Below are 41,254 nucleotides of genomic sequence, written 5' to 3'. Positions count from 1 at the left end.
CCGCGCCCCAGCGCGTCGCGGGTGGTGGGGGGGGGCCCCCCGCGGGGCGCCCCCCCCCCGGCGGGGGGCCCCACTTCCGGGCCTGTCACCCGGAGCTCTCGACCACGGCCGGGAAAGCCCGTCCGCCCGCATTCCGGACCTGTCCCCGGAGGGCCGGACGCCCGGCCGGACACACAGCGGTGGGGGGGGCGGCCGCCGCGGGGCCGGGGCCGCGGGCGGTTCGGGGTTGGGGGGGCGGGGGTGGCCCGCGGGGGGGCCGGGGGCGGGGCCCCCGCGGGCCCCGGTCCGGCGGTCCCGTCAGGAGACCGCCTCGGGCCAGCCGTATCCGGGACCGGTGTGCTGGGGTACGGTCCCCGCGCCCACCGCTTCCATCTCACGGTTGGCCTCTCGCATCAGCTGGCCTGCCAGGTCCTTCATGGCCCGGCTCGCGGCGAGCTCGTCGCCGATGGCCGGTACGTCCACGTCCGACGGGTTGCACCGTGCGCTGCCGTGGCCGGTGAGGGTCGACGTGCCAGTGTTCAGATGCGCCTCGGCCTTGGTCCTGCCGTCCTCTTCGACCAGTTCCAGGCCGACCGTCCACTCAAGGGTCCGTGTCATGGTCTGCCTCCTCGCACCGTCGGGACGCGTGAGACCGCCGTGCGTCCCTTCCTACTCCCAGGATCCATCGCCGCGCGCGGGGGCGCGCGGCGACGGGCGGCCGATCGCGTCAGCTCTTGACGCGGACGCGGTTCCGGGGGGCCGGGGAGATCGTCTTGTGGGCCCTGAGGTAGTCCACGAAGCTCTCGTGGTCGGCGCCGTTGCGGACGGGGGTGGTGTAGCCGGCGAAGGCGCTGTAACCGTCGGCTCCGATGACGGTGTACGCGAGCGCGGCCACCCGGTAGGTGCGTGCGGGGTCCAGCGGCTTGCCGTTGATCAGCACGTCGCGGGGCGACACGCGGTCGCCGGCCGGCCGCGCCGGGTTGTACGCGTACGAGACGTTGCGGGACACCGCGAGCGGGGCGGCCTTCACCGTCCCGTCGGCCTGCTTCTGCCACTGCTGCTCGAGGATCGCCTCCAGCTGACGTCCCTTCACTCCGACGGTGAGGACCGGATTGCCGTAGCCGTAGACGCTCCACGACTCGCCGAACAGGACGCGGCCGTCCGCGTCGCCGGGGAGGCTTCCCTTGGCGTACGGCAGGTCGCCGCGTACGGCGTTGCTGCCCTTGGCGGGGCGCGCAGCGATCAGGGCGAGATCGGCCTGCCCCTGCCGGGTGCGGTTGGCGTTCCAGTACTGCACGTCGGCGTACAGGTCGGCCGCCGTGCTCTCGCCCGCGGCGTTCGGCGTGCGGGTGAAGGAGCCGGTCTGCTTGGCGAGCGGTTCGGCGGAGCGCTGGGCGCCGCGCGCGGACCAGTAGTCGGCGATCTTCTGGACGTCGCGGTCCGGCGCCACGTTGCGCGTCACCGCATGGTTGACGGACCGGGTGCGGTTCCTCAGCACCTCGCCCGTCCTCGGATCGAGGGACAGGTTGATCTCGCTGATCAGTGCGCCGTGATTGCCGGCTTCCACGACCGGGCGCGGCACGCCGGCCGGGTCGGGCACCATGCAGTTGAAGCGGGAGTGCCAGTCTCCGGTGACCACCGCGTCGATCTCGGGCGTGACCTTCTTCGCCAGTTCGATCACCGGCCCGTAGGCGGAGTCGCACTCGTTGTAGCCGGAGGTCGTGGCGGACTTCGGCGAACCGCCTTCGTGCACGTTGAGGACGATGGCCTCGACCCCGCGTCGCTTGAGCTCACTGGTGTAGCGCTCGATGGTCTGCGCCTGGTCGAGGGCGCGCAGTTGCGGCTGGTAGGACGTCGAGCCGGTGACGGAGGCTTCCAGCGTGGTGCTGATGAAGCCGACCGGGACGCGCTTCCCGCCGGGGGCGCTGAACCACTCGATACGGTACGGATCCACGATCGGGCGACCCGTCTGCGAGGAGACGATGTTGCCGGACTGGAAGTCGAAGTCGGCCCCGTGGAAGCGGCGTCCGGTGGAGTCCGTGAAGCAGCTGTCCACGTCGACCTTGCCGAAGCACTGGCCATCTTCGATGTGCTTGACGAGGAAGTCCGGGGACACGTCCAGTTCGTGGTTGCCCACCGCCGAGAAGCGCAGGCCCAGCTTGTTGAGGACCTCGATCGTCGGCTCGTCCTGGAAGGCGTCCACTTCGAAGGGCCAGCCGGCGAAGCTGTCACCGGTGGCGAAGAAGACGGAGTTGGGGTGGCCCGACCGCAACTGCTTGAGGTGGGTCGCGAGATAGGCGGCGCCGCCGACGGTGACCGAGGTACCGCGGCCCGCGGGGATGGTTCCGCCCTGTGCGGCGGTGGGCGGCTGGAGGTAGCCGTGGAAGTCGGTGATGCTGAGGAGTTGGACATCGACAGTGTCGTCTGCGGCGGCCGGTGAGACGGACAGCGCGCCGCCGAAGAGGGCGGTGCCCGCGGCGATGACGCCGATCCGGCGAAGGACGTTTCTCAAGGCGATGACTCCTTCGGAGTGGGACGAGCAAACTCATCTCAGCTCCGTCCGATGTCATGGCCATGAACGTCGCACTGCGCTCCAAGGCATGGGGAATGACCGCTTCAGCGAAGCGCGGCCAGGTGTGCGGACAACCGGAACGCAGGTTGTCCGGAGGCCCAACTGCCGTGGTCTCAGGCCCGAAATCGGGTCTCGTCGACGATGGGCCGTTCGTCCACGCGCGGGTGAGCGCGCGGTGGCGGCAGGGACGAGAGAGCCGACTCCAGGTCGTCGATCGCGCGCCGCGCCACGGTGATCCGGTCCCGCAGGCGCGCCGTTCCAGGCGCGCGCGGGCGGAGTCCCGAGGATTCCGTCAGGGGGCGGTGAAGAGGCGGGGGAAGCGGGGGCCGAGCCAGGGCTTGCGTCCCCAGCTGAGCGCCCGCCCGGTGGCGATGACGCCCCATGGGTCGGTCCGCCCGAGGCCGAGCAGCAGGAAGGCGACCGGCTCGGTGAGGATCGTGCAGTCCGGCCGCGCCGGCGGCTCGGCGGTGGCCCGCACCGCGCTGTCGGCGACGGTCACGCCGAAGCGGGCACCGCCCCACAGGCGCACGGCGAAGCGTGCGGTGAGGCCGTCCACGGCGGTGGGATCGACGACCCTCGGCATGGCGGTGATCATGAACGGGAGCGTCAGCTCGACCCGGGCCCGGTCGAGCATGTGGGGCCTGCCGAGGGCCAGCGCCAGGTCGTAGCCGTGTCCCAGCATGTGCGTGAGCAGGTACGAGCCGAGCACGGCGGGCCCCATCGGGCCCAGGGGCGTGTCGAGGACCTCCTCGGGGGCGCGTTCCTCGATCGCCGCGAGGAAGGCGTCCGCCCGCTCGGTGATCATCTCGGCGAGGGGCCCGGCCCCCCGCTCGTCGAAGGCCGCGAGGACCACTTCGTTGGCCGCCGCCAGGCTCTGCGGGGTTCCGTCGCCGTGGGTGCGCGCGTGCCCCGCGGCGATCGCCGCCATCAGCTCGTTGGCCTGCGCCAGGTGGGCGGCGGCCTCCCCGACGGTCCAGGTGGACCGGGGTACGGGCAGCCCGGTGTCGGTGGCCTCGCGCAGCACGTCGGCGATGTCCGCGGCTGTTCCGCGTATCGCCTCGGCGAGCCCTTCGGGCAGCACGCCCCACGACCGACCGTCCGGCACTGTCTCCACGCTCGTCTTCCCCTCGGCTCAGGACTCCTTCGGCCGCTTGGCGCGCCGTTCGGCGACAAGGTACGCGATGCCCGGCAGCATGAGCAGGGCGGTGCCCCACAACGGCAGAGCGAGCAGCGTCCTGTCCCCGGCCAGGTCGTCCATGAGGAAGAGGACCGGAAGTCCGACGACGAGCGCCACGACCCAGCCCTTGCGGAAGCCGAGGGAACCTCGGCGCAGTTCGAGCACGACGGTGACGACGCCGATGCTCAGCCAGAAGGCCAGCCGCCCCGCGCTGATGTCCACGACCGTCGTCCAGCCGATGAGGTGCGAGCACAGCAGCAGCGTGCCGACGACGAACGGAATCAGCGCCGCCATCCTCAGCACCCGCCGGTGCAGCGGCATCCGCGCCCTGGCCCAGGACGCGGCGAAGGCCTTGACGTCCCGGCCGACGACGTCCTGCGGGGTGCGGCCGGACGCCGCGGCGTCCTCCAGGTGGGCGGTGAGTTCGGCGAGCATCTCGCGGACGGAGGCGTCGTCGATGCCCCGGTACTCCCAGTTGGTGCGGCAGACCGCGAGCACGCGCTCGTTCGTCATGGTGTCGTTCCCCCGGTGGGTCGTTCGGTCTCGGTCTTCACGGTCGGCTGCTTCGTCCCGGTTCACGGCTGCGTCCCGACGGCCTCGGCCGTCCCCGTCGCGCCGGCCGTGCCGGCGACAATCCGGTCGGCTTGTGTGGCGAACTCCCGCCACACCGCCCTCCCATGGTGCAGCTCGGCCCGGCCTGCCTCGGACAGCCGGTAGTACTTGCGCGGAGCCCCGCCGCTGGACGACGGGGCGCGGTACGACTCGACGAGCCCCGCGCGCTCCATCCTCGCCAGCAGCGGGTAGATGCTGCCCTCGCTCACGAGCTCGAGCCCGCTCTCGGTCAGCGCCTCCACGAACTCGTAGCCGTAACGGGGCCGTTCGGCGATGAGTGAGAGCAGGCAGAGATCGAGGACACCCCGCAGAAGCTGGCTGCGCCGTTGGTCACCGGCCGTCGACAGCTCCTTTGTCATGCGGTGCATGATAGTCACGGACTACCTTGCACCACAAGAAACTCCGGGTCCGGACTCAGTGAGCGCCGAGCATCACGATGCCCCACAGAACCACGGCGATCGGCACCACGACGGCCACCACACCCAGGGCGGTTCCTGCCCATGCGCGGCGTCGGGCGCCGACGGCGACCCCTCCCTTGACGCGCAGCACGTTGACCCCGGCGACGATCGCGCAGATGCCGAGGGGGATGATCAGGTACAGCGGGAAGTACCGGACCATCGGCGGGACGGCCTCGGGCAGCCAGGGGAAGCCGCCCATGGCCACGGCACCGAGGCCGAGGAGCAGCGACGCGACACCGGTCACGCGCGCCGGGCGCCTCGCACCGGACTCCGCCGCGTCTTCGGCCAGGCGGTCGCGCACGCCGGCGGCGACGTGTTGATCAGAACTCATGACACGGAGCCTATGCACCCTGAATTCACGTCGCCTCGGGTCGGCTACTCAGATCGAACCGAGTAGATCGCTCGATCCTGATACGCTCGTAGCCGGTACGAACGTTTCCGATCAGATCGCTCGGGTTGGAGCGATCGCCCCCGCCCCGCCGACAAGTGGAGGCTCGATGCGAAGCCGGGAATCGTACGAGATACGCCAGGAAGTGCCCCACGGGGCGGAACGGCAGGTCGTCGAGATCTACTGGGAGGCGTTCGGGCGCAAGCTCGGCCCCGCGCTCGATCCCCCCGCCAAGGCGAAGTCCTTCCTCTCCGCCCATCTCCACCGCGACCGCGGCATCACCGCGCTGGTCGACGGGCGGGTGGTCGGCGTGGCCGGGTACAAACTGGGCGGCCGTGGACTGACGGGCGGCGGGGCGCGGGACGTCCTGTCCGCGTACGGGCATCTCGCCGGTCTGCCACGGCTGGCGCTGCTCGCCCTCCTCGACCGCACACCCGCCAAGGGTGAACTCCTCATGGACGGCATCGCGGTCGACCCGGGACAGCGCGGCACCGGGATCGGCAGCCTGCTGCTGCGCGAGATCGCCGCCGTGGCCGCCGCGAACGGCTGCCGCCGGATCCGGCTGGACGTGATCGACGTCAACCCGCGGGCCCGCGCCCTGTACGAACGCCACGGCTTCAAGGCCGTTCACACCGAGCGGACGCCCTACCTGCGCCGACTGCTGGGCTTCGGCGCCGTCACCACGATGCACCGACCCGTCACGGCCGCCGATCGCGCGTACGCCGGCGCCACCGGTGCCGGTCCCGGTAGCGATGACGCCGCCGCTACGGGCCGTACCGCCGACGAGCCCGCCGGAACGGGGGACGAAGAGGCCCGATGAGCAACGACCGCTCCACGCCCGCCGCACTCGTCCCGAAGCCGGAGGTCTCCACACGGCTGCTGGTGCACGCCCTCGTCCGCGCGGACGCCACCGTCGACGCCGAGGAGCTGTACACCGTGGCCGGCCTCCTCGGCATGACCGACCAGCAGGTCCGTCTCTGCGTCAAACGCCTCGTCGCCGAGGGCCGGTTCACCCACGAAGGCCGTGGGCGCAAGGCCGCGATCCGGGCCGTCGCCGACGTCACCGGCTCCCTCGCGCCCGACGCGGCCCATGTCCGTCACGCGTACCGTCAGGACCGGGGGCTGGCACCGTGGGACGGCACCTGGCATCTGTTCGCCTTCGCCATCCCCGAATCCAGCAGAGCGGCCCGCGACACGCTGCGCGACACCCTGCTCCACCTGGGCGCAGCCCCCGTCCAGAACGGCCTGTACGTCAGCGCCAACCCCATCGACAAGCTGGTCGAGACCCACGCCCGCCACCTCGGCGTACACGGCTCCGTCACTTTCCTCACCAGTACGGACCTCCGCGTCGGCGACATGGGCGACGGGCCGGCTCTGGCGGCCGCGCTGTGGCCGCTCGGCGAGATCGCCGCCCGCCACGAACGGCTCGCCGCCTTCGCCGCCTCCTGCCTCGACCGCCTGGACGGCGCAGTCGAGTCGTCGGACGCCGAACGACTGACCATGGCCGTGGAACTGGCCGCCGAGTTCGCGGGCGCCATGCACCCCGATCCGCTCCTGCCACCCGAGCTCCTCCCCCGACCATGGCCCGGCAGCCGTGCCCGCGAGCTGACCGCCTCGTGCTGGACCGCCCTGCTCGACGCCCGCTCCACGCCCACCACCCGCGGGGCCCGCGGCGCCCCCCGTCCCTTGCCGCGTCTCTTCGAGCTCTACAGCGACGCGTTCCGCGTATGACGGGGCCGGCAGGCATCCGCCGGGTACGACCCTCCGACTCAACGGCTGTTCGAACACCGCTAGGGTTTCCGCCAGTCATACGGCGGACAGTTGAGCACCACGGGAGTCGGGAACGTGCAGACGGGTACGGGGACGAGTTCGGGCACGTTCCAGCCGCTCGGGGACGACGATCCGCGCACGGTCGGGGCCTACCGGCTCGTCGCGCGGCTCGGGGCCGGCGGCATGGGGCGCGTCTACCTCTCGTACACGCCCGGCGGGCGACCCGTCGCCGTGAAGGTCATCCGTCCGGAGCTGGCCGACGACCCCGACTTCCGCGAGCGGTTCCGCCAGGAGGTCACCAACGCCCGTCGTGTCCAGGGTGTGTGCACCGCGCCCGTCCTCGACAGCGACACGGAGGGCCCCACGCCCTGGCTCGCCACCGCCTACGTGCCCGGGCCCTCCCTCGCCGAAGCCGTCAGGCGGCACGGTCCGCTGCCCATGTCCACGGTGCTGCTGCTGACGGCGGGGGTCGCGGAGGCGCTCCAGGACATCCATCGGGCCGGGATCGTGCACCGCGACCTCAAGCCGTCGAACGTCCTGCTCGCCCTCGACGGGCCCCGGGTCATCGACTTCGGCGTGGCGCGTGCGGCGGACGCCACCGCCCTGACCCACAGCGGGTCCGCCATCGGGACGCCCGCCTTCATGGCACCCGAACAGGCGCTCGGCGGTGAGATCACCGGGGCGGCCGACGTGTTCGCGCTCGGCCAGATAGCGGCGTTCGCCGCGACCGGCGTGGGCGCCTTCGGTGACGGACCCTCGCACGGGATCCTGTACCGCATCGTGCACGAGCAGCCGCAGCTCGGTGAACTCCCGGATAAGATAAGCGAGTTGGTCGCAGGTTGCCTGCACAAGGTGGCCTCCGAGCGGCTCACCCCGGCCGACGTCATCCGGCTGTGCGCCGCCGCCGACCCGGACGGCGGTCTGCGTCGCTCCGAGAGCTGGCTGCCGGCGTCGGTGGCCGGGCAGCTCGCCCGACACGCCGTCCACGAGCCTCGGCCGGAGCCCGAGCGGGCGGAGCGGTCGCCGTCGGCGCCGTCGCGGTCGGAGCAATCGCAGTCGGAGCAGGCCCCGTCGGCGCCCGCGCCGGACGACACGATGGCCCTGCGCCTCCCCCACCAGGGCGCGGCCCCGCAACCCGGCGCGGCCCCTGTCCCGGGCGGCCGGACCGCCGGCACCTTCGGTCCGCCCTCCCCCGGTGTGCCGATGCCCGGCCCCGCCGCGGGCCTCCCCGCCGGTGCGTTCGGCGGACCGGCCTCCCCCGGCGTCTCGCCGTACTCCGCGCCGACCGGTCCCGGTCGTCTGGGCCCCGAGCCCCGGCGCCGTACCAAGCGGCGGGGGCTGGTCACGGCCGGGGCGGTCGTCCTGACCGCCGCCACGGTCACCGGGGCGCTGTTCCTGTCGGGCGTCCTGCGCCCAGGCGAGCAGGCCGACGAGGCGAAGGGTCAGGTGGGGCAGGCGTCGAGCCCGACGGCCGAGCAGCACCCGACCGGTACCGGTGGGCCGTCGGCGCCGCCGTCGAAGAGCCCGGAGGCGTCCACGTCGGCGTCCTCGTCCCCGTCCGCCCCCCACACCACTCCTCCCGCCTCGGCCGAGCCGACGGCGTCCCGTCCGCCGGCCGCCTCCAGCAAGCCGTCGGCCACCACGGCCCCGCAGCCGCCCGCCACCACGTACGGCGGCATTCGCATGAGGACCAAGCAGGACCTGTACCTGGCCGACCGTCCCGTACGGGCCAAGGCGGACGCGGGCACCATCGACGAGGACCTCACCTACGCGGTGTACTCCTCCGGCGCCGTCGTGGCCCCCGGCTCCACCAGCCGCAGCCAGCTGACCCGGCTCGCGCCCCGCGCCGCGGGGACGCTGCAGTCGTGTCTCGCCCAGACCGGCAGCGAGAAGTGCGTATGGGTCAGGGACCTCGCCGTCGGCGACCGGCTGTGCCTGATCAGCGGCACCGGCCACGTCGGCCTCATCACCTTCCGGGGCACCGCGCCGTCGCCCGGCACGACCGACTACATCACGGTGGACGTCAAGGTCTGGCGCGACGCGGTGAATCCGGTGGGTGGCTGACCGACGGCACCGGTCGGCGCCCTGCGCCGAGAAGATCCACTGGCCTCGGCGACGGCTTCGGCGGGCGGGCCCGCTCCCTCACGCGATGCCCAGTCGGCCCACCAGGCCGCCGTGGACGAGCGCCGTCCCGTCCGCGGGCCGGACCGCGGTCCAGGAGGCCCCGACGGCAAGCACCGTGGCCGCGCTCGCGACGCCGAGGACCGCGCCCGCGGCCACATCGCCGGGGTAGTGCACGCCGGTGTGCACGCGGGAGTAGCCGACGGCGCTCGCCAGCACTCCGAGCGGTACCGCGGCCACGGGCAGGACGACTCCGACGGCGGTGGCGAACGCGACGGCCGACGCGGTGTGTCCGGAAGGGAACGAGGCGGAGGCCGGCATGGGGACGTGCCGGCCGACGGCCACCCGGGCCGCCTCCCGGTCGGGACGCCTCCGGCGGACCACACGCTTGCCGACCAGATTGGCCACGGCCGAGGCCACGGCGATCGCCCCGACCCCCGCGAGCGCCGCCCGTCGGGGGCGACCGGGGACGACGGCGAGCGCGGCGGCGACCGTGAGGGAGATCTTGGAGTGGTCGGCCGCCGTGGACAGCCGCCGCAGCCCCGTGTCGAGCGTGGGCGTGGGGGTCGCGGCCACCGCCGCGTACACGGCGCCGTCGACGACGCGCAGGTCGTGGAGCGCGGCAGCGACGGTCCGCCGCAGAGCCCGGGGCCCGCGCCGCCCCTCCGTCCCCACGGAGGGACCGTTCGTGTCCTCCTCCCGCGCGGGGCTCACCGCGCACGTCCCAGGGCGAGTGCGGTGACCCACCGCCAGTTCAGGGGCGAGCTCGGTGCCACGGTCCCGGGCCGGTGGCGCGGCACGAGGACGCGCAGGGCACGCGGACGAACGGAACAGACGACGGGCGTGGGCAGGGTCAGTGCCTCACCGTCCACCGCGACGGGAACGGTGTCGGTTCCGGCCGTGACCTCCACCCGGCGCGCCGTCAGGAGGTTGAGTCCCTGCGAGCGCCGTCCGCGCACGGCGAGGTCGGCCGCATGGGCCACGCCCTCCACACGGAGGGCGATCACACCGAGCTTCCCGCGGTCGAGCCGCGCCCGGAGGCCTGAGGCCATCAAGTCCGGTGCGGCATAGGGGTTGTTCGTGACCAGGATCGCCTGCTGTCCGGCGAGCTGTTTCTCACCGGTGGTCGCGTCGAGGCGCCGGCTGCTCTCCCGGAGCAGATCGGGCAGGAGGTTGAGGATGGTCTCCGCCTTCGCATCGCGGTACTCGGGACGCTGCACGATGTCCGCGTACACCCCGAACGACACCGTGTTGACGAAGGGCCGGCCGCTGACGAGGCCCAGGTCGATCCGGAGTTCCTCACCATCGGTCAAGGCGTCCAGACACCGGGACGGGTCCGTACGGTCGAGTCCGAGGTCCATGGCGAAGTGGTTGCGCGTACCCGCGGAGATCACCAGGAAGGGCAGATCGTGCTCGGCGGCCACCCCGGCGACCAGCGCCTGGGTGCCGTCACCGCCCGCCACCCCGAGCAGATCCGCTCCGTCGGCGACGGCCTCGCGGGCCAGCGCCACCACGTCGGTCCCGCCCTGGGTGTCGAGCAGATGCACCGTGGCACCCATCTGCTGAGCGCGCTCCACGAGTCCGAAGCGGCCGACCTTGCCGCCGCCGGACTTCGGGTTCATGATCAGGACGGGCCTGCGCGGCTGCGGCCGCGTCTTGCCGCGCATCACGTAGGACTTGCCGGTGGCGCGCATCGCGGCCCGGGCGCAGATCAGGGCCAGGGCGTACAGCGCGAGCGCGATCAACGCGTTGCCCCAGACACCCTTCTGGACGTAATGGATCAGCACGCCCACGGGTGCCGCGACCGCCAGCAGCGCGCCGAGCAGCCGGAGCGGTCCCCGGCCGGCGACCAGCCACCACAGCCCCACGGCGGTGACGACGAAGCCGCCGAGCCCGGTCAGCAGGACTATCGGCCCAGCCTGACCCAGCGCCAGGAACAACACGACGACCGCCGCCGTGAGCGCCAGCAGCGCACAGCGCGCCAGGAGCCGGGCCGCACCCCTATGCCGTCCGGAACCACGCACCGGTACCACCTCCTGTCCCAGCCTGCCCCACTCGGTCCTGTCCGGCTCCCCGGACGGCGCCGTTAGGGAGACGCTATCTCGTCGCCAAGGCCGGGCCGTCCCAGCCGTGGAGGTGGGTGCCGATCGTGAGGAACGCCTGGACGAGGGGGACCTGAGGGACGTTTGGGGAGACGACCTGGGAGGCGTAGTGGACGATCACCAGGTCGAGCGCGGGAGAGATGAAGAGGCGCTGGCCGTGGATGCCGCTGGCCATGAAGGATCCGTAGGGGTCGTTCGGGATCCACCAGAGGTCGTGGTACGAGAGCGTCGCGGGCGCGTCGGTGGGTGCGGCGGGGAAGGGTACGCGGCGGGGGTAGCCGTCGGGGACACCGGAGACGATGGTGGAGGTGACCGCCTCGGGGATGATCTGGCGATCGCCGATCGCGCCGCCGCAGCGGATCATCTCGCCGAGTCGGGCCAGGTCGCGGGCTGTGGCGCTGAATCCGCCGCAGGCGGCCTCGGAGCCTTCGGAGTCGAGGAGGTAGTACGCGTCTTCCTCGGCGCCGATGCGGGACCAGATCATCTCGGACAGCAGGGCCGAGATGGTGGTGCCGGTGACGCGGCGCAGGACCTCGGCGAGGGCTTCGACGTTGCCGTTCTCGTAGCGGAATTCGGTGCCCGGCTCGGCGGTCGCCCGGGCGGTGGCGAGGTGTTCGCGGATCGTTGCCGGCCCGGTGTAGCCGTAGGGGCGCAGTCGGGGGGCGAGGACGGCGAAGTAGCGCTGGGCTTCGAGTGCCTTGTCGTAGGGGCGGCCCGCGTAGCTCATCTGGGTGCCCATGTGGAGGAGGTGGTCCACCTGGGCGTCTTTCGAAGGCGGTGCCGGCGAGCTCGGGGACGTACGTGGCGACGTGGGCGCCGCGGTCGAGCTGCCCGTCGTGGGCGAGGGCCGCGGCGACGAGGCCGAGGTAGGACTTGGCTGCCGAGGCGTTGAAGTGCGGGACATGAGGCTCGTACCCGTGGAGGTACTGCTCGTGTACGAGGAGGCCGCGGTGCATGACCAGCAGCGCGTCGGTCTCGGCCCGGGCGAGCAGCTCCGTGAGGGAGAGGGACCGGCCGTGTGGTCCCGTGAACGCGAGGCCGTCTAGGGCGCCGGCCCGCGCGGCGGGCAGCGTGGACGCCCTGCCGGAGCCCCGCCAGACACGGCGGCTCGGAACGAGCTCCCGACCGGAGGTCGTGTGGCGTCGGGCCCAGGCGGGATCGGTGTATCCCCGTGCCCACACGAGGTCACCCAGCGAGGAAATGCCTGTCATGCGTCCGCTCCGCTCCGTCGATCGTGTTCGATCATGCGCCTACTGGGGCCGATACCGTACACGGTGTCTGATAACTCGACCAGAGTCGGTCGGGGAAGCGGGCGGGCCGCGAGGTTCAGGGGGTGAGGTCGAGGGCTCCTGGGGCGTCGGACGGGGCGAGGCCAGTCGCCCAGACCCGGCCGTAGACCGACAGATCACGCAGGTGGGCGGTGATCTCGGCGGCGCTGTACCCGGTGTCGTTCTCCACCCACCAGGTCAGCAGGCCGATGAGTTCGCCGGTCCACGCGCGGGCGACGACGTCGAGCGGGATCCTCGGCGTCACGGCGAGCTGGTCGGTCCGCGCACGGAAGGCCGCCTCGGCGTGTGCGCAGATGAGGTCCGTGAACTCGCGCAGGGCCCGGCCGTCACCCTCGCCCCGCAGGACGACCCGGTAGACGGGCTTCTCCTGTTCGGCGTGTTCGAAGATGTACTTCACCGGCAGTCCGGTGAACCCCTCCGCGTGTGCCTGCCGGACCGCCGGCAGGAGGCGTTCGCGGTCCTCCGCGAGGTCACGGACGATGCCGACCAGGAGGTCTTCCTTGTCGCGGTAGTGCGCGTAGAAGGTGGCGCGGCCGACGTCGGCGCGTTCGGTGATCTCCTCGACCGTGATCGCCTGGAATCCCTTCTCCAGGACGAGTTCGACCAGCGCCTGGCGCAGTGCGGCCCGCGTCCTGCGGACGCGGCGGTCTCCCGCTGGCTTCATGTCCACTTCGTTTCCTTCTCCTCCGAACCGTTGACCTGACCCTAACGCTGCCTTTACGTTGCCGCGCACCAAGCTTGTTACCGAACACACTGTTCGGAATCTCTGGAGGTGCGATGAACCTCGGGCGTTACGTACGCCGGACTGCCGGCCACCAACCCGACGCCGAGGCCGTGGTCTGCGGACCCGTCCGGCTGACCTACGCGGAACTCGACGACCACAGCGACCGGCTCGCGACGGCGCTGCGCGCGCATGGCCTGAGCCGGGGCGACCGGGTGGCGACACTCGCCGCCAATCGCGCGGAACTGGTCGTCACAGAAGTCGCCCTCTACAAAGCGGGCCTGGCCCGCGCGCCGATCAACGCCAGGCTCGGCGCCGCCGAGGTCGCCCACCTCCTCGCGGAGTCCGACGCACGGGTGCTGCTGACGGACGCCGCCCATCTGGAGATCGCCGGCGCGGCGGTGCCCGGCTCGGGGGTGAAGACCGTCATCGGCTACGACGGTCCGAGCGCGCTCGGCCCTGGCTATGCCGAGACCCTCGCGGGCACCGAGCCGGAGCCGGTCGACACGGAATGCGGTGAGGGTGACATCGCCGTCCTGCACTTCACCTCCGGCTCCACCGGCAAGCTCAAGGCGGCGATCCAGACGTACGGCAACCGGCTGGCGCTGCTGCGCAAGTCGACGATGGGCCCCGACACGAGGGTCGGTCCCGGGGGCCGGCAGATCCTGGCCGGGCCGGTCACCCATGCCTCCGGAATGCCGCTGATGGGCATCCTCTTCGCCGGCGGTTGCGCGATCGTGCTGCCGCGCTGGGACGCCGAGGAGTTCCTCGCCACCGTCCAACGGGAGCGCGCCACCCACGCCTTCGTCGTTCCCACCATGGTCAACACGGTGCTCGCGCTGCCGAACGCCCGCGACTACGACCTCACCAGCCTGCGCCAACTCATCTACGGCGCCGCGCCGATGTCACCGGCACGGATCCGGGCCGCCTGGGAGCTCTTCGGCCCCGTGCTCTCCCAGGGGTACGGCTGCGGCGAGACGACCTCGGGCGTGCTCTTCCTCTCCACCGAGGACCACCGGCGCGCGGTCGAGGGCGAGGACGAGGAGCTGCTGCTGTCCTGCGGCCGTCCGCTCGCCGAGGCCGAGGTCGCCATCGTCGACGACGGCGGAAAGCCCGTCGCCGACGGGGAGATCGGCGAGATCGCCGTCCGCGGGCCCGATGTCGTCCCCGGGTACCACAACGAGCCGGAGCTCACGGCGGAGACGTTCCGGGACGGGTGGTTCTGCACCGGCGACCTCGCCCGTCGCCGCTCCGACGGCTACGTCTTCATCGTCGACCGCAAGAAGGACATGATCATCTCCGGCGGCTTCAACATCTACGCCGTCGAGGTCGAAGCCGTCCTGCACCAGCACCCCGACGTCTACGAGGCCGCCGTCGTCGGCGTTCCTGACGAGCGGTGGGGCGAGGCCGTCAAGGCCGTCGTCGTCCCCAGGGACGGTGCTGTACTCACCGAGGCCGAGCTCATCGACTTCTGTGCCGAACGCCTCGCCCGCATGAAGAAGCCCCGCTCCGTCGACTTCACCGACGCGCTGCCGCACAACGCCAACGGCAAGATCGACCGCCGCGCGATCCGCGAGCGCCACTGGGCAGGCGCCGAGCGCCGCGTCCACTGACTCCACGAACAGGAACGACAACCCCATGCCCTACACCCTCGAACCCTCCTACGACGACAACCCGCGTCTGCAGGACCTCGTCGTCCGTCTGCGCGCCTACCTGCGGGACGAGCTCATCCCCTACGAGCGCGAGCACGGCATCACCCCGGAGACCAGGCTCGACCGCACCACCCTCGAACACGTCTGGAAGCGCAGCGCGGAACTCGGCTTCTACGGCATCAGCCTGCCCCCCGAGCTCGGCGGGCAGGGCCTGAGCTTCTACGAACTGTGCGCTCTGAAGGAGGAGCTGACCGCCTCCGGTGCCGCTCTCTCCCACTCGGTCCTCGGCGACATGGGCGGTCCGCTGCGCGTCGGCGCGATCGTGAAGTACGCCACCGAGGAGCAGCTGGAGCGCTACCTGCTGCCCGTCGTCCGCGGCGAGCGGGCGTGCTGCTTCTCCATCACGGAGGAGGACGCCGGCTCCGACGTACGCCGGATGACGACCACCGCCACCCCGGACGGGGATGCCTACGTCCTCAACGGCAAGAAGGTGTTCAGCTCCGCGGCCCCCTTCGCGGACTTCGCGATCGTCGTCGCCCGCATGGCCGGCTCGGAGGAGGCGTACAGCGCCTTCCTCGTCGACCTGGACACCCCCGGCTGTCAGGTCCTCGACGGCGAAGTCCCCATGTCCGGACAGCAGATGGAGGGCGACCTCGTCTTCGACGACTGCCGGATCCCCGCGGCGAACCTGCTCGGTGAGATCGGCCAGGGCCTGCGGATCGGTATCGGGCGCATCACCCTCAACCGCCTGCTGCACTGCCCGTCCCTCATCGGCGCCGCCCGCCGCGCCTGGGACCTGTCGGTGGAGTACGCCGTGAACCGCGTCGTCTTCGGTCAGTCGCTCCTCGCCCACCAGGCCATCCATCACAAGATCGCCGAGATGGCCACCGAGATCTACGCCGCCCGCGCGATGGTGATGACGACCGCCACCACGGCCGACCGTGGCGACAACGTCTCCGTCGAGGCCAACATGTGCAAGCTGTTCACCTCCGAGGCATGCTTCCGCGTCGCCGACCAGGCCGTACAGATCCACGGCAAGGCCGGCCTGACCCGCGGCCACGAGGTCGAGCAGATCTTCCGCACCCTGCGGATGTTCCGGATCGTCACGGGAACCACCGAGATCCACAAGAACGCCATCGCCAAGGGCCTGATCTGACGGACCCCTTGGTGCCCAGGGCGGTGCCGCGGGCCCCCGCTTCGGTGAGCGGGCCTGCGGCCACGGGGGACCGCCGCCCGCCCGTACGACCCGCCTGCTCCACCCGCATCCGCAGGAGTCGCCCCATGGCACCCCGTACCGCCGCGCCGTCCCGGCACACCGCTGCCCCCGCATATGACGGCCGCAGAGCCTGGCTCATCACGGCGATGATCGTGACCTTCATGGTCATCAACTTCGCCGACAAGTCGGTCCTCGGCTTCGCCGCCGTTCCGATCATGGAGGAACTCGATCTCAGCAACAGCACCTACGGCCTGGTCTCCAGCTCCTTCTACTTCCTTTTCAGCCTCTCCGGACTCCTCGTCGGCTTCCTCTCCACCCGGATCTCCAGCCGGGTTCTGCTGTTCGGCATGACCCTGCTGTGGGCCGTGGCCCAACTCCCGGTCCTGTTCCTGGCATCGGTCCCGACCCTGATGGCCGGCCGTATCCTGCTCGGCGCCGCCGAGGGACCGGCGGCGTCCATGTCCATGCACGCCCTGTACAAGTGGTTCCCGCCGGAGCGCCGCGGCCTGCCCTCGGCCCTCCAGATCGGCGGTGCGGCCCTGGGTACCCTCATCGCGGCACCCGTGGTCACCTGGCTGATCGAGGGATTCGGCTGGCGCTCGGCCTACGCCGTCCTCGCGGCGGTCAGCGCGGCCTGGGCACTGCTGTGGTGGCGCGTCGGCCACGACGGCCCGTACGACCACAAGCGCATGGCCACCGAATCCAGTGGGCCCGGACTGCCCTACCGCAGGATCCTGCTGACGGGCACCGTGCTCGGCAGCGTCTCCAGTGCCTTCGGCGCGGCGTGGGCGCTGTCCCTCAGCCATGCCTGGCTGCCCGCCTACTTCAGGACGCAGTTGGACATGTCGGCGGAAGCCGCCGCGACCACCATCAGTGTCATCTCCGGCTTCGGGCTGATGCTGCTTCTGGCGGTCTCCCCGTTCGTGGACGCGTTGAAGTCCCGGGGGGTGACCAGCCGTTGGTCCGGCGGTGCGGTGCAGAGCATCGCCGTGTGCGGGGCGGGGTGCGCGATGGCGGCGTTCCCGTTCGTCGACGTGTCCGGTCCGCGGCTCGTACTGATCGCGCTTGCCTTCGGCGGCACCGCGATCGCCATCCCCCTCCACTACATGACGACCGCCGAGGTCGTCCCCCCTGCCCAGCGCGGAGCCGTCTTCGGCATCGTCGCCGGCGTCGGCACCCTGCCGGGACTCGTGGCGCCGTTCCTGACCGGCCATCTCATCGACGCGGCCGACACCCCGTCCGCCGGCTACACCACCGCCTTCCTCACTGCCGGTGCGGTGATGCTCATGGCAGGCGCCTTCGCCCTCGCGGCGATCCGGCCGGAGCGGGACGCGCGGCGCCTGGGGCTCGTAGGCGGGCCTCAGACGTCGGGGTAGGCGCCCCGTACGGCCTTGCGTTCGGATGATTCGGCGTCCGACGGCGCGGGACCGTGCCGCCGGTGACGGCCTTGACGGCCTGTCCCGCTCCCGAGCCGGCGCCGTCGGCGACCCTGATGGGTCGTCAATCAGCCGACCGCTCCAGCTTGCTTCTCGCCCGGTCGGCGGCACGGTGGGCGTCCCGTGCCGCGCGGCCGGCCTCCTTCGCGGCCTTCTCGGCCTCGGCCGCCGCGTCCCGCGCGGCGCGTTTCGCCTGCTCGGCCTCCTTCAGCTGCCGCTCCAGCTCGGTGACGCTCTCGTCCGCCGCGACAACCTCGGCCTGCGCGGAGCTTCGCTCTTCCTCGGCCGCGTGGAGTGCTTCGTCGCGGGCGCGGGCCTCCGCGGCGGCCGCCTCGGCCTCCGTACGAGCCCGCTCGCGGCGCTCCGCCTCCGCTGTGCTCGCATGCTTCGCCGCGGGCTTCGGGGACTTCGCGGGCTTTGAGGGCTTGGCGGACTCCGACCGGGGAACGGCGACCTCGGGAACCACCTCGCCGAAGCCGACCGGGACCGCGGGTGCCTTGACGAGCCTGCCCGTCGCCCACTGCTCGGCGATGTCGGAGCTGGCGAGGACGGCGTGGAAGATCTGTTCGACGTCGTGGAGGACCGCGTCGCTGACCGGCTGTCCGGCGTCGCGCGCCGGCCCGGCCGCCTCGCGGGCGAGCGCGGCGACGACCTTGTGCCGCTGCCCGCTCGCTTCCCGCATCTTCGCCGGGTCGAGCGTGCGGTGGGCCTCCCGGAGGGTCTCGCCGAGCGCGAGCAGTCGATCGACGTCCGACCGCCGTTCCCGTACGAAGAGATTCGACACCCACGCCGCCGTCGTCGGGCGCCGCAGACCCGAGACCGCCTTCACGGCGTCCGTGTCCCCCTCCTTGCGGGCCTCGGCGACGTACGCGTCACGGGCGGCGGTGAACTCCTCGGGCCGCAGCCCGTACAACTCCTCGATGACCTGCTCGACGTCCACGCCTCCACTATCCGCCGCTGGGAGCCGATTACGGCGTAGGACGTGTCCGTCCCGTCCAGCCCGCCGCGCCGACACAGGCTTCGTTGCCCTCGGGGTCGGCCAGCACCCAGTGCGACGGCGCGTGGGCGTCGGTCACCAGTCGGCCGCCGGCGGCGATCGCCGCGGCTATCCGCTTCTCGGCCAGGTCGTACGGCACCCAGACGTCGACGTGAACGCGGTTGCGCTGCGGGCGAGGCGCGTCCATCCGCTGGAAGTAGAACGGCGCCCCGCGGCGTCGCGGGTCGATCAGGTCCTCAGGGCTGTTCGCACGGTCCTCGTATCCGAGCAGGGCCCGCCAGAAGGCCACGACCTCCGGTCCGGCGAGTGCGTCGACGGTGACCTGCACGGTCTGCACGGCGGACGGGTCGGCGGGTATGCGCAGGGTGCGAGCCACCCCGGAGATCTGCCGCGCCAGCTCGACATCGCCCTCGGTCAGCCCGTAGTAGTCGCCCGCGATCGTGATCAGCCGCACCGTCACGCCCTGGAACCTCAGGTCGACGTCGGGGTGTCCCTCCCCGACACCAGGCAGCTCGCTGATCGCCCGTGCGAGCTCCGCACCTTCCGCGAGTGATCCGGTGCGGAAGTACGCGCACGCACCCTCGCCCAGCACGCGCCAGTCCTCCAGGCCCGCAGTCTCATGGAACTGCTGCGGCCTGATCCGCTCGGTCTTCGCCTCTCCATCAGTCATGCGCTCAGCCTAGAGCGCGGCACCGACAACGCCCTTCGTCCGCCCGGCACTTCCGGTGGATCCGTCGTCAGTCGGTGAGGGCCAGGCGCACGGCGAAGGCCGCGATGACCGTGCCCGTCACCCGGTCGAGGATCCTGCGGGCGCGCGGCTTGCGCAGCCAGGTGCCGAGGGCGGACGCGGAGGCGATCAGAACGGTCGACCAGATCATGCCGAGCGTGACGTGGACGGCCGTCAGCAGTAGCCCCATCGTGAAGTGAGGGGCGCCTTCGGGGATGAACTGGGGCAGGACGGCGACGTAGAAGACGCCCACCTTGGGGTTGAGAAGGTTGGTCACGGTCCCCTGACGCCAGCCGCCGGACAGCGTGTCGACCCCCGCGAGCTGCCGCTCCGGATCGATCTCCGCGCGCCGGCCGCGGAAGGTGTCGACGATCATGCGGCCGGCCATCCACAGCAGGTACGCGGCGCCGGCCCAGCGGAGGATCTCGTAGGCGAGGTGGGAGGCGGTCAGCAGCGCGGTCACCCCGAGCGAGGTCAGCGTGCCCCAGATGAGGGTGCCTGTCTGGATGCCCAGCACGACCCCCCAGGAACGGGTGCGTCGGCCGAGGGCCGCGGTACGCAGGACGAGGGCCGTGTCGAGGCCGGGGGTGAGCGTCAGGAGTCCGACGACCAGAGCGAAGGACCACAGCGCGGCGCTTATTGCCATGGACGGCCAGCATAGAGGGCGGCGGCGCGGCCCTTGCGGCGCGGTGGCCTGTTCATGCGCTGAGGCCCGAGCGCCCGTGGCGCATACGTACGCGGTATCCCCGCACCCCGCGGCCCGTGCGCGCCCTAGCGCGCGGCGAGTCGCTCCATCAGGGCGGCGCTGCGCGCCAGCACTTCGCGCTCCTCGCCGGTGAGTTCGAGCTCGATGGCCTGGGCGAGCCAGCCCGCCCTGCGGCCGCGCTCCGCCTCGAGAGCGGCCCGTCCCGCGGGGGAGAGCTCCACCAGGGACTTGCGGCCGTCCGTGGGATGCGCCCGGCGGACGACGAGCCCCTGCTCCATGAGCAGCCCGACCGAGCGGGCCATGGACTGGGGCCGGACGCGCTGGTCCGCCGCCAGATCGCTGGTGGTCATCGCCCCGTCGCGATCCAGGGTGCCGAGCACGGAGGCGTGGCCGAGCGGAATCCGGTCCTCGTGCTTCACGCGCCGCGTGAGCTTGCCCATCGCGGTACGAAGTTCGGTGGCGACGGCGGCGGGTTCCGGGGTGGGCATAGGGCACTTTAACCGGTGATGACCAGCGCAGCTGTGTGCCCTATCTGCACAGCCAAACTGAACAGCACAACTGAACAGCACAACTGAACAGCGAAACTGAACAGCATTGCTGTAGAGTCACCGGCGTCGCGGCACGCGCCATCGCTGTCGCAGCAGGGCCGCGGCGTGCGTCAACGCGAAGGACCTCCCATGGTTTCCACGGCAGTCGAGTCCACCGTCATCCAGTCCGTCACCGCCCGCAGGGTCCTCGACAGCCGGGGCAACCCCACCGTCGAGGCCGATGTCCTCCTCGCCGACGGATCCCTCGGCCGTGCCGCCGTCCCCTCCGGCGCCTCCACCGGCGCACGGGAAGCCGTCGAGCTGCGCGACGGGGACCCCGGGCGCTGACACGGCAAGGGCGTCGACCGTGCGGTCGCCCACGTCAACGACGACATCGCGTCAGCGGTCGTCGGGCGCGACGCCGGCGATCAGGCGGGGCTCGATGCCGCGCTCGTCGCGCTCGACGGCACGGCCGACAAGTCCCGGCTCGGCGCCAACGCGCTCCTCGGCGTCTCCCTCGCCGCCGCGAAGGCCGCCGCTGCGGCCCACCGTCAGCCGCTCTACCGCTACCTCGGCGGCGCCGACTCCCGCCTCCTCCCGCTGCCGATGATGAACATCGTCAACGGCGGCGCCCACGCCGACAACCCGCTGGACTTCCAGGAGTTCATGATCGCTCCGATCGGTGCGGAGACCTTCGCGGAAGCCGTCCGGATGGGCTCCGAGGTCTTCCATACGCTCCGTCGCGATCTGCTGTCTGCCGGGCACTCCACGGGCGTCGGCGACGAGGGCGGCTTCGCGCCCGCACTCCGCACCGCCGAGGAGGCGCTCGATTTCGTCATGACGGCCATCGAGCGCACCGGCTACCGGCCCGGCGCGGACATCGGCCTGGTCATGGACCCGGCCTCGTCGGAGTTCTTCCGGGACGGCACGTATGTGTACGTGGGCGAGGGTGTGCGCCGTACGCCCACCGAACACGCCGACTACCTGGCCAAGCTGATCGACGCGTACCCGATCGTCTCCGTCGAGGACCCGATGGCCGAGGACGACCTGGACGGCTGGCGGGAGCTCACCGCCCGCGTCGGCGACCGCTGCCAGCTCACCGGCGACGACGTGTTCTGCACCAACGAGGGTCTGCTGCGCGAGGGCATCCGCACCGGGGTCGGCAATTCGGTCCTGGTCAAGGTCAACCAGATCGGCACCCTGACCGAAGCCCTCGCCACGGTCGCCACCGCGCACCACGCGGGCTGGACCGTCGTCATGTCGCACCGTTCCGGCGAGACGGAGGACACCACCATCGCGGACCTGGCGGTGGCGACGGGCTGCGGCCAGATCAAGACCGGCTCGCTTTCCCGGTCGGACCGTACGGCGAAGTACAACCGACTCATCAGGATCGAAGAGGAGTTGGGCGCATCGGCGCGGTACGCGGGAGCAGCGGTGCTCGACCGTTCCTGACGGACGGGAACCAGGGTGTGCGGACGTCCCGCACCCGCGCGATCCGCAGGCGTACTGGCAGGCCCTCGGACCCGCCGACAAGGCCGCAGGCCGCTACGGCACCTCCGAGGTGACCACGGCACTCACCAGCAAGGACTGGCCCACGACCGCGGAGCGGCCGCGGCAACGCCTGCGCCACGCGCCACGCGCCACGCGCCACGTCGACGACTACCTCATCGCTCAGCAGGCGGTCCCGGACGGGACCGTCTGCTGAGCGAGTGGCGAGGGTGATCTACGGCGCCATCTCGTACGTGCCCGAGAGCGCCTCGACGCGCTGCCAGACCCGGCCCGAGCGGGCCTCGTCGACGACGGGGCGCCGAACGGCTCCCAGCGCCCAGAGCTGCTGCTGCTCGGTGGCGGAGTCCTTGCCGTGCAGCTCGACGGCGTGGGCGGAGAAGTCCCGCACGAGGACGGCGAACAGCTCGTCGAGGACGTCCTCGTCGAGGTCCGTCAGGCGCGCCTGCTCCAGGACCAGCTGGCCGTGGACCACGAGCGCGAACAGCTGGCCGACGGCGAGGAGGAGGTCGAGGTCGCGGCTCTGCTCCTCGTCGGGCGCGGCGGTGAGGACGAACTCGCACAGCGCGTCGGCCTGCTCGCGGAAGCGGGCCACGTTCGCCACTCCGGCGTACGCGTCGTAGGCGGTGCGCCAGTCGTGGAAGCGTACGGATCCCAGGCCGCGGGCCGGTCCCTGCTGGAAGAGGAAGGTGTCGTCGGCCTCGTCCAGGCGGGTCGGTACGGGCTCGTACGCGGCCGGGTCGAGCAGGTGGTTCCGCATGAACTTCAGGATCAGCGCCAGGTTGACGTGGACGGTGCCTTCAAGCTTCGGCAGGCCCCGGATCTCGATGGCGGCCTGGGCGAAGTAGTTGTCCTTCTCGAAGCCCTTGGCGGCGATGACGTCCCACATCAGGTCGATGACCTTCTCGCCCTCCGTGGTCACCTTCATCTTCGTCATCGGGTTGAAGAGGAGGTAGCGGCGGTCGTCGGGACCGGCGGTGCGGAAGTAGTCGACGGCGCGGTCGCTGAACAGCTTCATGCCGACCAGGCGGACGTACGCGTCGGTCAGCTCGCGGCGCACGTGCGGGAAGGCGGTGACGGGGCGGCCGTAGAGGATGCGGTTGTGGGCGTGGGTGACGGCCTCGTACATCGCGTGCTCGCAGATGCCGATGGAGGCCGTGCACAGGTTGAACTTGCCCACGTTGACGGTGTTGAGCGCGGCGTCGAAGGCGGCGCGGCCGGTGTGCAGGACGTCCTCGGGGGCTACGGGGTAGTCCTCCAGGCGGAACTCGCTGACGTACTTCGACGAGTCGACGACGTTCTTGACCAGGTGGTACGCCGGGTGACGGCTGTCGGCGGCGAAGAAGACGTACCCGTCGGGGCCTTCGACGTCCGTGCGGCGGCCGAAGACGGAGACGAGTCCGGCCGCGTTGCCGTTGCCGATGTAGTACTTCGATCCGGTGGCCCGGAAGCCGCCCGCGGCATCGGGCTCCAGCAGCATGTCGGTGGAGTAGATGTCGGCGCCGTGGGTCTTCTCGGAGAGGCCGAAGGCGAACACCTCGCCCTGGGAGAGGAGTTCCGCGGCGCGGGCGCGGGCGGCGGCGTTGTCGCTCTGCCAGACCGGGCCGAGGCCGAGGATGGTGACCTGCCAGGCGTACCAGTAGTCGAGCCCGTAGAAGCCGAGGATCTCGTTCAGGGCCGCGATGCGGGCGGTGTCCCAGCGCTTGTCCCGCTGCCCCTCGGCGGCGTCTGCGGAGGGCGTCAGGAAGGTCTCGAACAGCCCTTCCTTGGCGGAGAAGGCGAGGAAGTCCCCCAGCCAGGCACGGGTGCGGTAGTCCTCGATCAGCCGGCGCTTGCCGCGCTCCTCGAACCAGTCGACCGTGGCGCGCAGCAGTCGGCGGGTCTCGGGATCGAAGTGTGCCGGGTCGTAGGTGTGCGGGTTGAACAGCAGCGAGTCGGCCATGAGCTCCGTCTTTCGGTCCGATGGGGGTGCGGTGGTCGGTGGTCGTGAGGGCGCGGTGGTCGTGGCGGAGCGGGGGTTCAGCGCTCGGCAGCGAGCCGGTGGAGGGTGGTGAGGACGTCGTCGAGCCAGGCGAGCGTCATCCGCTCGTACGCGATGCCGCCGCGCAGCACGACGTGCTGGAGCTCCCGGCCGGCGTCGAGCGGGCCGGGAGCGGCGGGCGCCTCGGTGTCCGCCTCGGTGTCCGTATCCGGGAAGTCGCGTTCCTCGCCGGCGAGGTAGTGGGCGAGGCGCTCGGTGTGCGCACGCCGGTGCCGCTCGACTTCGTGGATCAGCGCGGCCGGGTCGTCGAAGGCCGCGCCCCGGATCTTCACGGCGAGGTCGTGCCGGATGCTCTCGGGCTCGATGGGCTCGTGGAGCCAGCTGGACAGCACGGCCTGTCCCAGGTCCGCGACGGTGTACTCCTTCTTGTCCGGACGGCCCTGCTGCGGCACGTCCCGGACGTCGACCCAGCCGTCGTTCTCCATCCGCTTGAGCACGCGGTAGATCTGCTGATGACTGGCGGTCCAGAAGTACCCGATGGACCGCTCGAAGCGCCGGGCCAGCTCGTAGCCGGACCCGGGCTTCTCCAGCAGGGACACAAGAATCGCGTGTTCGATCGCCACACCCGGAATCCTTCTATGCAACTCGTTGCATAGGCAAGCGCGACCGCCCGGGTGAGACGCGGCTCACCCGGCCGGCGCGGAGACACGCGGGGCGCCGACCGGGCCGCGTCCACGCGGCGGAGCATCGCGAGCCGGCTGGCCGTGCGGTCCGGATCGCGCAGGAGATCGGAGCCCTCGGACAGTCCGGCCAGCGGGTCGGCGCCGATCAGCCGGGCGGCTTGCGCTCCGGGTCAGCGGCGTTCGGCGGCCTTGTCGAGTTCCTCGTCGAGGGCCAGGGCCGCGGTGATGAGGGCGAGGTGGGTGAACGCCTGGGGGAAGTTGCCGAGTTGTTCGCCCGTCGGGCCGATCTCTTCGGCGAAGAGCCCGACGTGGTTGGCGTACGTCAGCATCTTGTCCATCGCGAAGCGGGCCTGGTCGAGACGGCCCGCCCGGGCCAGGGCCTCGACGTAGAGGAAGCTGCAGAGTGAGAAGGTGCCCTCGGAGCCGCGTAGACCGTCGGGGGACGCCTCGGGGTTGTAGCGGTAGACGAGGCTGTCCGTGACGAGTTCGCGGTCCATGGCGTCCAGGGTGGAGAGCCACGAGGGCGCCTTCGGGGAGATGAAGCCGACCACCGGCATGAGCAGCAGCGACGCGTCGAGCACCTCGCTGTCGTAGTGCTGGACGAATGCTTTGAGCCGGGGGTTCCAGCCCCGTTCCATCACCTGGTCGAGGATGGCGTCGCGCTGCTCGATCCAGCGGGAGAGGTCGGCGGGGCGGGCGTACTGGTTGGCGAGCCGAATGCCGCGGTCGAGGGCGACCCAGCACATCATCCGGCTGTACGTGAAGTGCTGGCGGCCGCCGCGGGTCTCCCAGATGCCCTCGTCGGGTCGGTCCCAGCTGTCGGCGAGCCAGTCGAGGAGCGCGGAGAACCCCTTCCAGGCTTCGTAGCCGGCCACTTCGGCCAGGTCCGCCGAGTGGGTCATGGCGTAGGCGAACTCGCCGTAGATGTCGAGCTGCAGCTGGTCGACCGCCCCGTTCCCCGCCCGGACGGGGGAGGAATCACGGTAGCCGGACAGGTGCCCCAGGATCTCCTCGGGCAGGTCGGGATCGCCGTCGATGCGGTACATGGTCTGCATCGGCTCACTGCCGGTCGCGCGCGGCATGCGGAAGCGTGCGCCGAGCCAGCGGCGGAAGGCGTCCGCCTCCTCGAAGTAGCCGAGGTCGAGCAGGACGCGCATCGAGAGGGACGCGTCGCGGATCCAGGTGTAGCGGTAGTCCCAGTTCCGTTCGCCGCCGATCTGCTCGGGCAGCCCCATGGTGGCGGCGGCGACCGGCGCGCCGGACGGGGCGTAGATGAGCAGCTTGAGGGTGATGGCCGAGCGGTTGACCATCTGTTGCCAGCGGCCCCGGTAGCGGCAGCGGTTGATCCACTGCTGCCAGAAGACGCGGGTCTCCTCCATGACCGCCTGCATCTCCGGTTCGGTGACCGGCGCGGGGACGGCTCCCGGTGCGGAGGTCTCCAGGAGGATTCCGGCCCGCTGGCCCTGCTGGAGGGTGACGGTGGTGTGGACGTCCTGGCCGTCGGCGTCCAGGGGGACGGTGCTCCGCAGGTGTACGTCGAGGTCGGGGCCGTGGAAGGTGGCGGCGTTGCCGTCGCGTGTGAGGGTGTGCGGGGCGCGTCCGTAGTCGAAGCGGGGCCGGCACTGCACGTCGAAGGTGAGGGTCCCGCGCACCACCCGCATGGCCCGCACCAGGCGGTGCCGGTCAGTGGGGACGTCCGGCCGGTCGTCCACCGGCATGAAGTCGACCACCTCGCCCACTCCCTCCGCGGTGAGGAACCGGGTGATCAGGATGGCCGTGTCGGGCAGGTAGAGCTGGCGGACGGTCACGTCCTCGTGGGTGGGGGTGATGGTGAAGTGGCCGCCGCGCTCCTGGTCGAGCAGGGAGGCGAAGATGCTCGGCGAGTCGAAGCGGGGCGCGCAGAACCAGTCCACGGCGCCCTCGGCGGAGATCAGGGCGGCGCTCTGCAGGTCACCGATCAGCCCGTGATCGGCGATCGGAGGGTAACCGGGCAAGAGGACCTCGATTCTCCCGCGTCTCCGGGCCTTCGGTGCCACTGCTCGTGTCCACGGAACCCGCCGGTGCCCGCCTCGGCAACGCGGATGGACCGACCGGACGAACAGCCCTGCCTCCGCAAGCCCGGTGCGCACCACCTTCCCCCCGATCCGACCAGTCGGTATGTTGCTCGCGACCGTCGAGCGCACCTGGAGGACGTCATGCCCGAACCCGAGCCGGCCCGTTCGCCCGAGCCCGCACCCGCGTCTGCGCCCACGCCGTCGATCGAAGGACACTGCGACCCTCGTTTCACCGCCGTACGGGAGGCCTTCGAGGCCAACTTCCGCACGAGGGACGAACTCGGGGCCGCGGTGACGGTCCAGGTCCATGGCGAGACCGTGGTCGACCTGTGGGGCGGCTGGGCGGACGGAGCCCGTACGCGGCGCTGGGATCACGACACCGTGGTCAACGTCTGGTCCACGACCAAGGGCGTCACCGCGCTCTGCGCTCATCTGCTGGTGGACCGCGGACTGCTCGACCTGGACGCGCCGGTCGCTTCCTACTGGCCCGAGTTCGGCGCCGCCGGCAAGGAGACACTGCCCGTCCGCCATCTCCTCTCCCACCGCGCGGGGCTGTCCGGTCTGCGCGAGCCGCTCACGCTCGACGAGTTCTACGACTGGGAGGTGACGACCGCCCGGCTCGCGGCGACGGAGCCGTGGTGGGAGCCCGGCACCCGCTCCGGCTACCACGCGATGACGTACGGCTTCCTGGTCGGCGAGGTGATCCGGCGCATCACCGGTCGCCTCACCGGCGACTTCCTCCGCGAGGAGATCACCGGACCGCTCGGCATCGACTTCACCATCGGCCTCCCGGAGAAGGAGGCGGTCCGGGTGGCCGAGCTGGTACACCCCCGAACGTCATCCGCGAGTGAACAGGCCGCTCTCTTCGCCCAGTTGGAGCCTGCCGCGCAAGCCGCCCTGGCCAATCCGCTCGTCGGTGCCGCCCAGGCCAACAGCCCCGAGTGGCGCGCCGCCGAGCTGCCCGCGGCCAACGGCCATGGAACGGCCCGGGCGGTCGCCGAGCTGTACGGCGTCTTCGCCGGGCGCGGCCGCTCCGGCGAGCGCCGGATCCTGTCCGAACAGGCCGCCGAACGGGCGCGCGAGGGCCAGGGATCCTGCCGGGACCTGGTCCTCGGCGCGGGGTTCGCTCACGACACGGAGTGCGCCCTCGGACTCTGGCTCAGCGGCCCCAACGGCTCCTACGGCCCCAATCCCCGAGCCTTCGGCCACGACGGCTTCGGTGGCTCCTGCGGCCTCGCGGACCCGGAGGCGGGGGTCTCCCTGGGGTACGTGATGAACCGCATGGGCCCCAACATCGCCGACGACCCTCGCAAGATGGCACTGGTCGAGGCGGTGTACGCGTCACTCTAGGGGCGGCGCCGACTCGCCCGGCCCTGGGCTGCGACGGGAACCGGACACCCGGCGGGCCCGGACGGAGGGGAACGATTACGGCATTGAGGGGCGTCCACACCTGTACCACAGGCCCGTGGACGCCCTCCCCTCCGCCACGGCCCGGCCCTCTCGCACCCCCGGTCCGAACGGAGGTCGCGGCCGGATCTGTGCGCCCGCTACCGCTCCGGCGAACGGCAGGGGCTCGGCCGGCTCGCGCGCCGGCGACGACGGCGCCCGGGGCGCGGGATCGCGGGCGCCGCGGTGGCTGAGCTGGCAAAACGGTATCTCTCCTTCCGCTTCCCCGCAGAGACTCGACACCACCAACCAAGCTCCCGCCACGACTCCCTGAAAGAACGTCAGCAAACTGCGGCAAGTGTTTGCACGACCCGTCCCCGCCCCACCCGCCACGGCAAGCGATCCAGGCACATACGGCACCGATGGAACTTTGGACCACATGGACGCGCGTAGATCGGCCGAAAGGCGTTCTTGCCGCCGAGGCCGCCCGGATTCGAGGATTCCTCCTGTCGAGCTTGACAGGTCCATGCCGGAGCACCCCTCGGTCCGGACCCGTCTGCCCGGCTCAAGGGATCGCCCACCCAGCGATTCCCCCCACTCCCCCACCGGAGGAATCTGTGAACCTCAAGCGCCTGTCCCCCCTCGGCGGCGTCGCGAAGGGCGCACGGCTCGTCGCCGTGGCCACCGCGCTGCTCGCCGCCTCAGCGCTTGCCGTCCCCACCTCGTCCGCGGCCACCACCGAGGACGCCCGGGCCACCACCGCCCAACTCGCCGTCGCCGACCAGGCCGTACGCGGAGCCGACGTGCCCGGCACCGCGTGGTACACCGACCAGGCGACCGGGAAGATCGTCCTCACCGCCGACTCCACCGTCTCCGCCGCCGAGATCGCCAAGATCAAGAAGGCCGCCGGTGACCGCGCCGACGCCCTGGAGATCAAGCGGACTCCCGGCACGTTCAACAAGCTCATCGCCGGCGGTCAGGCCATCTACGCCGGCGGCGGGCGCTGCTCGCTCGGCTTCAACGTCCGCAGCGGCTCGACCTACTACGCCCTCACCGCCGGTCACTGCACCAACATCGGCAGCACCTGGTACACCAACTCCGCCAACACCACGGTGCTCGGCACCCGCGCCGGCACGAGCTTCCCGACCAACGACTACGGCATCATCCGCCACTCCAACGCCTCGGCGGCGGACGGCCGGGTCTACCTGTACAACGGCAGCTACCGCGACATCACCGGCGCGGCCAACGCCTCCGTCGGCCAGTCGGTGCAGCGCAGCGGCAGCACCACCGGTCTGCACAGCGGGACGGTCACCGGTCTCAACGCGACCGTCAACTACGGCGGTGGCGACATCGTCTACGGTCTGATCCAGACCAACGTCTGCGCCGAGCCGGGTGACAGCGGCGGCGCGCTCTTCTCCGGCACCACCGCGCTCGGCCTCACCTCCGGCGGCAGCGGCAACTGCTCCAGCGGCGGCACCACGTTCTTCCAGCCGGTGACGGAGGCCCTGAGCGCGTACGGCGTGAGCGTCTTCTAGTTCGGAAGCGGGCGGATCGGCGGAGTCGGCGGACTCCGCAGGTCCTCCCCTCGGCACCCTGGCCGGCGGTCCCTTCGGGGGCCGCCGGCCTCTCCGCGCTCCGCCTGAGAGTCACGTGCCGCGACCGGTCGCCCGGTGGTGGCCGCCGATTCGGGGACCAGGGAGGCGATCCGGGCAGCGTCCTGGGGTGCGCAAGCGGTTCAGGCGGGGGATCGGGGCCGTCGCGGGCCCGCGACGGCCTCGGCGAGCAGCCGCCGGCCGGCGGGCGTGGTGAGGACGCCGCGCAGGGCCGTGTCCCGGACGGCTCGGGCGGGGGCCGCTCGCAGGGTCCACGCGCGCGTGGCGAGGTCGGTACGGGCGAGCACGCGCAGGGCGTCGGCGCGGCGGGCGCGGTGCCAGGCCGTGAGCGCGTCGGCCGCCGGGCGGCCGCCGTGGGCGGTCGCGTCGGGCAGGACGGCGGCGAGGGAGACGGCGTCCCGCAGGCCGAGGTTGAGTCCCTGCCCGCCGATCGGGCTGCACACATGCGCGGCGTCGCCGATCAGCACCACCCTCCGGTTCGCATGGTGCGCGGCGAGGCGCCGTTGCGTGCGGAACGTGCTCGTCCAGCGGCATTCGCGGACGGTCGCCGTCCATCCGCGGGCCGCCGCCTCGGCGGCGAGCCCCGCCGGGCCGTCCGCGCCTCCCCGAGCGAGGCCGTGCGGCAGGTGCAGCACCACGCGGGCCCACCCGTCGAGATGCATCGGAAGCACCACGAGAAGGCCGCGCGGCCCGCCGACCATGTGGACGCGCGTCGGGTCGAGCGAGGGATCCTCGACCCGCAGGTCGGCGAGCTGCCACAGGCCCGCATAGGTCCGGCCGCGAAACGCCGTACCGGCGAGGGCGCGCAGTGTGCTCGACGCTCCGTCGGCCGCCACCACCCAGCGGGCGCGCAGCGGGTCCAGGGCGTCCGACCGCACGGTCACACCGTCGGCGTCCTCGTCGATCGACCGGACGGGCACCGAGCGGTGCACACGGACACCCGCGCGCTCGGCCTCAGCGGCGAGCAGACCCTCCGTCGCACACTGCGGAACGGTCAGGATGTACGGGTACGGGGACGGCAGCCGTGACAGGTCGAAGCCGCCGAGCCTGCGCCCCCGCGCCCACATGTCCACCGTGTCCACACGCCGGCCCAGCGGATGCAGCGCGTCGGCCACACCGCTCGGGGTCAGGGCCTCCAGGGTCCGCGCATGCAGGTCCGTCGCGCGGGACTCGGTGACCGGTCCGGGACGGCGTTCGAGCACCACCACCCCGAGCCCCGCCCGCGCCAGCAACAGCGCAGCGCTCAGCCCGACCGGCCCCGCCCCCACGACCGCCACATCCGTGTCGACCCCCATGTCCGGCACTGTAGCCGGGACCTGTGCGTCGTCTCACTCCGCGGGGTTCCCGGGGCCGTCGCGCAGGTCTCCCCGTTCACCTTGAACACCAAGGGGAGTTGCCGCCCTTCGGGTCTCCTCTCACGACGCCGATCGGTAGACGCACAAGTCCCGCACCTCGTAGGACAGTTCCGTCGCATCGGAGTCGGGCGCGGGGTGGTAGCGGCCGGCGCAGACGGAGAGGTTGACGATCAAGTAGGCGTGCCAGGACGGGCCGACGCCCCGTCCGTCCGAGAAGACCTCGGCACCGTCGACCCACCACACCACGGAGCGGGCACCGAACTCGGTGCGCAGCCGCACCCAGCCACCGGGCCGGATGCCGGGGTCGCGGTGGTAGAGGTATCCGCCGCGGACACGGTTCGACAGCTCCAGGAGATCCGGGTTGTCCGGGTGGTACTCGAAGACGTCGATCTCCTGGCCGCCGTCCCGCCAGGTCCAGATCGCCGGCCAGGCGCCGTTCCCCTCCGGGAGCCGTACCCGCGCCTCCAGGACGTCACCGGCACGGACCTCGAAGCCCTCGGGGCTTCCCTCCGTCGTCAGGAGGCCCGCGTCCCACAGGCCGTCGCGGCGCCGGGTCGCCCGGAAGACGCCCGAGCGGCCGTAGGCGGGGTCCGCCACCAGGTGGTCCAGCTTGTTGTCCCGCGGGTTGACGGGGCCGCCGTCGGGATAGGCCCAGGAGCGGCCCGCCGTCCATTGCTCCGGCGAGGCGAAGTCGGCGGTGAAGACCGGCTCGGCGGCCGGAGGCGGTGTCGACATGGGCGGGCTCCCTGGTGTGCGACGGTGCGTGTGTCCCCCGGGAATCTGCCCACGCAAGCCCCCGATATCCGGAACCTCTCACTCACTGTCGTGAAGTCGTCACGCGAGGCGACGGGCGACCGGCCCTCGGGCGCCACGCAACGGCGGGGGTGGTGTACGAAGTCTCTGTGAACGAAAAGATCCAGGCCTCGACCGTCCGCGTGTTCATAGCGCTCGCGCCGCCCGACGAAGCGAAGGAAGAACTGGCCCAGGCGCTGCGACCCGCCTACGACGCGTACCCGACCATGCGGTGGAACCGCATCGAGGACTGGCACATCACCCTCGCGTTCCTCGGAGAGGTGCCCACCACCACCATTCCGCTCCTGCGGGAGCCGCTTGCCCGCCTCGCGGGGAGGCGGCGGCCTCTGCGCCTGGCACTGCGCGGGGCCGGATGCTTCGACGAGCGGGTGCTGTGGAGCGGGATCGACGGGGATCTCGAAGGGCTGCACCTGCTCGCCGCCGACGTCCGCGCCGTCGTCAAGGACTGCGGAATCCCCTTCGAGGACCGGCCTCTGCGCCCCCATCTGACGCTGGCGCGATCCCGCCGCGACGATCCCGCCGGAGTGGGGCAGGTCGCCGCCGGACTCGCCGGCTTCACCGGCCGCCCCTGGCCCGCCGAACGCCTGCACCTGGTCGGCAGCAACTTCGGCCGCGGCCCGGGTCCGATCCGCTACCGGGACATCGAAGCGTGGGACTTCACCGGCAGTCGGTGACACCCCCACGAGGGGAGGCGGCGGCGTCGATAGGGTTCGCCTGATCGACAGCCGGGGGCGCGCCCCGGGAAGGGGTGGGGCATGAGCGACACGACTCGGAACAGCGGTTCCTGGGACATCAGCGACACGCAGGGCGGCGTGCTGGCGGCACGCTGGTGGCAATGGGCGCTGTCGGCGCCCGACGACGTCAGCCCGGTCGCCGACAGGACCGGTCGACACGCGGGCTGGCAGCAGCCGGAGGATCTGTGGTTCCTGGCCGGCACCTACGGTGGCCGCGTGGTGCGCACGTGCGAGGTGCCCTCCGACCGCCCCGTCTTCTTTCCCGTGCTCAACATCCAGCACACGAAGCACCACTCGCGGAAGCCGCTGACCATGGACGTGGCGGAGGCGAAGGCGTTCCTCAACGGAGTACCGCTTCCGTTGCGGGAGTTCACCGCGCCGCTGTTCCGGGTGGGGCTGCGGATGCATCTCGCGTGGGGGATATGGGCGGGCATCGCTCCCCTGACACCGGGACAGTACGTCCTGGAGATCAAGGGCAGCACGACCGGCGGCTTCTGGATCGACACGACGTACCACCTCACCGCCGTACGCGGATAGCGTCAGCGGGCGACCGCGTTGCCGACGGAGCCCGCCGGGCAACCGCCGTAGCGGCAGCCGGGACGGGGCGCCCCCGGGAAGTCAGTCGACCGGCCAGGTGTGCGCCGGAGCGTTCAGATGCATGTACTCGATGTACTGCAGGGTCATCCGCCGCAGCGCCTGGTGCCGGTCCGCGTGGTCGATGCCGTGGATGTGGTGGAACATCTCGGACTGCCACACCGCGCCGTTACGGCCACTGACGCACCGCTGCTCGATGACCCCGAGCAACGGCTCCCTTCGGGCCGCCTCCATGCCCATCCGCTCGAGCCCGCGGTCCGCCAGCGGCAGCAGGCGCCTCAGCACCAGCTCGGTCACCGGAACCTCGCCCATCCCGGGCCAGTACACGTGCGCGTCGATGCCGTGGCGCGCGGCGGCGTGGAGGTTGTCCTCCGCGGCCGAGAAGGACATCCGTGACCACACGGGCCGGTCCTCGTCGACCAGGGCCTGGATCAGCCCGTAGTAGAAGGCGCCGTTCGCCAGCACGTCGGCCACTGTGGGACCCGCGGGCAGCACCCGGTTCTCCACCCGCAGATGCGGTACGCCGTCGACCACGGCATAGACGGGACGGTTCCAGCGGTAGACCGTCCCGTTGTGCAGGGTGAGCTCGGACAGTCCGGGGATGCCGCCGTCGGCGAGCGTCTTCTCCGGGTCCTCGTCGTCGCACAGGGGCAGCAGTGCCGGGAAGTAGCGGGCGTTCTCCTCGAAAAGGTCGAAGACGGAGTTGATCCACCGCTCGCCGAACCAGACCCGCGGCCGTACTCCCTGCACCTTGAGCTCGTCCGGCCGAGTGTCCGTGGCCTGCTCGAAGAGCGGGATGCGCGTCTCGCGCCACAGCTCCTTGGAGAACAGGAACGGAGAGTTCGCCGCCAGGGCGACCTGCACCCCCGCCACGGCCTGCGCGGCGTTCCAGTAGTCCGCGAACTCGTCCGGCGAGACCTGGAGGTGGAACTGGGTGCTGGTGCATGCGGCCTCCGGCGTGATCGTCTCCGCATGGGTCCGCAGCTTCTCCACCCCGTCCACCGAGATCAGCAGGTCCTCGCCCCGCGCGGCGAAGATCTGCTCGTTCAGCAGGTGGTACCGCGGATCCCCGGACAACGACTTCGGGCCCGCGTCCTTCAGCTCCAGCGTCGGCAGAATGCCGATCATGACCAGATGGGCACCGATCGCCGCGGCCTTCGCCTCGGCGTGGTTGAGCGCCTCGCGGATCTCCTGCTCCCAGGAGTCGGGACCGCCCGCGACCAGCCGCCGCGGCTCGATGTTGATCTCCAGATTGAACCGGCCCAGCTCGGTCGACCAGGTGGGATCCGCGATCGCCTCCAGGACTTCCGTACTGCGCATGGCGGGCTCGGCGGCGGCGTCCACGAGGTTCAGTTCGAGCTCCAGACCGACCTGCGGCCGCTCGAAGTCGAACCGCGACTCCCGCAGCATCGTCGCGAACACGTCGAGGCACGAGTGCACCTTGTTCCGGAACCGGCGACGGTCTTCACGGGTGAACTCCAGCGCCGGGACATCACGTCCCATCGGTCCTCCCGAGTCTCGTCGGCACGAACCAGCACCTTCAGCGTCCCACTCCGAGGGCGGCCCAACCACCGAAGCCGACGACAGCGGGCGCCGGAAGGTCCGGAGCCCGTGCGCGCCCCACCTCGCACCACCGTGACCTGCGGGTTTCCACGGTGTGGCAGCACGGGCGGACCGCTCGGGCGTAGGCTTCGCTCAGCATGGACACGGCGGGGCGGGGGCGGGGCGCATGACGGCTGGAACGGCGCGGAACTGGGGATCGACCCTCGATTCGGTCGTGGTGTACGCACAGGGCGCTCTCTGCCGCCGCCTGGCCCGGGGCAGCGTGCCGCCGGACGGCCGGGTGCGGGTGACGGGACTGCCCCGCTCGCTGGACCACGGCTCGCTGCGGGCGCGTGTCCTCGGCACCCCCGGGGGCCGCGTCACCGAGGCCCGGGTGGAGATCGAGGCCGGGCCGCTCGGCACCGGGACAGGCACGGGCACGCCCGACGAGTTGCGGCGCGAGGTCGAGCAGCTGCGCGACGCGCATGCGTCGGCGCGGGGACGCCGGGACCGGCAACTGAGCCTCATCGAGGAGGTCCGGGGTCTGCGCCCGGTGCCACCGCCCCGCGAGCCCGAGGACCCGCACCGCCGCACCCCGGTCGACGCGTGGCTGGAACTGGCCGACTTCGTCGACGAGCGGCTGACGGCCCTGCACAGCCGCCTCGTCGAGCTGGAGCAGGCGCTGCTCCACGCCGAGCACGAGCTCACCGTCGCCGCGGACAGGCTCGCCCGCGCCTCCACCGACGCACCGTCGCCGCATGTGGAGACCACGGTCTGCGCCGTCCTGACCCTCGACGGCACCGGTGACACGGAAGAGGTGGAGGTCGAGTTGGAGTACGGAGTGCCGGGCGCCGTCTGGGTGCCTGCCTACCGTCTCACCCACCGTCAGGGCGACGGCACCGGCCGTCTGGTGCTGCGTGCCTCGGTCGCCCAGCGCACCGGCGAGGACTGGACCGGGGTACGCATCGCCCTGGCCACCGCCGACCTCCGGCGCCGCACCGACCTGCCGAAGCTCCGCTCGATCCGGATCGGACGCCGTCAGCCCGCCCCCGCGCCTTCCGGCTGGCGCGAGCCTCCGGCGGGACTCGCCGACCTGTTCGCCGGGTACGCGTCGGCCGGCCCCCGCCCTGTCACGACCGCCGCACCGGCGGCTCCCCGGACCGGCTCCGGGCCCGGTCCGGTACCGCCGCCACCGCCACCACCCGCGCCACAGGGCTTCGGCGGGCCGCCCTCGGGGCTCCCGGTGCCGGGCAGCGCGTACGGCTCCTCCTCCGACACCTACGGGGGCGCGACTGCCGACCAGGCCCAGCCGGCTCCCGCACGGCCGGCCTACGGGGGACAGCCACCGGCCCCCGCCCGGCCGGCGGCCCCCGCCCAGCCTGGCGGCATGCCGCGCAGCCGCGGCTTCGCGGGTGCCCCGGCCCCCATGGCCCCCGCCGCCATGGCCCCGCCGGCTCCGGGCGCGGCCGCACCGCCACCCCCTCCGCCGCCGACCGGTCCGCCGCAGCCGAGCGGCGCCGAGCTGGACTACGCCGCCCTCGTCCTGAGCGGCCCCGACGAGCCCGGCGGTCGCCGAGGCCGGCTGTTTCCCGGATCGCACTCCGACGCGGGGGCGGCCGAGCACCGCCGCCGCGCGGAAGCGGTGGCCGCGCTGCCGCTGCCCGGGCATGCCGTACGGCCCCGCACGTCGGCGGGCTCCTTCGACCACCGCTTCGATGCCGCCGCCCGGGCCGACGTCCCGTCGGACGGCACCTGGCACACCGTCACCGTCGGGGAGATCCCGGTCGGTCTGCGCACCGAGTACCTCTGCGTGCCGTCCGTGGAGCCGACCGTCTACGCGACGCTGGTGCTCTCCAACGCCACCGACCAGGCTCTGCTGGCCGGCCCGGTGGAGGTCACCGTCGACGACGACTTCCTGCTGACCGCCGCGTTGCCCACGCTCGCCCCGGGTGGTGTCCGCCGAGTCGGGCTCGGGCCGGCCGAGGGCATCCGGGTGAGCCGCCGTACGAACGTCCACGAGTCGACCTCCGGCCTGCGCAACAACATCAGCGTGGTCGACCACCGCGTTCACGTGGAGCTGGCCAACGGGCTCGCGCGGCCCGTCACCGTCGAGGTCCGCGAGCGGGTGCCGGTCACCTCCGAACCTGACATCCGCATCGAGGAGCGCGCGGACTGGACGACACCCGCCGAGCGCCCCGGAACCGAGCACCGTGCCCCGGGCACCCGCGTCTGGCGGGTGGACCTGCCCGCCGGTGGCACCGCCGCCCTCGACGGTGGCTACGAGATCCGCATCCCGGCCGGCAAAGCCCTGGTCGGCGGCAACCGCAGGAGCTGAGACACGCCATGTCCACGGACTCGAAGCCGATCGCCGCGCCCATCCCGGCCCCCGTCACCGCCGTCACCTGCCTGGAGGATCGCGCCCAGGTCGAGCGCTCCGCCGTGCTCGACCTGGAGGCAGGCGTCCAGCGGCTGCGTCTCGGGCCGGTCACCGCGCTGGCGGTCGACCGCACGCTCCATGCCGAACTGACCGCCGATCACCCCGCGACCGTGCTCGACGTACGGATCGTCCGCGGCTGGACGCCGCGCGGGCCGGAGCCGTCACCGGACGAGGACTCCGCGCTGCGCCTTCGCGCGCATGCCCTCGATGAGGAGCGCTTCGCCCTGATGCAGCGCCGCGACCGGCTGTACACCCGTCTCGATCTCCTCGGCCGCCTCGCCGCCGATCTGCTGCGGGAGATCGGCGAGGGCGCCGGCTCGGGCGAGTCCGAAGGGCCGCGCTGGGCCGCCGAATTGGACCGGGTGGACGCCGAGCGCGACGCGCACGGCGAGCGACTCCGCACCGTGGAGGCCCGGCTGACCGCACTCGCCGCCGAACTCGGTGAGACTCAGCGGGCCATGGACCTCTCGGAAGAGGAGCCGGCCGAGCTGGTCGGCCATGTCGAGCTGACGGTGGAGGCCGCCGTCGCCGGGCCGGTCGGGCTGCGTCTGACCCATCTCGTCCCCTGCGCGCTGTGGCGGCCCGCCTACCGGGCCGTGCTCGACGGGGACTCGCTGACGCTGGAGACCGACGCGATGGTCTGGCAGCGTACGGGCGAGGACTGGTCGGACGTACGGCTGACGTTGTCGACGGCCCGGTCGGCGCTGGCCACCGAACCGCCGTCGCTGGGCGAGGACCGGCTGACGCTCAAGGACCGTACGGCCGCCGAGCGCCGCACGGTCGACGTCGAGGTGCGCGAGGAGGAGATCGGGGACCTCGGCCCGGTGCCGGTCCTCGGTCTGCCGGGGGTGGACGACGGCGGCGAGGCGCGGGTCCTGAAGTCCCCCGCCGTGGTCTCCGTGCCTGCGGACGGCCGCGCCCACCGGGTGCCGCTCTCCGTCTTCACCGCGCCCGCGAGCAGCGAGTACGCATGCTCGCCCGAGGTGTCTGCGCTGGTCACGCAGGTGGTGCGGTTCGACAACCGGTCCGGCCATGTGCTGCTCGCCGGGCCCGTGGACCTGGTCCGCGGCAGCGGGTTCAGCGGCCGCGGCACGCTGGACTTCACCACCCCCGGCGCCCCGGTCGAGCTCGCCTTCGGCAGCCGCGACGACCACCGGGTGGTACGGGAGACCGAGGAGGCCCGCGACTCCGCCGGGATCACGCAGCGGACGGTGGTCACCCGCACCGTCCGGCTGCACCTGTCCCGGTTCTCCGCCCCCGGGGAGCAGGGCGAGCGGGTCGTCGTCCTCCGGGAGCGGATCCCGGTCTCCGAGGTCTCGGCGGTGGAGGTGCGCCTGCGCAAGGAGGGCTGTTCCCCGGCACCCGACGTGGTCGACGCCGAAGGCATCGTCCGCTGGGACGTCGCCCTGCCGCCCGGCGGCCGGCGCACGGTCACCCTGGTGTACGAGCTGGTGGCGAGCGCCAAGGTCGCAGGAATCTGAGCCCCGCCCACGCTCAGCGGCGCGCACCGGCCGCACGGTCGGGGCACGGTCCACGCAGTCGCTCCAGCGGGTCGCTCATAGGATTTCAGCTTTCTCGTATCAATTTCCGGGGCGGAAGAGTCGTCGGCAATTGCGTCAGGTCCCCGACGACTTCGGATATCGACCGCTTGTTACGCGGTGCCGCCCTGCGTGTTCTCTTAGCGGTGCGGTCTGCGGTGCGCGACCATACGGACGCCGAGTCGCAGTGCTCGAAACCAGATTTGCAGACGACGTCACGAGCGAGCGGCCGGCAGACGGAAACACCGCGACAGGAAGAAGGACGGACGTGTCCGGCAGCGAAAGCGAGAACCCGGCAATCTCCTCCCCGGCCCCCACGGAGACCCGCCCCAAGACGAACCGGGACTGGTGGCCGAATCAGCTGGACCTTCAGGTCCTCCACCAGCACTCGCCGCAGTCCAGTCCGATGGACGAGGACTTCGACTACGCGGCGGAGTTCGCGACCCTGGATGTCGACGCGCTGAAGCGGGACGTCATGGAGGTGATGACGACGTCGCAGGACTGGTGGCCTGCCGACTACGGCCACTACGGTCCGCTCTTCATCCGGATGAGCTGGCATGCCGCGGGCACGTACCGCATCGAGGACGGCCGGGGTGGTGGCGGCTCCGGCGCTCAGCGTTTCGCCCCGCTCAACAGCTGGCCGGACAACGCAAGTCTCGACAAGGCTCGCCGCCTGCTCTGGCCCGTGAAGCAGAAGTACGGCCGGAAGATCTCCTGGGCCGATCTTCTGGTTTTCGCCGGCAACTGTGCCATGGATTCCATGGGGTTCAAGACGTTCGGTTTCGGTTTCGGGCGGCCGGACATCTGGGAACCCGAGGAGATCTTCTGGGGGCCCGAGGACACGTGGCTCGGAGATGAGCGCTACAGCGGCGAGAGGGAACTCTCCGGTCCTTTCGGAGCCGTGCAGATGGGACTGATCTACGTCAATCCTGAGGGGCCGAACGGAAATCCGGATCCGATCGCCGCCGCCCGGGACATTCGCGAGACGTTCGCGCGTATGGCGATGAACGACGAGGAGACGGTCGCGCTCATCGTCGGCGGCCACACGTTCGGCAAGTGCCATGGCGCGGTCGATCCCGAATACATCGGTCCGGAGCCCGAGGCCGCTCCCATCGAGCAACAGGCCATCGGCTGGCTGAACTCGTACGGCAGCGGCAAGGGCGTCGACACCCTCACCAGCGGTCTCGAGGGCGCGTGGACCACGGAGCCGACGAAGTGGGACAACGGGTACCTGGACAATCTGTTCCGGTACGAGTGGGAGCTGACGACGAGCCCGGCCGGCGCGCACCAGTGGACTCCCACGGATCCCGCGGCCCAGGGCACGGTGCCCGATGCCCATGATCCGTCGAAGAGGCACGCTCCCATGATGCTGACGACGGACCTCTCGCTGAAGCTGGACCCGGTCTACGGTCCGATCTCGAAGAGCTTCCACGAGAACCCTGACCGGCTGGCGGAGGCGTTCGCCAAGGCGTGGTACAAGCTGCTGCACCGTGACATGGGACCCCTCTCGCGCTATCTCGGCCCGTGGATTCCCGAGCCCCAGCTGTGGCAGGACCCGGTCCCCGCGGTCGATCACGAGCTGGTCGGGGACGCGGAGACCGCCGACCTCAAGAGGAGGATCCTCGCCTCGGACCTGTCCGTCTCCCAGCTGGTCACGGCCGCTTGGGCGTCCGCGGCGAGCTTCCGCGGCACCGACAAGCGGGGCGGTGCCAACGGCGCGCGGATCCGGCTGGCGCCACAGAAGGACTGGGAGGTCAACGACCTCCCGGAGGTGGCCGAGGTGGTGCGGACCCTCGATCAGATCCGGCAGGCCTTCAACGACTCCCAGGCCGGCGGAGTGAAGGTCTCGCTCGCCGACCTGATCGTCCTGGGCGGCTGCGCGGCCGTCGAGCAGGCCGCGAAGAACGCCGGGCACGCCATCACGGTCCCGTTCTCCCCGGGGCGTACGGACGCCTCTCAGGAGCAGACCGATGTGGAGACGTTCGCCGTGCTCGAACCGAGGGCGGACGGGTTCCGCAACTACCTCCGGGCGGGCGAGAAGCTGCCGCCGGAGACTCTCCTGCTGGACCGCGCCAACCTGTTGACGCTGACCGCTCCCGAGATGACGGTTCTGATCGGCGGGATGCGGGCCCTGGGGACCGGCTTCAAGCAGTCCCGGCACGGCGTGTTCACCGACCGGCCCGAGACGCTCACCAACGACTTCTTCGTGAACCTGCTCGACATGGACACGGAGTGGAAGGCGTCGACCGCGACGGAGAACGTGTTCGAGGGCCGGAATCGCGCGACGGGAGAGGTCAAGTGGACCGCCACCGCCGTCGACCTCGTCTTCGGTTCGAACTCCCAGCTCCGGGCCCTGTCGGAGGTGTACGCCTCGGACGACGCGGGAGAGAAGCTCGTCCGTGACTTCGTGGCGGCCTGGGACAAGGTGATGAACCTGGATCGGTTCGACCTGTCCTGACTCCGCTGTCCCGGGGGGGCGGTGCGGCGGCCGTCCCGGGCCCCTGCCACCCTGCGGCCCGGCCCCCCCACTCACCCACCGGCGCGGGCTGTACCCCCCGGTGGCCCGGG

The 41,254-nt window shown here is 71.8% G+C and carries 35 protein-coding genes and 1 pseudogene; 16 read left to right on the top strand and 20 right to left on the bottom strand.

Annotated features, from left to right (window positions below; genetic code table 11):
• Positions 1 to 297 precede the first annotated feature (297 nt).
• The 6 genes from ACFVZW_RS00970 to ACFVZW_RS00945 all read right to left on the bottom strand — a co-directional run bounded on the left by ACFVZW_RS00970 (position 298) and on the right by ACFVZW_RS00945 (position 5,129).
• Positions 298 to 597 carry a DUF1876 domain-containing protein gene (locus tag ACFVZW_RS00970; RefSeq protein WP_362016706.1) on the bottom strand — a complete coding sequence of 100 codons (300 nt, stop codon included), beginning with the start codon at positions 595 to 597 and terminating at the stop codon, positions 298 to 300.
• A gap of 109 nt (positions 598 to 706) precedes the next feature.
• Positions 707 to 2,491 (bottom strand): bifunctional metallophosphatase/5'-nucleotidase, encoded by a 1,785-nt coding sequence (locus ACFVZW_RS00965; RefSeq protein WP_384514797.1) that lies wholly within the window; start codon positions 2,489 to 2,491, stop codon positions 707 to 709.
• A gap of 352 nt (positions 2,492 to 2,843) precedes the next feature.
• A complete protein-coding gene (locus ACFVZW_RS00960) occupies positions 2,844 to 3,665 on the bottom strand; it encodes a maleylpyruvate isomerase family mycothiol-dependent enzyme (protein WP_384514795.1) in 822 nt (273 codons plus the stop codon).
• Between the two features lie 18 nt (positions 3,666 to 3,683).
• Entirely contained in the window at positions 3,684 to 4,241 is a 558-nt protein-coding gene (locus tag ACFVZW_RS00955; RefSeq protein ID WP_384514792.1) for a hypothetical protein, read from the bottom strand.
• A 62-nt stretch (positions 4,242 to 4,303) separates the two neighbouring features.
• On the bottom strand, positions 4,304 to 4,699 hold the full coding sequence (locus ACFVZW_RS00950) for a PadR family transcriptional regulator (protein WP_384514789.1): 396 nt from the start codon (positions 4,697 to 4,699) through the stop codon (positions 4,304 to 4,306).
• A 55-nt stretch (positions 4,700 to 4,754) separates the two neighbouring features.
• The gene (locus ACFVZW_RS00945) at positions 4,755 to 5,129 is read right to left on the bottom strand and encodes a hypothetical protein (RefSeq protein WP_384514787.1); all 375 of its coding nucleotides are present in this window, start codon (positions 5,127 to 5,129) and stop codon (positions 4,755 to 4,757) included.
• A 166-nt stretch (positions 5,130 to 5,295) separates the two neighbouring features.
• On the opposite strand from ACFVZW_RS00945, the gene ACFVZW_RS00940 reads away from it, so the two are divergent.
• The 3 genes from ACFVZW_RS00940 to ACFVZW_RS00930 all read left to right on the top strand — a co-directional run bounded on the left by ACFVZW_RS00940 (position 5,296) and on the right by ACFVZW_RS00930 (position 9,020).
• A complete protein-coding gene (locus ACFVZW_RS00940) occupies positions 5,296 to 6,006 on the top strand; it encodes a GNAT family N-acetyltransferase (protein WP_384514784.1) in 711 nt (236 codons plus the stop codon).
• Positions 6,003 to 6,917, top strand: a complete 915-nt coding sequence (locus ACFVZW_RS00935; protein ID WP_384514782.1) for a PaaX family transcriptional regulator C-terminal domain-containing protein — start codon at positions 6,003 to 6,005, stop codon at positions 6,915 to 6,917. The genes ACFVZW_RS00940 and ACFVZW_RS00935 overlap by 4 nt, the downstream gene beginning before the upstream one ends.
• A gap of 90 nt (positions 6,918 to 7,007) precedes the next feature.
• Complete coding sequence (locus tag ACFVZW_RS00930) at positions 7,008 to 9,020, top strand: protein kinase (RefSeq protein ID WP_384514779.1); 2,013 nt, start codon at positions 7,008 to 7,010, stop codon at positions 9,018 to 9,020.
• 78 nt (positions 9,021 to 9,098) lie between these two features.
• Here ACFVZW_RS00930 and ACFVZW_RS00925 read toward each other — a convergent pair whose 3' ends face one another.
• The 3 genes from ACFVZW_RS00925 to ACFVZW_RS00915 all read right to left on the bottom strand — a co-directional run bounded on the left by ACFVZW_RS00925 (position 9,099) and on the right by ACFVZW_RS00915 (position 11,936).
• Positions 9,099 to 9,752 carry a phosphatase PAP2 family protein gene (locus ACFVZW_RS00925; RefSeq protein WP_384515036.1) on the bottom strand — a complete coding sequence of 218 codons (654 nt, stop codon included), beginning with the start codon at positions 9,750 to 9,752 and terminating at the stop codon, positions 9,099 to 9,101.
• Positions 9,753 to 9,787: 35 nt separating this feature from the next.
• The gene (locus ACFVZW_RS00920) at positions 9,788 to 11,101 is read right to left on the bottom strand and encodes a diacylglycerol/lipid kinase family protein (RefSeq protein ID WP_384514777.1); all 1,314 of its coding nucleotides are present in this window, start codon (positions 11,099 to 11,101) and stop codon (positions 9,788 to 9,790) included.
• A gap of 73 nt (positions 11,102 to 11,174) precedes the next feature.
• Positions 11,175 to 11,936, bottom strand: coding sequence for a serine hydrolase domain-containing protein (locus tag ACFVZW_RS00915; RefSeq protein ID WP_384514775.1), 762 nt, complete (start codon positions 11,934 to 11,936; stop codon positions 11,175 to 11,177).
• Between the two features lie 145 nt (positions 11,937 to 12,081).
• On the opposite strand from ACFVZW_RS00915, the gene ACFVZW_RS00910 reads away from it, so the two are divergent.
• Positions 12,082 to 12,225, top strand: coding sequence for a hypothetical protein (locus ACFVZW_RS00910; RefSeq protein ID WP_384514772.1), 144 nt, complete (start codon positions 12,082 to 12,084; stop codon positions 12,223 to 12,225).
• 280 nt (positions 12,226 to 12,505) lie between these two features.
• On the opposite strand, the gene ACFVZW_RS00905 is transcribed toward ACFVZW_RS00910, so the two are convergent.
• The gene (locus tag ACFVZW_RS00905; protein WP_384514769.1) at positions 12,506 to 13,138 is read right to left on the bottom strand and encodes a TetR/AcrR family transcriptional regulator; all 633 of its coding nucleotides are present in this window, start codon (positions 13,136 to 13,138) and stop codon (positions 12,506 to 12,508) included.
• Positions 13,139 to 13,245: 107 nt separating this feature from the next.
• Between ACFVZW_RS00905 and ACFVZW_RS00900 the strand changes: the two genes are divergently transcribed.
• The 3 genes from ACFVZW_RS00900 to ACFVZW_RS00890 all read left to right on the top strand — a co-directional run bounded on the left by ACFVZW_RS00900 (position 13,246) and on the right by ACFVZW_RS00890 (position 17,433).
• Positions 13,246 to 14,802, top strand: a complete 1,557-nt coding sequence (locus ACFVZW_RS00900) for a long-chain fatty acid--CoA ligase (protein ID WP_384514766.1) — start codon at positions 13,246 to 13,248, stop codon at positions 14,800 to 14,802.
• 25 nt (positions 14,803 to 14,827) lie between these two features.
• On the top strand, positions 14,828 to 15,997 hold the full coding sequence (locus ACFVZW_RS00895) for an acyl-CoA dehydrogenase family protein (protein WP_384514763.1): 1,170 nt from the start codon (positions 14,828 to 14,830) through the stop codon (positions 15,995 to 15,997).
• Between the two features lie 125 nt (positions 15,998 to 16,122).
• Positions 16,123 to 17,433 (top strand): MFS transporter, encoded by a 1,311-nt coding sequence (locus ACFVZW_RS00890; RefSeq protein WP_384514760.1) that lies wholly within the window; start codon positions 16,123 to 16,125, stop codon positions 17,431 to 17,433.
• A gap of 124 nt (positions 17,434 to 17,557) precedes the next feature.
• Here the strand turns inward: ACFVZW_RS00890 and ACFVZW_RS00885 are convergent, their stop codons facing one another.
• The 4 genes from ACFVZW_RS00885 to ACFVZW_RS00870 form a co-directional block, all read right to left on the bottom strand.
• Positions 17,558 to 18,433, bottom strand: a complete 876-nt coding sequence (locus ACFVZW_RS00885; protein WP_384514757.1) for a hypothetical protein — start codon at positions 18,431 to 18,433, stop codon at positions 17,558 to 17,560.
• A 28-nt stretch (positions 18,434 to 18,461) separates the two neighbouring features.
• Positions 18,462 to 19,160 carry a VOC family protein gene (locus ACFVZW_RS00880; RefSeq protein WP_384514754.1) on the bottom strand — a complete coding sequence of 233 codons (699 nt, stop codon included), beginning with the start codon at positions 19,158 to 19,160 and terminating at the stop codon, positions 18,462 to 18,464.
• 67 nt (positions 19,161 to 19,227) lie between these two features.
• Complete coding sequence (locus tag ACFVZW_RS00875) at positions 19,228 to 19,863, bottom strand: LysE family translocator (RefSeq protein ID WP_384514751.1); 636 nt, start codon at positions 19,861 to 19,863, stop codon at positions 19,228 to 19,230.
• 125 nt (positions 19,864 to 19,988) lie between these two features.
• Complete coding sequence (locus ACFVZW_RS00870) at positions 19,989 to 20,411, bottom strand: MarR family winged helix-turn-helix transcriptional regulator (RefSeq protein WP_383547452.1); 423 nt, start codon at positions 20,409 to 20,411, stop codon at positions 19,989 to 19,991.
• 189 nt (positions 20,412 to 20,600) lie between these two features.
• Here ACFVZW_RS00870 and eno point away from each other — a divergent pair.
• A pseudogene (eno, locus tag ACFVZW_RS00865) lies at positions 20,601 to 21,902 on the top strand (phosphopyruvate hydratase).
• Positions 21,903 to 22,011: 109 nt separating this feature from the next.
• Entirely contained in the window at positions 22,012 to 22,155 is a 144-nt protein-coding gene (locus tag ACFVZW_RS00860) for a hypothetical protein (RefSeq protein ID WP_384514749.1), read from the top strand.
• A gap of 18 nt (positions 22,156 to 22,173) precedes the next feature.
• Here the strand turns inward: ACFVZW_RS00860 and ACFVZW_RS00855 are convergent, their stop codons facing one another.
• The 3 genes from ACFVZW_RS00855 to ACFVZW_RS00845 form a co-directional block, all read right to left on the bottom strand.
• Positions 22,174 to 23,898 carry an acyl-CoA dehydrogenase family protein gene (locus tag ACFVZW_RS00855; RefSeq protein ID WP_384514747.1) on the bottom strand — a complete coding sequence of 575 codons (1,725 nt, stop codon included), beginning with the start codon at positions 23,896 to 23,898 and terminating at the stop codon, positions 22,174 to 22,176.
• Positions 23,899 to 23,975: 77 nt separating this feature from the next.
• Positions 23,976 to 24,560, bottom strand: a complete 585-nt coding sequence (locus tag ACFVZW_RS00850) for a PadR family transcriptional regulator (RefSeq protein ID WP_384514745.1) — start codon at positions 24,558 to 24,560, stop codon at positions 23,976 to 23,978.
• Between the two features lie 230 nt (positions 24,561 to 24,790).
• Positions 24,791 to 26,614 (bottom strand): glycoside hydrolase family 15 protein, encoded by a 1,824-nt coding sequence (locus ACFVZW_RS00845; protein ID WP_384514742.1) that lies wholly within the window; start codon positions 26,612 to 26,614, stop codon positions 24,791 to 24,793.
• A 201-nt stretch (positions 26,615 to 26,815) separates the two neighbouring features.
• On the opposite strand from ACFVZW_RS00845, the gene ACFVZW_RS00840 reads away from it, so the two are divergent.
• Positions 26,816 to 28,024: a serine hydrolase domain-containing protein gene (locus ACFVZW_RS00840; RefSeq protein WP_384514740.1), complete on the top strand. Its 1,209-nt coding sequence runs from the start codon at positions 26,816 to 26,818 to the stop codon at positions 28,022 to 28,024.
• Between the two features lie 653 nt (positions 28,025 to 28,677).
• Positions 28,678 to 29,595, top strand: a complete 918-nt coding sequence (locus tag ACFVZW_RS00835; protein ID WP_384514737.1) for a S1 family peptidase — start codon at positions 28,678 to 28,680, stop codon at positions 29,593 to 29,595.
• 200 nt (positions 29,596 to 29,795) lie between these two features.
• Here the strand turns inward: ACFVZW_RS00835 and ACFVZW_RS00830 are convergent, their stop codons facing one another.
• Positions 29,796 to 30,968, bottom strand: a complete 1,173-nt coding sequence (locus ACFVZW_RS00830) for an FAD-dependent oxidoreductase (protein ID WP_384514735.1) — start codon at positions 30,966 to 30,968, stop codon at positions 29,796 to 29,798.
• 120 nt (positions 30,969 to 31,088) lie between these two features.
• Entirely contained in the window at positions 31,089 to 31,763 is a 675-nt protein-coding gene (locus tag ACFVZW_RS00825) for a beta-glucanase (RefSeq protein ID WP_384514732.1), read from the bottom strand.
• A 167-nt stretch (positions 31,764 to 31,930) separates the two neighbouring features.
• Here ACFVZW_RS00825 and thpR point away from each other — a divergent pair, with 167 nt between their 5' ends.
• Both thpR and ACFVZW_RS00815 read left to right on the top strand, forming a co-directional pair.
• Entirely contained in the window at positions 31,931 to 32,515 is a 585-nt protein-coding gene (gene thpR / locus ACFVZW_RS00820; RefSeq protein WP_384514729.1) for an RNA 2',3'-cyclic phosphodiesterase, read from the top strand.
• Between the two features lie 81 nt (positions 32,516 to 32,596).
• On the top strand, positions 32,597 to 33,112 hold the full coding sequence (locus ACFVZW_RS00815) for a hypothetical protein (RefSeq protein ID WP_384514726.1): 516 nt from the start codon (positions 32,597 to 32,599) through the stop codon (positions 33,110 to 33,112).
• 81 nt (positions 33,113 to 33,193) lie between these two features.
• On the opposite strand, the gene ACFVZW_RS00810 is transcribed toward ACFVZW_RS00815, so the two are convergent.
• A complete protein-coding gene (locus ACFVZW_RS00810) occupies positions 33,194 to 34,672 on the bottom strand; it encodes a glutamate--cysteine ligase (protein ID WP_384514723.1) in 1,479 nt (492 codons plus the stop codon).
• A gap of 226 nt (positions 34,673 to 34,898) precedes the next feature.
• Here ACFVZW_RS00810 and ACFVZW_RS00805 point away from each other — a divergent pair, with 226 nt between their 5' ends.
• The 3 genes from ACFVZW_RS00805 to katG all read left to right on the top strand — a co-directional run bounded on the left by ACFVZW_RS00805 (position 34,899) and on the right by katG (position 41,144).
• Positions 34,899 to 37,046, top strand: coding sequence for a DUF4139 domain-containing protein (locus tag ACFVZW_RS00805; protein ID WP_384514721.1), 2,148 nt, complete (start codon positions 34,899 to 34,901; stop codon positions 37,044 to 37,046).
• Positions 37,047 to 37,054: 8 nt separating this feature from the next.
• Complete coding sequence (locus ACFVZW_RS00800) at positions 37,055 to 38,629, top strand: DUF4139 domain-containing protein (RefSeq protein WP_384514718.1); 1,575 nt, start codon at positions 37,055 to 37,057, stop codon at positions 38,627 to 38,629.
• Positions 38,630 to 38,954: 325 nt separating this feature from the next.
• A complete protein-coding gene (katG, locus tag ACFVZW_RS00795) occupies positions 38,955 to 41,144 on the top strand; it encodes a catalase/peroxidase HPI (RefSeq protein ID WP_384514715.1) in 2,190 nt (729 codons plus the stop codon).
• The last annotated feature ends 110 nt before the right edge of the window (positions 41,145 to 41,254 follow it).

The sequence above is a fragment of the Streptomyces sp. NPDC059567 genome (genome assembly GCF_042735655.1).
GTDB lineage: Bacteria > Actinomycetota > Actinomycetes > Streptomycetales > Streptomycetaceae > Streptomyces.
Note: the sequence above shows the minus strand (reverse complement) of the source record. Positions and strands in the feature narration are given on the sequence as shown.

What these genes read in the sequence shown, in the direction of transcription:
- ACFVZW_RS00970 (WP_362016706.1), bottom strand. Translation starts at nt 597, where the DNA reads ATGACACGGACCCTTGAGTGGACGGTCGGCCTGGAACTGGTCGAAGAG.
- ACFVZW_RS00955 (WP_384514792.1), bottom strand. Translation starts at nt 4,241, where the DNA reads ATGACGAACGAGCGCGTGCTCGCGGTCTGCCGCACCAACTGGGAGTAC.
- ACFVZW_RS00950 (WP_384514789.1), bottom strand. Translation starts at nt 4,699, where the DNA reads ATGACAAAGGAGCTGTCGACGGCCGGTGACCAACGGCGCAGCCAGCTT.
- ACFVZW_RS00945 (WP_384514787.1), bottom strand. Translation starts at nt 5,129, where the DNA reads ATGAGTTCTGATCAACACGTCGCCGCCGGCGTGCGCGACCGCCTGGCC.
- ACFVZW_RS00940 (WP_384514784.1), top strand. Translation starts at nt 5,296, where the DNA reads ATGCGAAGCCGGGAATCGTACGAGATACGCCAGGAAGTGCCCCACGGG.
- ACFVZW_RS00935 (WP_384514782.1), top strand. Translation starts at nt 6,003, where the DNA reads ATGAGCAACGACCGCTCCACGCCCGCCGCACTCGTCCCGAAGCCGGAG.
- ACFVZW_RS00910 (WP_384514772.1), top strand. Translation starts at nt 12,082, where the DNA reads ATGAGGCTCGTACCCGTGGAGGTACTGCTCGTGTACGAGGAGGCCGCG.
- ACFVZW_RS00900 (WP_384514766.1), top strand. Translation starts at nt 13,246, where the DNA reads ATGAACCTCGGGCGTTACGTACGCCGGACTGCCGGCCACCAACCCGAC.
- ACFVZW_RS00895 (WP_384514763.1), top strand. Translation starts at nt 14,828, where the DNA reads ATGCCCTACACCCTCGAACCCTCCTACGACGACAACCCGCGTCTGCAG.
- ACFVZW_RS00890 (WP_384514760.1), top strand. Translation starts at nt 16,123, where the DNA reads ATGGCACCCCGTACCGCCGCGCCGTCCCGGCACACCGCTGCCCCCGCA.
- ACFVZW_RS00880 (WP_384514754.1), bottom strand. Translation starts at nt 19,160, where the DNA reads ATGACTGATGGAGAGGCGAAGACCGAGCGGATCAGGCCGCAGCAGTTC.
- ACFVZW_RS00875 (WP_384514751.1), bottom strand. Translation starts at nt 19,863, where the DNA reads ATGGCAATAAGCGCCGCGCTGTGGTCCTTCGCTCTGGTCGTCGGACTC.
- ACFVZW_RS00870 (WP_383547452.1), bottom strand. Translation starts at nt 20,411, where the DNA reads ATGCCCACCCCGGAACCCGCCGCCGTCGCCACCGAACTTCGTACCGCG.
- ACFVZW_RS00855 (WP_384514747.1), bottom strand. Translation starts at nt 23,898, where the DNA reads ATGGCCGACTCGCTGCTGTTCAACCCGCACACCTACGACCCGGCACAC.
- ACFVZW_RS00840 (WP_384514740.1), top strand. Translation starts at nt 26,816, where the DNA reads ATGCCCGAACCCGAGCCGGCCCGTTCGCCCGAGCCCGCACCCGCGTCT.
- ACFVZW_RS00830 (WP_384514735.1), bottom strand. Translation starts at nt 30,968, where the DNA reads ATGGGGGTCGACACGGATGTGGCGGTCGTGGGGGCGGGGCCGGTCGGG.
- ACFVZW_RS00825 (WP_384514732.1), bottom strand. Translation starts at nt 31,763, where the DNA reads ATGTCGACACCGCCTCCGGCCGCCGAGCCGGTCTTCACCGCCGACTTC.
- ACFVZW_RS00815 (WP_384514726.1), top strand. Translation starts at nt 32,597, where the DNA reads ATGAGCGACACGACTCGGAACAGCGGTTCCTGGGACATCAGCGACACG.
- ACFVZW_RS00810 (WP_384514723.1), bottom strand. Translation starts at nt 34,672, where the DNA reads ATGGGACGTGATGTCCCGGCGCTGGAGTTCACCCGTGAAGACCGTCGC.
- ACFVZW_RS00805 (WP_384514721.1), top strand. Translation starts at nt 34,899, where the DNA reads ATGACGGCTGGAACGGCGCGGAACTGGGGATCGACCCTCGATTCGGTC.
- ACFVZW_RS00800 (WP_384514718.1), top strand. Translation starts at nt 37,055, where the DNA reads ATGTCCACGGACTCGAAGCCGATCGCCGCGCCCATCCCGGCCCCCGTC.